Origin of the sequence: Campylobacter ureolyticus, from assembly GCF_013372225.1 — a bacterium.
Classification (GTDB): Bacteria; Campylobacterota; Campylobacteria; order Campylobacterales; family Campylobacteraceae; genus Campylobacter_B; species Campylobacter_B ureolyticus.
In genome coordinates, this window is sequence record NZ_CP053832.1 from 1,726,652 (window position 1) to 1,784,322 (window position 57,671).

The window sequence follows — 57,671 nt, forward strand, 5'->3', positions numbered from 1 at the left end:
GGCGAAAGATATACTACTGTTCCTTGCCATGCACCAGGTGAAACACTAAATGGAAACACTGGAAAAAAATGGCGTGGCTTATTACCGCCAAAAGGAAGACACTGGAGAAGCTCTCCTGATGAATTAGAAATGTTAGATAAAACAGGTTTAATAGAATGGTCAAAAACAAACAACCCTCGCATTAAAAAATATGCAAAAGATCACAAAGGAAAAAAAATACAAGATATTTGGGGTAATTTTAAAGATCCACAATATCCAAAATACCCAACTGAAAAAAATTTAGAAATGTTAGAGCTTATTGTAAAGCAATCGTCTAATGAGAATTCTATTATAATGGATTGTTTTTGTGGTAGTGGCTCCTTTTTAATTGCAGGTTTAAAAAATAATCGTAATGTTATCGGAATAGATATAAGTGAGCAAAGTATGAAAATTTCAAAGCAAAATATTATAAAATAAAAATTTAATTTTTTAATAAAATCAATAAAATATTTTAACAGAGCCTATCTTTTATAAAAACACTACATAACTAATAAAAACTAATCTACATAATAAATCTTTTTTAAAATAAAATATAGCTAGCACTATAAAAATATAAAAATGAAGCTTTTTTGAATTTCGACAGTGTTCCAGCTCAAATATTACAAAATATAGCAATATCATATTTCATACTCCATATTTCATATACTTCATATATATGATTTCTACTAAATTTTAGTAAAATTTGACTATTTTAAAAATACTAAATTTAGGCAAATCTTTACACTATATAGAATAATTATTCAAGACCAGATATCAATGAAAAAGTCCTGTTTTATTTTGACAAAAATTGATTTTATTTAAAATTTAATTAAGACTATAGTTTTAAAAAAACAGCTTAGATTTGTTACATTTAAAAAACTAAAATATCATTACACAAATAAGATAAATAAAAGAAAAAAATATTTAAAAATTCAATTTTACTAGATAGGTTGTTTAAAAATAAATATTGTAGTAAGTAATAGTTAGTATAAAAACAAAGTCCGCAGTGACCTACTTTCCCAGCATCCCAGTAAGGGAGAGTATCATCAGCCACGATGTGCTTAGCTTCTTGGTTCGGGATGGAGCAAGGCGTTTCCACATCTGTATAACCACGGACAGTGTTAAATAAAAATATTTAAATAAATACTCTTATTAAACACTGTTAGTTAAATTGTTAAAAGTCTAAGTTTTAATATTTAAAACTGTAAAACTTGTTTAAAGAATAGTATTTATCCTTAACAAGGAAGTGATGCTTAACTCTACTTCTTGCATTTGTGCAACAAATCTTTAGTATTTGCTACTTTAAGTCGGACTTTGTTCGACTGCTAAAAGTAGATAAAAATAGATAAGCAAACGAGCTATTAGTACTGGTCAGCTAAATGACTTACATCACTTACACACCCAGCCTATCAAACTTATAGTCTATAAGAGCTCTTAAAAGAAGATTAATCTTGGAGTTGGCTTCGAGCTTAGATGCTTTCAGCTCTTATCACATCCCAACTTAGCTACTAAGCGGTGCCCTTGGCAGGACAACTTATACACCAGTGGTTGGTTCAACCCGGTCCTCTCGTACTAGGGTCAACTCTCCTCAATCTTCTTACGCCCACGGCAGATAGGGACCGAACTGTCTCACGACGTTCTGAACCCAGCTCGCGTACCGCTTTAAATGGCGAACAGCCATACCCTTGGGACCTGCTCCAGCCCCAGGATGCGATGAGCCGACATCGAGGTGCCAAACCTCCCCGTCGATGTGAGCTCTTGGGGGAGATCAGCCTGTTATCCCCGGGGTACCTTTTATCCTTTGAGCGATGGCCCTTCCACACAGAACCACCGGATCACTAAGACCGACTTTCGTCTCTGCTCCACTTGTCGGTGTCGCAGTTAAGCTGGTTTTTGCCTTTATACTCTACAAACGATTTCCAACCGTTTTGAACCAACCTTTGTAAGCCTCCGTTATTATTTGGGAGGCGACCGCCCCAGTCAAACTACCCACCAGACATTGTCCTACCTAAGGATAACTTAGGCTAGTTAGCTACCCGAATAAAGAAGAGTGGTATCTCAAGGATGACTCCTTATAGACTAGCATCTATAGATCATAATCTCCCACCTATCCTGCACATCTTTATCCAAGTAGCAGTGTCAAGCTATAGTAAAGGTCCACGGGGTCTTTCCGTCTTGCCGCGGGTAGGAGGAATTTTCACCTCCACTACAATTTCACTGGATCCCTCTTTGAGACAGCTCCCATCTCGTTACGCCATTCATGCAGGTCGGTATTTAACCGACAAGGAATTTCGCTACCTTAGGACCGTTATAGTTACGGCCGCCGTTTACTCGGGCTTCGATCAAGAGCTTTGCTAATGCTAACTCCATCAATTAACCTTCGAGCACCGGGCAGGCGTCACACCCTATACATCCACTTACGTGTTAGCAGAGTGCTGTGTTTTTGGTAAACAGTCGGGAGGGACTCTTTGTTGTAACCTCTAGGGCTTGCACCCTGGTAGGCACACCTTATACCGAAGATACGGTGCTATTTTGCAGAGTTCCTTAAAGAGAGTTCTTCCACGCGCCTTAGAATACTCATCCCACCCACCTGTGTCGGTTTACGGTACGGGCAATTATTACTAAACTTAGAAACTTTTCTTGGCTCTATAGTATCATGAATTCTTACGCTACTCCGAAGAGCTTTGTAAGCCTTTAAGCTTTCGGATAAAGAGTTACGGATTTGCCTATAACTCAACCTACGACCTTAGACTAACTATTCCATCAGTTAGCTCCACTAACTTTAAGCGTCCTTCCATCGCACATAATAATTGGTATTGGAATATTAACCAATTTTCCATCGCATACCCCTTTCGGACTTTGCTTAGGACCCGACTAACCCTACGATGACGAGCATCGCGTAGGAAACCTTGGGTTTTCGGCGATCAGGATTCTCACCTGATTTAACGCTACTCATGCCTGCATGCTCACTTGTATTTGCTCCAACGCTCCTTACCGGTACATCTTCAACGCTAAATACAACGCTCTCCTACCACTTGCACACAACTTAATTCTTTTAGCTTAAGATATTTTAAAACTCTTTGCTTTGCAAAAACGCTATCGCTAGTTTTAAATATAACTTATACACTTTGTTTTATAAAGAACTAAGTTGTGTGCAAGTCTACGACTTCGGTACTTATTTTAGCCCCGTTATATTTTCCGCGCAAAATCACTAGACCAGTGAGCTATTACGCTATCTTTAAAGGATGGCTGCTTCTAAGCCAACCTCCTGGTTGTTTAAGTAACTTCACATCGTTTTCCACTTAAATAAGATTTTGGGACCTTAGTCGGTAGTCTGGGTTGTTCCCCTTTTGACGACGGATTTTATCACTCGCCGCCTGACTGCTATGATTACATTAAAGGTATTCGGAGTTTGATAGGGTTTGGTACATTGGTGTATGCCCTAGCCCATTCAGTGCTCTACCCCCTCTAATTACTACATAACGCTATACCTAAATATATTTCGGAGAGAACCAGCTATCACGAAGTTTGATTGGCCTTTCACCCCTATCCACAAGTCATCCCAAGACTTTTCAACGTCAGCGGGTTCGGTCCTCCGCCGGCTCTTACACCGGTTTCAACCTGCTCATGGATAGATCACTTCGTTTCGGGTCTGCAATATCTGACTAAACGCCCTATTAAGACTTGCTTTCGCTACGGCTCCGGATTTCCTTAACCTTGCCAGATATCACAACTCGCAGGCTCATTATGCAAAAGGCAGTCCATCACACGTCATAAAGAATCGTGCTCTGAATGATTGTAAGCAAATGGTTTCAGGTTCTATTTCACTCGGGTCACCCCCGTTCTTTTCACCTTTCCCTCACGGTACTTGTTCACTATCGGTTTGGTAGTAGTATTTAGGGTTGGAAAGTGGTCTTCCCAGATTCAGACAAGGTTTCACGTGCCTCGCCCTACTCAGGATACTGTTAAGTAAAAAAGAGTTTTCATATACGGGAGTATCACCCTCTATGCTTAAACTTTCCAGATTATTCTATTAACTCTTTTTAGTCTATGTTACAGTCCTACAACCCCACTAGTAAACTAGTGGTTTGCCCTTTTACGATTTCGCTCGCCGCTACTTTCGTAATCTCATTTGATTTCTTTTCCTGTGGGTACTAAGATGTTTCAATTCCCCACGTTTGCTCCATATAGGTAGTATATATCACTATATACTGGGTTTTCCCATTCAGAAATTCCCGGATCAAAGCTCCTTGACAACTCCCCGAGACTTATCGCAGTCTAGCACGTCTTTCATCGCCTCTACCAACCAAGGCATCCACCATTCGCTCTTAGTAGCTTACCTTTTTTGACTTCGCAGACTAGCAAAGCTAGTCTTTACGAGCAAGGGCTACACCCTTTGCAAACCTCTAAAGCTATTAAGATTTACCCAAAACTTCGTTTGTCGTAAATCAATATTAAGGTTTTACTCGTAAAAACAAAAATTAAATTTGATTAAAATTATTTAATACTTAAACTTAATAAAGTTGCTTGTCTTTGAAGTTATTAGAATTATTTATTATGTTGATATTCTAATTCGCATCACTTCCTTGTTAAAGATAAAATAATGATTTATTTTATAATGTTTATATTATATAAATTAAGACGGAAAGAGATTATAAACTATAAAGTAAGTTTTAAAAACTTTATTGTTTCGTGTATAATCTTTAAACTTTTAAATTTGATAACAGTTAAATTTAAAAGATTTGCTTTTATGTTTATATAGATATAAAGCTTTAACAAGTCCTGTAAAATTGTTTTATTTTATTAAAACTTTTTGTGACTTTTAACAATGATAATTTAAATAACATTTAGATTATAAAACCTAATTAGAAAATTAACATATAAGAGATAATTGATTTTTATCAACTTTATTGTTTAACTCTCTAATTAAACTTTATAATAAAAAAATAAAGTTTGGTATTTTATCTAATAATACTTATATTTTTATAAAATTAAAAATAGTTTATTTTAATAAAAAACTATCATCTAAAATATAGTTATTTTTATTATAAAATACTTCTTTGTTAAACTATGTATTATATAAGCTTTATATAAAAATAATTTTTATATTTTTTTAATGGTGGGCCTGATAAGACTTGAACTTATGACCTCACCCTTATCAGGGGTGCACTCTAACCAGCTGAGCTACAGGCCCTTATGGTGGAGAATAGCGGGATCGAACCGCTGACCTCCTGCGTGCAAAGCAGGCGCTCTCCCAGCTGAGCTAATTCCCCTTTAGCTCTATTACTAATTTTAAAACAATCTCTGAAAACTAAACAAGGATGATTGAGTTAGTTGTCTATTACACTATAAGTATAAATATTAACACTTATATCTTTCTTATAGATATCTTGTGAGAGAATATCTATTTGTACTCTAGAAAGGAGGTGATCCAACCGCAGGTTCTCCTACGGTTACCTTGTTACGACTTCACCCCAGTTACTGATTCCACTGTGGAAGGTAGCTATTTTAGCATCCCTGCTTCGAGTGAGATCAACTTCCATGGTGTGACGGGCGGTGAGTACAAGACCCGGGAACGTATTCACCGTAGCATGGCTGATCTACGATTACTAGCGATTCCGGCTTCATGGGGTCGAGTTGCAGACCCCAATCCGAACTGGGACATATTTTATAGATTTGCTCCATCTTGCGATATTGCGTCTTACTGTATATGTCATTGTAGCACGTGTGTCGCCCTGGACATAAGGGCCATGATGACTTGACGTCGTCCACACCTTCCTCCTCCTTGCGAAGGCAGTCTGTTTAGAGTGCTCAGCCGAGCTGTTAGCAACTAAACACGTGGGTTGCGCTCGTTGCGGGACTTAACCCAACATCTCACGACACGAGCTGACGACAGCCGTGCAGCACCTGTCACTAAATTCTAGTAAACTAGCACTTTCTAATCTCTTAGATGTTTTTAGGATGTCAAGTCCAGGTAAGGTTCTTCGCGTATCTTCGAATTAAACCACATGCTCCACCGCTTGTGCGGGTCCCCGTCTATTCCTTTGAGTTTTAATCTTGCGACCGTACTCCCCAGGCGGTATACTTAATGCGTTAGCTGCATTACTGCCTTGACTAGCAAAGCAACAACTAGTATACATCGTTTAGGGCGTGGACTACCAGGGTATCTAATCCTGTTTGCTACCCACGCTTTCACGCCTCAGCGTCAGTTAGGTTCCAGCAGATCGCTTTCGCAATGGGTATTCTTCTTGATCTCTACGGATTTTACCCCTACACCAAGAATTCCATCTACCTCTCCCCTACTCTAGACTATCAGTTTCCTAAGCAGTTTAGTGGTTAAGCCACTAGATTTCACAAAAGACTTGATAATCCGCCTACGCGTCCTTTACGCCCAGTGATTCCGAGTAACGCTTGCACCCCCCGTATTACCGCGGCTGCTGGCACGGAGTTAGCCGGTGCTTATTCATCAGGTACCGTCATTATTCTTTCCTGATAAAAGGAGTTTACGCTCCGAAAAGTGTCATCCTCCACGCGGCGTTGCTGCGTCAGGGTTTCCCCCATTGCGCAATATTCCTTACTGCTGCCTCCCGTAGGAGTTTGGACCGTGTCTCAGTTCCAATGTGACTGATCATCCTCTCAGACCAGTTACGCGTCATAGCCTTGGTAAGCCATTACCTTACCAACTAGCTGATACGATATAGTCTCATCCTACACCGAAAAGACTTTCCCTATTTAACTTATGTTAAATAGGAGTATGAGGTATTAGCAGTCGTTTCCAACTGTTGTTCCTCTGTGTAGGGCAGATTAACTATATATTACTCACCCGTGCGCCACTAATCCATCCTAGCAAGCTAGGACTTCATCGTTCGACTTGCATGTATTAGGCACGCCACCAGCGTTCACTCTGAGCCAGGATCAAACTCTCCATAAAAAATATTATGAAGTTTTTAATCTAAAAACTTTTATTATTTATCTTTAAATAAAAATAAATTATTATTTAATACCTTTATATATAATACAAAGATATTGTTTTTAATTTCTAGCTCAATCGATCACTTGTTTAGATTTCAAAGATTAACTTTAAAATTTGATTTTTATAGTTTAACATTAATAATTTAAAAAACTCGTTTTTTATAAAAAAGAACTTATTTAAACAACTCGTTTAAGAGGTCTTTCGTAAAACGGAAATGAAATTATACAAACATAAAGCTTAAAGCTTGATTAAAGTGGGGGAAAATGTTGGAAGAAATTTGGGGAATATGAAAAAATAGAGTTAGAAATTATGGAAATTGATTAAAATCTACAAATTTGTCAAGTTCTGACCTTTTTAAATTTGATTTTTGTAAAATAGTAGCATTAGTTTAAATGAAATAGATGTAGTTTTAAATTTGAAGCAAAGCTATTATAAATTTTGTGCTTTGATGAGATGTTAAGCTTTGGCATTGTTTGTCCTTTTAAAATTTATTTATTATAATTTTATCACTTTTTAGTAATAATTTAGCTACTGTTCTTTTAAGTAATAAGTTTTTATAAATTCTTTTTCGTTTTTATTTGTACTCACATGTTTTAAAATATATATATTTCTTGAATTTTTTCTTTTCCGCCTTTATAATAATAGTATTCATATATTTCTTTTAATTCATCTGATGATAATTGCTTATATGGTTCAATGATATAATCTGTTTGATTCTTATCTATAAAAATAACTCTATTTTTTTGTGTTGAAAATAATATGTCCTCTAATTTGTCTGTCAGTCTTAAGTCGTTTTTAAATTTTATATAATCTTTTATATTTTTAAAATTTGCATAATCTTTCGAGCAATATTTTTGATAAACATTTCTTGACATGCTATTATATTTTAAAAAATAATTTCCATTATCATCTATATCAATTGCACCAATAATGCTTAAGATATAAATTTTATAGCAATTTTCATACTCTTTTTTCATAAGTTCTTCTGAGGATTGTCCTGAGACATTGTGTTCAAGTAGCAAATCTAGCATTGGTTCAAAGTTTGGGATATCTTCTAGCGGTTTATATAAACTATGGTTATATTTTAATTCATCCATAGATAAATTATAGTCAAACATATCTCTTTTTGATTGTTTTGCAAGAATCATATGATCATCAATATCTTCTTTTGTAAAAATATCATTTATGGAATTTCCAACTTCTACTTGGTCGTATTCATTTATACGATTATAGGTATATGGTTTGTAGCCATCTCTAAATGCCATTTTTGCAAGCTCATAGGAGTTGCTATAAACTAAATAATCAAAAACATAAACTGCTGGTTTTGAATGGTTGTGATTAAATTCTATATCTTTATAAATAATATTAACATTATCTCCATCCACAATTAGTTTTTCCATGTTGTAGTAATTTGGCAAGTTAGTTAAATAATATTGTATAACTTTTGCTTCTTCAAATTTAATCCCATTATTAAGTAAAATTTTAACTACTTTTATACTATTCATAGATAAAGCATAAGCAAAAGGGTTTAAACCTTGCTCATCTTTAGCTCTAATATCTGCACCAAGATTAATTAACTCTTTTGTTGTGTTTTCATCTCCCCAAAAACTAGCATACATTAAAGGTGTAACTCCACCATGCAATCTATAATCAACACTAATATTATTATCTTTCATAAAGGATAAAATTTTATTTGTATTTTTTGACTTAAGAAGTTTTTTAAGCTCTATATCTTTAAGTGGCTCTTCAACCACATTTGGCTTTGAGTTATAATCTATATCCCAATATCTAAAACTAAAACTATCAACTTCTTCTTGTGTAACATACTTTGAAATTTCAGAACCTGGTTTTATAACTGTATCAGCTGTAACTGTGAAGTGAGAATTTTGAGAGAGTTTAAATTTATTATAAACTATAAAAGCAACTAAAATTAAAGTTATAATTATAAATGAATTTAAAAATTTGTTTTTCAAATTTAACCTTTAAATATAAATTTATAATTAAATCTCAGCCCAAATTTAAAACTAAAAAGGGCTGAAAATTTTAAAATTTGACTTAAATTATTTAAATTTATATCGGCATAACCCTTATATTTGGGCTTAAATTTTCTTTTAATACTGCCTCTATTGCAAAAAGTGTTCCTGTAGAGCCACTTGCACAACCACTGCAAGCTCCTAAATATCTTATATAAATGTCAGTTTTGCCATCATCACTTTTTCTAATATCAACTATATCCAAATCTCCACCGTCCATCATGAGCATTGGGCGAATTTCCTCATCTATAATTGCCTCAACCATTTTAAATTGACCTATTGTATTAAGCTCTTCGAAATTATCACCCTGTTTATGAGAATCAGCCATTTTAGAGAGTTTTTCTTGCTCCATTTCAGCTCTAGTAGATGCTAAAATATCTTCTAAATAATACTCTCTTTTTTCATGTCCGCCAGGCTTGATACAGCTTTTACAAAATGCACCTGCTTTAGTGTATTGAGTTATCTCTTCAACGGTTTTTAAGTCATTTAGTTTAATCACTTCTTTTATCGTTCCAAGACTTACTCTTGCACACTCACAGACTATTATCTCATCTTCAAAATGCTCAGGATCTATTCCTTTATACTGCGCTGCAGCTGCTTTTATAACATCGTATGCCATAACTGAACAGTGCATTTTTTGAGGTGGGACGGCTGGAGTATTTGGATCATCTCGCATAGCTTTTTCTACATCTATGTTTGTTATCTTTACAGCTTGATCAACTGTTTTACCAACGCAAAGTTCAGCCATAGTATCACTACTTGCAATGGCTGTTCCACAGCCAAAACTTCTAAATTTCGCCTCTTTTATAATATTTGTTTTTTCATCCACAAGCCAATAAAGTCTAACCGCATCCCCGCAACTCTCAGCTCCAAAATCAGCAACTATAAGCTTACAGCCCTTTTCTTTTGCTTCTTCTTCTGTTATTTCACCCATAAATTTAGGGTTATTCATCCTATCTTGAACCTTTTGTGAGTAATCCTCCCAAAATGATCCACTTATTAAATTATCTTTTGCCATTTTTTATCCTTTTTATAATCCGCTTTTATGATTTTTTGGTGCATACGCAAAACTACTTGAAATAGCTCTTAATCTCTCAACTGCTTTTTTTATCTGCTCTATTGCATAATCGATCTCTTCTTCTGTATTGTATCTTGATAAAGAAAGTCTTAAGGCTGTATGAGCAAGCTCTTTATCGGCTCCAATTGCCTCCATTATAGGGTTGCTTTCAAGTGTTTCACTCGCACACGCAGATCCAGTTGATGCAGCAATGCCAGCTTTATTTAAATCCCAAAGCATTGCCTCTCCTTCAACACCTTTAATGCTTGCTAAAATTGTATTTGGAGTTCTAAATTCTTTTTTTCCAACAACGCTTACATCAGGAATTTGTAAAAGTGCATCTTCAAGCTTATCTCTTAGTCTTCTTACATGTACATTTTCCATATTTATAAATTTATTCGCAAGCTCTAAGGCCTCGCCCATAGCAACTATATAGCCAACATTTAAGGTTCCACTTCTTCGTCCACCCATATGCTCACCACCATGTAAAAGTGGAGTAAGTTTTTTAGAATTTCTTATATAAAGTCCCCCAACTCCTTTTGGTCCATGAAATTTATGTGCTGAAAAACTTAAAAAATCAACTCCCGCGTCCATTACATTTACTTTGATTTTTCCAACAGCTTGAGTTGCATCTGTGTGAAACAAAACTCCTCTTTCATGGGCAATTTTAGCTAACTCTTTTATTGGAAAAATTGCTCCTGTTTCATTATTTGCCCACATTATGCTAACAAGGGCAGTTTTATCATCAATTGCATTTTTTAAATCTTCTTTATTTATAAGCCCGTCACTATTTACATCAAGTCTTGTTATCCTAACACCTAATTGTTCCAAAAATGAACAGGTGTGGCTAATAGCAGGATGCTCAACTGCTGAGATGATAATATGGTCTTTATCTTTATTTAAAATTTTATCAAAATAGATACCTTTTAAAACCCAGTTATTACTCTCAGTTGCGCAAGAGGTGATGACTATATCATCCATATCTGATGCTCCAATTCCTGCATATAGCTGATCCATAGCCTTTCTTAAAGCAGGAGTTGTCTCTATGCCAAAGTCGTGAAGCGAGTTTGGATTGCCATATTTTTGACAAAAGTATGGAAGCATTGCCTCATAAGCTTCAGGTGCCATCATAGTCGTTGCATTGTTGTCTAAGTAGACTCTTTTCATTATAAATTTTCTCCTTAAATTTCTTAATCTTTATTAAAATTTTAAATAGGATAAGTTTTATCTTATTTGAAATGATACACTAAAATGATTAAATTTTTAATTTACAAAGTTAAACAATTTTAAAATCTAGCCTCTCTTGATGAGTTTATTAAAGAAAAGAACTCTTTCCTAGTTCTTGGATCTGAAATAAAACTTCCTCTTAGTGCCGAAGTTGTAGTTGTAGAGTTTATCTTTTCAACTCCCCTCATTTCAATGCACATATGCCTGGCTTCCAAAACAACCCCAACACCACGCGGATTAATAACTTCTTGTAAAGCTCCAGCAATTTGCTCGGTAAGTTGCTCTTGGATTTGAAGTCTTCTTGCAAATATATTTACCATTCTTGGAATTTTAGATAATCCCACAACCTTTCCATTTGGTATATAAGCAACATGTGCTCTTCCTATAATTGGCAATAAGTGATGCTCGCAAAGGCTATAAAATTCTATATCTTTTATTAAGACCATTTCGTTGTTTGAGCTTTCAAATAAAGCATCATTTAACACAACTTTTGGATCTTGTTTATATCCACTTGTCATAAACTCATAAGCTTTAAAAACTCTATGTGGAGTTTTTATCAACCCTTCACGGTTTGGATCTTCTCCTAAAATTTCAAGCATATTTTTTACAGATTTTTCAAATTCGATACTATTTTTTTTGCTATTATCCATACTTTTCCTTAAAAATTTTAAGCCATTTTACAACAAAATCACTTTACCGATAATAAAATTTTTAAATTTATACTTAAAATAAGGTAAAATCTGATATTATTAACATTTAAATTTTAAATTTCAAAAGGAAAATAATGGAAGTTAGTTCAAAACTGATTAATTCAGCAAATGCATCAATCGATGCTAAATTTGATGCAAAAAGCATTGAAAATAAAGTAAATGAAATAGCTGCTAAAACAGCAAAGCAAGTAAAAATTGATGGTTTTAGACCAGGAAAAGTCCCTGTAAATGTTGTTAAAAAAAGATATGAAAAAGCACTTTTAGATGATGCAAAACAAGAGCTTTTTAAAAAAGCTATCGATGATGGCTTAAAAAGTTTAGATAAAAAACAAAGTGATCTTTTAGGTGAGCCTGTTTTTGCAAAATTTGAAGAAGTTGATGGTGGCATAGACGCAATTATTGAAATTTCTTTTAAACCAGAGATTGATATAAAAGGATATGAAAAACTTATCCCTAAGTATGAAATTCCAGAAGCTTCAAAAGATGAAGTAAAAACAAAAATTGATGAATTGTTATTAATGGTTGCTCCACTTGAAAAAGCAGATAAAGATAGTCTTGAAAAAGGTGATTTTGCAAAATTTGACTTTGAGGGATTTTTAGACGGTAAGGCTTTTGAGGGTGGAAGTGCGAAAGATTATAGCTTAGAAATAGGCTCAAACCAGTTCATCCCAGGCTTTGAAGATGCAATGATAGGATTAAAACCTGGTGAAGAAAAAGATATTAATTTAACTTTTCCAAGTGATTATAATGCAAAAAATTTAGCTGGAAAAGATGTTGTTTTTAAAGTAAAACTACACGAAATTCAAGCTAAAAATCCTGCTAAAAAACTTGACAAAAAAACATTAACCGAACTTACTGGTGATGAAAAATTAACAATAAAAGCTTTTGAAGAAAGAATAGAAAACCAAATCAAACACGATAAATTTAACAAAATTTTAAATGAGGAGTTGAAGCCTAAATTTGTTGATGATATGACTGAAAAATTTGATTTTGATCTACCTAAAACTATAGTTGAACAAGAAATTGATTTACAATTTAGAAACTCATGGAATAGTTTTACAAAAGAGGATATGGAGAAATTTAGAACCGATAAAGATGCTTTAACAAATAAAAGAGAAGAGTTTAGAAAAGAGGCTGAAAAAAGCGTAAAACTAACATTTATAATTGATGAGCTTGCAAAAGACAGAAAAGTTGAAGTAAGCGATCAAGAGTTGGTTCAAGCTATTTATTTTGAAGCTTATCAAAACGGAATTGATCCTAAAAAACATCTTGAAACTTATCAAAAACAAGGAATTTTACCAGCTGTTAAAATGGCTTTAATAGAAGAAAAACTTTTTAATGATTTGTTTAAACTTCCTGAGCCAAAAGATGAAAAAGCAGATGGCAAAGAAGATAAAAAAGAAGAAAAACCTGCTAAAAAAACAACTAAAAAAGCGACTAAAGAAGAAGGGAAATAATGGCATTTTACATACCTTATGTTATTGAAAAATCTAGCAGAGGCGAAAGAAGCTATGATATTTACTCACGTCTTTTAAAAGATAGAATTATTATGTTAAGTGGCGAAATAAACGATGATGTGGCAAGCTCTATTGTATCTCAACTACTTTTTTTGGAAGCAGAAGATCCTGAAAAAGATATCTATTTGTACATAAATAGTCCAGGTGGTGTTGTTACAAGTGGGCTTAGTATTTATGATACAATGAATTATATAAGAGCTGATGTTAGCACGATTTGTATCGGTCAAGCTGCCTCAATGGGTGCGTTTTTACTAAGCTGTGGAGCAAAAGATAAAAGATTTGCTCTACCAAACTCACGTATTATGATTCATCAACCACTTGGTGGAGCTCAAGGTCAAGCAACAGATATTGAAATTCAAGCAAATGAAATTTTGAGAATCAAAAAAACATTAAATGAAATTTTGGCTAAAAATACAAACCAAAGCATAAAAAAGATAGAAAAAGATACCGATAGAGACTTTTTCATGAGTGCGGCTGAAGCAAAAGAGTATGGAATTATCGATAAGATCTTAGAAAAGAGTTCAAAATAAATGGTTTTAGAAGTTTTAACATATCCAGATAAAAGACTGTATCAAAAGTCTAAAAGTGTTGAGAAATTTGATGAGAATTTGCATAAATTTTTAGATGATATGTATGAAACTATGATAGCTAAAAAAGGCATTGGACTTGCGGCAATTCAAGTTGGTAAACCACTTCGAGCTTTGGTTATAAATTTATTAAACGAAGAGGGCATCCAAGATAAAAATGACCTAATTGAGATAATAAATCCTGAAATTTTAGAAAAAAATGGAGAGATTACCTATCAAGAGGGTTGTCTTTCGGTGCCTGAGTTTTTTGAAGATGTTACAAGATCAAGTGATATAAAAGTAAGATTTCAAAATAGATTTGGCGAGTTTATAGAGCTTAGTGCAAGTGAGCTTTTAGCTGTTTGTGTGCAGCATGAAATGGATCATTTAGACGGACATCTTTTTATAGAAAAAATTAGCTATAGCCAAAAGAAAAAATTTTCAAAAGAGTATAAAAAAAGGTTAAAAGAAAAATCAAAATGAAGTCTTTAAAATGTGCAACTTTTAGCGACTCTTTGGATATCGTAACGGTTGAATCATCATTTTTAAGAGGGCTTCCTTCTTTTAACATTACAGGTCTTGCAAACACCACAATAAAAGAGAGTGAAAACCGCATAAAAGCCTCTCTTTTATCTATAAATTTTAACTTTCCACCACAAAAAATAGTTATAAATTTATCGCCATCAGATATCCCAAAAAAGGGAAGTCATTTTGATTTAGCGATTGCACTTTTAATCGCACTTCAAAAAGATAAATTTGATGAGAGTTTTTTTATATTTGGCGAACTTGGGTTAAATGCTCAAGCCAAAAGCACAAATTCACTTTTTTCACTACTTTTATTTTTGAGTGAAAAAGTTGAGTTTGCTAAAGTTTTAGTTCCAAAAGATATTGCTTTAAAAGCTGCGACTATTCCAAATTTGGAAGTTTATGCTATCTCAAATTTAACAGAAGCTTTAAATTTTTTCTTAGATGATGAGATAAAAAGTGAGTTTTTAGTCTCAAAACCTCATCCAATTTTTGAAAAAACAATTAAAATAAAAGATAAAATTTTTATTCCAAATTTTGATTTTAGCCTTGATTTTAGCGAAGTAAAAGGACAAGCTAGAGCAAAAAGAGCAAGTCTTATAGCAGCAAGTGGAATGCACAATATCCTTTATGAGGGAAGTCCTGGATGTGGTAAAAGCATGTGTGCAAAACGCCTTGTTTATATACTTCCGCCACAAAGTCCAAAAGAAGTTATGCTAAGCGTGGCGTATGAGTCTTTAAACAATAAAAATGTTGAGTTTAGCGCTGTGCGACCTTTTAGAAGTCCTCACCACACTTCAACAAGAAGCTCTATTTTTGGTGGCGGATCACACTCGGCAAAAGTTGGCGAAGTTGCACTGGCAAATGGTGGAGTGCTGTTTTTTGATGAGTTTCCACACTTTGGCAAAAAAATCTTAGAAAGCCTAAGAGAGCCACTTGAGGATAATAAAATTTTAATTTCTCGTGTAAATTCAAAAGTAGAGTATCAGACACAATTTTTATTTGCAGCAGCGCAAAATCCCTGCCCTTGTGGAAATTTATTTAGTAAAAATGCCACTTGCATCTGTTCAGAAATGGAGATAAAACGCTATAAAAGCACCATTTCAGCGCCACTTTTAGATAGAATAGATCTTTATGTTGCTATGGATGAGATCTCAAAAGATGATAAAGCTACAATAACCAGTAAAAAGATGTATGAAAAAGTATTAATCGCTTTTAAAGCTCAAGTTTTAAGAGGACAAAATGAGCTAAACGCAAAACTTAGCGATAAAGAAGTTTCTAAATTTTGCATTTTAGAAACACCAGCAAAAGATGCTTTAAATACAGCTATTTCAAGGTTTAATTTATCGCAACGAGGCATAAACAAAACTCTAAAAGTCGCTCGAACCATAGCTGATCTAGAAGAAAAAAATGAAATTTCAAAAAATCATATAATGGAAAGTCTGAGTTATAGAATAAGGGGATTTGAGTGATAAATTTATACTATGACACAAAAATGCTTGATGAAAGAGCAATAAGTGAGTTTGGATTAAGTGATGAAATTTTACAAGAAAACGCCGCTTCAAAAATCGAAGAAGTAATTAGACAAAATTTAAAAGAAAAATCAAAAATTTTATTTATTTGTGGTAGTGGCAACAACGCTGCAGATGCGATCTGTACAGCTAGAAAACTATCAAATGACTATGAGTGCGATATTTTCTTAACTTCAAATAAGTTAAATTTACTTGCTTCAATGCAGCTTGATAGAGCAAAAAAAGCTCATGTAAATTTAGTTGAAAATCTAGAATTTAGTGCGTATGAATGCTTTGTGGATGGAATTTTTGGAAGTGGTTTAAACCGCGATATGAGCGATAAAGTTTGCAAAATCATAGATGAATTAAACAAAGCAAAAGGTTTAAAAATCGCTGTTGATATCCCAAGCGGGGTAACTAAAAGTGGCAAAATCGCTAAAAATGCTTTTATAGCGGACTTTACAATTACAATGGGAGCTTTAAAACTAGCACTTTTTTTAGATAGTTCAAAAGATTTAGTTGGTAAGATAATTCTAGCAAATTTAGGCATTAGCAAAGCAAATTTTGAAACAAAAAGCGATAGTTTTTTACTTGAAAAAACTGATTTAAATTTACCATTTAGACATTTACAAGATACAAATAAAGGGAATTTTGGGCATCTTTATGTAATAAGTGGGGATTTAAAAGGAGCTGCGATAATTGCTGCAAACGCTGGTTTTAGCATAGGAGCTGGACTAGTTAGCGTGGTAAGTGATGAAAAAATACCAAATTTAGATCCATTTATTATGCAGACAAACTCATTTGGCAAAGCAAAAGTTGTAGTTGCTGGATGTGGGCTTGGAGAAAAAACTCTAAACTTAGAACTTTTAAAAGATAAAATTTGCGTAATAGATGCTGATTTGTGTTACAAAAAAGAAATCATACCATTTTTAGAAAAAAATGAGAATTTAGTTCTAACACCTCATCCAAAAGAATTTGCTTCGCTGTTAAATTTGGCTGGGTTTGGAGATTTCAGCATAAAAGATGTTCAAGCTAATAGATTTGATTTAGCTAGAAAATGGAGTGAAAAATTTAATAGTGTTTTAGTTTTAAAAGGTGCAAATACAATAATTTCTTATAAAGACAAAATTTTTGTTTCTAATTTTGGCTTAAATATATTAGCAAAAGCTGGAAGCGGAGATGCATTAGCTGGCATTATAGGCGGTCTTTTGGCTCAAAACTACTCACCATTTGAAGCAGCAATTAATGGAGTTTTAGCTCATTCGTTAAGCGTTTTAAATTTCAAAAAAAACTCATACGCACTAACTCCAAATGATATAATAGAAGGTATAAAATGTCTGTAAAAAAAATAGCAATTTTATTTAGTGGAAACGGCTCAAATTTAGAAAATATCCTAAAAAAAGTTCATAATAAAACTTTTAATGGCACTACGATAAAATGCGAACTTTTAATTTGTAATAAAAAAGACGCTTTTGGTATCCAAAGAGCTAAAAAATACGGGCTTGAAACTGTTATAATCGAGCATAAAAATTTTAACTCACGAGAAGAATTTGATGAAAAGCTTGTAAATTTAATAAAACAAAAAGATATTGATTTAACGATTTTAGCTGGATTTATGAGGATTTTAACGCCAGTTTTTACCAAAAATGTAAAAGCTATAAATCTGCATCCTTCAATCCTTCCACTTTTTAAAGGTGCAAACGCTATAAAAGAAAGTTTTGAAAGCGATATGCTAGTTGGTGGCGTTAGCGTGCATTTTGTAAGCGAAGAACTAGACGGTGGAAAACTCATAAATCAACTAGTTTTTTATAGGAAAAAAGGTATGAGTTTAGATGAATGGGAAGAAAATATCCACGCCCTTGAATATGAAATTTTACCAAAAACCATAATAGAGCTTTTAGCTTTTTCTAATTAAATTTAAGTAAAATTAAAAGATTTTTAAAGAAGGAATTAGATGTTTGAATGGTTTACTTCACCTGAAGCGTGGATAAGTCTTTTTACCCTCATTGGGCTTGAGATAGTTTTAGGTATTGATAATATTATTTTTATAGCAATTTTATGCTCAAGACTTCCAAAAGAAGAGCAAAACAAGGCTATAATCGTAGGTCTTGGCTTTGCCATGATAAGTAGAATTTTACTACTTTTAAGCCTGTTTTGGATTATGAAATTAACAGCTCCTTTGTTTAGTGTATTTGGAGAAGAAATTTCGGGTAGAGATTTGATTTTAATTATTGGGGGACTTTTTTTAATATATAAATCAACCACAGAAATTGACTCAAACATTTCAGGTCAAACTCACGAAGAGCATATTAGCACAAAAAAAGTAAGCTTTGCTTCTATAATAATTCAAATTTCCATTCTAGATATAGTTTTTTCACTAGATAGTGTAATAACTGCTGTTGGTATGGCAGATCACATTGAAATTATGATACTAGCAGTTATCATAGCAGTGGGTGTTATGATGGTGGCAAGCAAAGCAATAGGTAAATTTGTAGATGACAATCCTACTATTAAAATTTTAGCTTTATCATTTTTGATTTTAGTTGGAGTAGCTTTAGTAGCTGATGGATCTGGACTTCATATACCAAAAGGTTATATCTACTTTTCTATGGCTTTTTCTTTGGCAGTAGAACTTATCAATATAAAAATGAGGAAAAAGAGATTAAATTAAAAATGTAAAAAACAGATAAAACCATACAAATTTATCTTTATTTAATATATAAAAAGTTAAAATAATAAAGTTATTTAAAATATTTTTATAGAAAGGTTAAAGCTATGAAAAAAGTGTTTTTACTTATGTTTTTAACAGTTGGATTTCTTTTTGGAAATTCTTTATCCGAAATTCAAAAAAATGGAGTTATTAGAATTGGAGTTTTAGGAGATGAGCCTCCTTTTAGTAGCTATGAAGATGGTATGCTTACTGGTTTTGATATCGACTTTGCAAAAAGAATAGTAAGAGATATAGTCGGAAAAAATGGTAAAATAGAATTTGTTGAAATTACAGCACATAATCGTATAGAAATGTTGCAAAAAAATCAAGTAGATATGGTTATTGCTGAGTTTATTATAGATTCAGACAGAGAAAAACTTGTAGATTTTTCTATGCCGTATTTTGCTGTAAATACAGGACTTTTGACCAATAAAAAAGACCACTATAACAGCGTTTCTCAGCTAAGAGGAAAGACAGTTTTGGTTGAAGGAGACACTGAGGCTGAAAGAGATCTTAAAAAAATGGGTTTAAATATAAAAACCTGCAATGATATGTTTCACTGCTACAATGAGCTAAAAGCAGGAAGAGGCGATGCGTTTGCTGGTGCAAATCTGATTGTTTTAGCTTATCCAATCATTGATAAAAAACTTGAAGTAAATGTTTCAGGGATAGGAACTGCAAGCTACTATGCGATAGGCATTCAAAAAGGTAACGCAGATTTGTTAAATGCCCTAAACCAAGAACTTATTAATCTAAGTAAAGAGGGATTTTTCAAAAAAGTTTTTGAAGATACGCTAAATCCATTCTATAAAGGTACGGCTGATAAAAAGTACTTTTTATTGGATGACATATATAGAATTTTTGGTTAATTACCATGTTTGTTTTAAAAAAAAGAGTTGTTTTACTATTAGGCTTAATAATTAGCTTCAGTCTTGGAAATGATACTCTTGTTGAAAAATGTAATAGTGGGGACGTAAAAGCTTGCCATAATGTGGGCGTAGAGTATTATGAAAGTAAAGATTTTGAAAAAGCTTTAGAGTTTTTTACTAAAGGTTGCGACGGTAGAGCTGCAAAATCATGCTATGCCATTTCTGAAATGTACCATAGCGGTGATGGAGTTTTAAGAAGCACATCAAAAGCTATTTTACATGCACAAAAAGCTTGCGATGAAAGTGACGATCCTGAGTTTTGTGATCAAATGGATAAATACCAACTATAAGGGTTTTTAATGAAAAAGATTATTTTAACTACGGCATTTATGATTTGCTCAGTTTTTGCCAGTGATGCACTTATTAGCGAGTGTGAAGCAGGAAATGCAAAAGCTTGCCATAATGTGGGCGTAGAGTATTATGAAAGTAAAGATTTTGAAAAAGCTTTAGAGTTTTTTACTAAAGGTTGCGACGGTAGAGCTGCAAAATCATGCTTTGCTATTTCTGAAATGTACCACAATGGTGAAGGTGTTTCTAAAAGCACTACACGAGCTATCATATATATAGAAAAAGCTTGCGATGAAAGTGACGATCCTGAGTTTTGCGATCAAATGGATAAATACCAACTATAAGGGTTTTTAATGAAAAAGATTATTTTAACTACGGCATTTATGATTTGCTCAGTTTTTGCCAGTGATGCACTTATTAGCGAGTGTGAAGCAGGAAATGCAAAAGCTTGCCATAATGTGGGCGTAGAGTATTATGAAAGTAAAGATTTTGAAAAAGCTTTAGAGTTTTTTACTAAAGGTTGCGACGGTAGAGCTGCAAAATCATGCTTTGCTATTTCTGAAATCTATCACAACGGGGAAGGCGTTTCTAAAAACGTAGAAAAGGCTATCATATATATAGAAAAAGCTTGCGATGAAAGTGACGATCCTGAGTTTTGTGATCAAATGGATAAATACGATATATAATACATGTTTTGCTGCTTTTTGCAGCAAAACATCTCACACGTATCTCAACTTAAATACACACATTAAATTGTAAAGGAAAAAATGAGCTTCATAAAAGAGTTTAAAGAATTTGCTGTTCGTGGAAATGTCATTGATATGGCAGTAGGTGTTGTTATAGGAAGTGCATTTGGCAAAATAGTAAGCTCACTAGTAAGCGATGTGATGATGCCAGTAATAGGTGTTATAACAGGTGGTGTAAATTTTACAGATTTTAAAATGGTGCTAAAAGAAGCTCATGGAGAAGTAGCAGCTGTAACACTAAACTATGGTAGCTTTATACAAACCACAATTGATTTTATTATTATTGCATTTTGTATTTTTGTAGCTATAAAAGCAATAAACAAACTAAAAAGAGAAAAACCAAAAGCTGAAGAAGCCCCAAAAGAACCAAGTGAAGATATCAAACTTTTAAGAGAAATAAGAGACGCATTAAAAAAATAGGTAAATTTATAAAATCTAAACAAAATTTAATAAATTTTATTGTAATATTCCTTTTTGGAAAATTACAATTTTACTCATAGCACCGAATTTGGCGTAGTTTTTTTGTAAATTTTAGTCTTTAAAATTTGCAAGCCAAAGCTAAAAGAATGGAAATTTTTTGAAAAGCTTTTTTATTCACAAACCCAATACTTTTAAATTTTTCATCTTTCATAAATTTCTAAATTTTAAAACATTAAAAATTATAAAATTTGATAATTTTAAGGAGATTCATGACTGATTATAAGTTTAGATTCAAAGATGCACTTCTAGGTGCACAGTTTTTATTTGTCGCATTTGGTGCACTTGTTTTAATGCCTATTTTATGCGGACTTGATATAAGCGTTGCGTTATTTACAGCTGGACTTGGAACACTAATTTTTCAGCTAATTTGCCGTCAAAAAGTGGTGCCTATTTTCTTAGCAAGTAGTTTTGCTTTCATAGCCCCGATTTCATTTGCTGTTAGCAAATGGGGTCTTCCAGTTGCCATGGGAGGAGTATTTTTTGCTGGTTTAGTATATTCAGCATTTAGTTTTTTTGTAAAAATTAAAGGAAAAAGTTTTATTGATAATTTTTTACCGCCAATTGTTGTTGGACCTGTGATAATGACAATTGGACTTGTCTTAAGTCCATCAGCAGTTTCTATGGCGATGGCAAATGGTGATATGCTTAAAAACTATCAAATTTTAAATGCAAATTTTAGCCAAAATGATGCGATGATAATAGCAGGAATTTCTCTTTTAGTAACACTTTTATGCATAATGTTTGCAAAAGGGATGTTAAAGCTAATCCCTATTTTATGCGGTATTGCAGCAGGTTATATCATCTCATATTTTTATGGGATTATTGACTTTTCACCCGTTAAAGAAGCTCCTTGGTTTAGAGTGCCAAATTTTACAGCACCGAAATTTGAACTAGATGCGATTTTATATATGATACCAGTTGTAATCGCCCCCATAATCGAACATATCGGCAATGTTGTAGCAATCAGCAATGTGACAAATTATGACTTTACAAAAAAACCAGGGCTTCATAAAACATTATTAGGCGATGGCATAGCAACAAGCGTAGCAGCCCTTTTAGCTGGACCACCTTGTACAACCTACGCAGAAGTAACAGGTGCAGTAAGGCTTACAAAAGCTTTTAATCCGGCTATTATGACTTGGTCAGCATTTACTGCGATATTGCTTGCATTTGTTGGCAAACTTGGAGCTTTGATAGCTACGATTCCAGCTTGTGTTTTAGGCGGTATTATGATTTTGTTATTTGGAATTATTGCAAGCGTTGGAATGGAGAGTTTGATTAAAAATAATGTTGATATGAATGAGCCTAGAAATATGATAATTATCGCTCTTGTACTTGTTCCAGCACTCGGTGGAATGGTGCTTGACTTTGGTTTTGCAAGCTTTTCACAAATAGGTCTTGGTGCAATTATTGGAGTGTTTTTGAATTTAATACTTCCAAAAAGCAAAGAAAAAGTAGAATAAATTTTAAATTTGGCAAATTTAAAGCTTTAATATTTGCCAAATTCTTTTAAATTTTTAATTACCAAAATACCAAAAATTAGAGTTATTTGCTTAATACAAAACTTTGATATATCTCTATTTGAACATCAAAAAAATACCATAAATGAAGCATTAAATAAAACCTAAAAGCCAGATTAAAAAACACAAAAAGAGAACTAAAGATAAAAAAAATTGAATTTACCATAAGTAAGTTTTTAAAGTAAAAACAAAATCAAAATATAAATTTGAAAAATATCTTAAAGCGTAGTAAATTAAAAACAGTTAAAAGCAAGATGCATCTAAGCAATGCATCTTTATGGGATATTAAAATTTGTAGTTATATCCTAAGTAAAGTCCGTGATCTCTAACTTTTATTTTAACATCTTCTATCTTTCCATAATCACTTTCATCTATTTGGTAGCCAAATTCAACTTCATTATTCTCATCAAGCTCATATATGCCACCTATTTTTGCGCCGTAAATAAATCCTGTTTTGTCTTTGCTAAAACTATCTTTTGAATTGTCATCGTAATCAATGCCTTCAAGTCTCATATTAAGCCTTGAAATACCGCCATAAATACCTAAACTAAACTTAAAGCTATCTGTTATGTTTGGAGTATAGTCAGCACCTATCAAGAAATCATGGCTCTTCCACTCCATGTTTCCTAAAAAATTATCTATAAAATAACTATCTTTTGCCTTAAAATTATATCTATAAGCTCCATAGGCTCTAAAACTATCAAAGTCATATCCAGCTTTTACACCCAAATTTACTCTTTTATCATCTAATTTTAATTTATCTATATCACCTTCCTCCCTATCAAAGTCGCTATTGTCTTTTATTTCAAATTCCGATTTTAAACTATATCCGCCAAAAACACCAACAAAACTATCAGCTAACAATGATGAACAAAGCAAAGAACTTGCAACTAAGCTTTTCAAAACTATTTTTTTCATTCAAACTCCTTTTTTATAAATAAAAATTAGAAATTTGATTGTACCATAAATATTATATAAATAAGGTTAAACTTTTATCATATAAAAAGAAGCAATATGTTAAAATCAACAAAAAATTTTAAGGTTTTATATGATATATTTAGTTCAAACTGACACAACAGCTGGGTTTTTAAGTAAAAACTTACATGAAATTAACCGCATTAAAAATAGAGATTTAAACCAACCCTGCCTAATCACAACGGCAAGTTTTAGTGAGCTTAAAAACTTTGCAAGAGTGCCAAAAAAATTTAAAAATTTAGTTAGAAAGGCTAGAAAAACAACTTTTATCTATCCAAATTTTAAAAGTGTTAGAGTTGTAAAAGATGATAAACATAGCCAATTTTTACAAACTCATGGCTGGATGTATTCAAGCTCTGCAAATTTGCATGAGCAAAAATTTGATTTAGAGTATGCCAAAAGCGTGGCTGATGAGGTCGTAGGTGATGAGTTTATAGAAAAAAAACCATCAAAAATTTATAAACTATATAGAACAAAAATAAAAAAAATAAGGGATTGAAATATGAAAGCTTTAATACAAAATTTAAAAGCTAATGGCTTTGAAGTTTTGCAGGCAAAAGATGGCAAAGAGGCACTAAGCATTGCAAAAACCTTTATAAAAGATAGTCTTAAAATTGGCCTTGGTGGCTCTGAAAGTGTAAAAGAGATTGGGCTTTTGGATTATTTAGTGGGCTTAAAAAACATAACATTATTTAACCAATATGAAGCTGGAATTTCAATGGAAGAAAATTTAAATCGCCGTAGAAATGGGCTTTTAAGTGATCTTTATATCACAAGCTCAAATGCTATCACATTAAATGGCTGGCTTGTCAATGTCGATGGCACAGGAAACAGGGTCGCAGCACAAATTTTTGGTCCAAAAAAAGTTCTTTTGATAGTTGGAAAAAATAAAATTGTTTTAAATTTGGAAAAAGCAATTGAACGAATTGAAAAAATAGCAGCTGTAAAAAACGCTGATAGGATAAACAAAACAGCTATAAAATATGGCAAAACAAGGGCCTATACTCCAGAAGAATTATGCAATAAATATAGTATCATGAAACGCGATGAAAGTGGCAGAACAACGATAATTTTAGTTGATGAGGAACTTGGGTATTGATGAGAGAAAATAGTGATTTTTTAACAAAGCAAATTATAACTTATCTAGGAAACAAGCGGTCACTTTTAGATTTTATAGGCATAGCAATTAATAAAGTAAAAAAAGATTTAAAAAAAGATAAATTAAGCTCACTTGATCTTTTTAGTGGAAGTGGGATAGTGGCAAGATTTTTAAAACAGCACTCAAATTTTTTAATAGCAAATGATTTAGAGCTTTACTCAAAAATTATAAATGAATGCTATTTAACAAATGCGAATGATGAACTAAAGCGTGAAATTTCGGCTATTTTAAAGGATTTAAAAGCAAATATTAAGGTAAATTTAGCACCAGGTTTTATAAGTGAACTTTACGCACCTAAAAATGATGAAAATATAAAGGAATTTGAACGAGTTTTTTATACCAAATTTAATGCAAACTATATAGACACAGCACGAAACGAAATCACAAAACTGCCTTTAAGCTTACAAAAATTTTATCTTGCACCACTTTTATATCTAGCTAGTAATCATACAAATACAAGTGGAGTTTTTAAGGGCTTTTATAAAAATAAAAACGGAATTGGTGAGTTTGGCGGAGAAGGACAAAACGCCCTAAAAAGAATAAAAGCAAAAATAACTCTTCAAATGCCGGTATTTTCTAGCTTTAATTGTGATTTTAAAGTCTTTCAAGAAGATGCGAATAAGCTTGTAAAAGAGCTTGAAGAGGTTGATTTATGCTATATAGATCCACCATACAACCAGCACCCTTATGGTTCAAACTATTTTATGCTAAATTTAATCGCAAAAAATGAGCGGCCAAGTGAAATTTCAGAGATTTCAGGTATTCCAAAAGATTGGAATAGAAGCGATTACAATAAGAAAAAAGTTGCGAGTGAAGCATTTTTTGAACTAATTTCAAATTTAAAAGCTAAATTTGTGCTTATTTCTTACAACTCAGAAGGCTTTATAAGTAAAAATGAGTTTTTGACAAACTTGGCTAAATTTGGAAAAGTTAAAGTTTTAGAACAAGAGTACAACACTTTTAGAGGAAGTAGAAATTTAGGTGCCAGAGATCTGTATGTTAAGGAAAATTTGTATATGTTAAAAAAAGATTAAAATGAAAGAAAGAGTTATTTATATTGATATTTTGCGTATTTTAGCAACTTTTGCGGTTGTGTTTTTGCATAGTGCTTCAAGTTTTTGGTATACAAATCCAACCACAATCAACTGGCAATTTTCAAACTTTTATGATAGCTTGGTTAGATGGTGCGTGCCGATGTTTGTGACGATAAGCGGTGCGCTTTTCCTGCGGGACAATAAAGAGCGCTCAAACATAAAAAGTGAGTATAAAAAAATCATCTCTAAAAATATTTTTAGAATTTTAACAGCGCTTATTATTTGGAGTATTGCTTATAAAATTTATACGGATATAGTAAATAATTCGGCTGTTTTAAATAAAGAATTTATAAAATTGTTTTTAAAAATATTTGTTTATCCGATATATTATCATCTTTGGTTTTTATACTTAATAATAGGACTTTATATTTTAGCCCCACTTCTTAAAATTTTCACAAAAAATGCAACAAAACAGGAAGTTAAAATATTTTTAATTTTGTTCTTAACTTTTGGTCTTGGGTTAAACTTAGCAAATTCTTTACTTGAATTTTTCGGTTTCAGTCCTATTTATTTTAATAAAAACTTGCCCGAGCTTGGCGGATATATCGGATATTTTATAGCAGGATTTTATTTTACAAATTTTACTCTTTCAAAAAAATGCAGAAAATACCTTTATATTTTAGCTTTTATCTTTGTTTTATTTACCATAACAGGCACTTCTTTATTATCAATTCATATAAAAAGAACTGAGATTTTATATCAAAATTTAACTCCTCACACAGCATTTATAACATTTGCAATATTTGTTTTTGTAAAAGATAAATTCTATCATTACAACTTTTCGCAAAAAGCTTCAAATTTGATAGTTAAAACAAGTTTATTAACATTTGGAATTTATCTGATTCACGCTTTAGTGTTGGATCTCTTAAAAAAAACAGCGTTATTTAAAATCGGTTATTTTACAAATTATACGGCTATTTTGATACCGATACTTGCGGTAACGGTTTTTGTTTTATCAATTTTTTTAATATATCTTTTATCAAAAATACCGTTTTTTAAAAAATACGCTATGTAATAAACTAAAAAGTAGTGAAAAATTCACTACTTTTCTAAAAGTTTTTTTACAACATAACTTGCTAAAAAATTTCCAAAAGTTGCAGTTACACCCATAAAACTTCCTAAATTTTCACAAACTGGCTCTTCTTTTGAATAAACTACCATAAAATCACCGTTAAATCCACTTTTTCTAAGTTCATAGCGAAATTTTTTAGCAAGAGCGTCATTTGTAGTTTTCCAAATACTTGTTAATTCTACTAATGCAGGATTTATGTGTGCAATAAATCGTTAATAGGCAAAAAGTCAATAGATAAAAATATAAAACGGTTTAACCCAAGTTTTGGGCTAAACCAGTGGCTAGCTAAATCATCTACATAAAAAGTTGATTAAGCTAGCAATCAAATATGCTAAATAGTTCGCAAACTACTCTTAAATTTAAGCATTTTTAATCTTTGGCTTTGAAAATGCTCTAATTGGCATAACCACGCCTTTATATCTTTCGATCTCAGCTAGGCAAGTGTGAGCACAGTTGCTTTGACCAAGTTTGCTTGTGCCTTTGTCGTGAGTTAGGACATTTACGCATCCGTGTTGGCAAAGAGTTTTTTTACCATAAACTTCTGGATCATACCACGCACCCTCGCAGATTATCGCAACATCATCTTGAGCGATATCGCTTACTATCGCACCGCACAAAATCTCACCTCTATCATTAAAGATTCTAACGATATCCCCTGTTTTTATATCTCTAGCTTTTGCAGCTTTTGGACTTAGTATAACTGGCTCTCTAGCACCTATTTCTGTGTAATTTCTAATGATAGAGTTATTTAGCTGAGAGTGAAGTCTAAATCTTGAGTGAGGGCTAGAGATAGCAAGTGGATATTTTTTAGTCTTCTCTTTGTTTCCAAGCCACTCAAAAGGTTCAAGCCAAACTGGATGAGCCAAGCAGTCATCATAACCCATTTTTTCAATTTCAGGTGAGAATATCTCTATCTTGCCCGATGGTGTTCCAAGTCTAAATTTGCGTGGATTTTCTCTAAAATTTGATAATCTTGTATAATATTTGTTTTCATCATCTTTTTTATCAAATCTCACATATCCTTTTTCCCAAAATTCATCAAAGCTTGGCATATTTGTATAGCCTAGCGTTTTTGCTTGATTCATGACATCTGCATAAATCTCTTTTACCCACTCAAGCTCACTTTTTCCCTCACTAAATACCTCTTCCATTCCCCAGCGTTTGCAGATTTCTTTACAAATTTGAAAATCGCTTTTGCTCTCGCCCATAGGAGTTATTACAGGTTTTAGTGCGAAAATAAACTCTCTTGTAGCTTGTGATTCTATAATGTCAGTTCTTTCGCCTTCTATTGCCACAGGTAATACTATATCGCTAAGTTTTGCTTGTGATGTCCAAAATGGCTCAGCAGTGATGACAGTATCTAACTTTTTCCACGCTTCAACAGCTCTATTTACATCTTGATGTCTTGTAAACATAGATCCACTTGCATTATAGGCAACTCTCATGCGCGGAAGTTTTATCTTTGTTCCTTTGAAGCCTATCTCGCTTCCTGGGCTTTCTAGTGCTTGTATACTTCTACTTGTTGGGATTGTGTAGTTTTTATTTTTTGTCCAAGGACTATTTTCGTCTGTGTATTTTTGGCTAGGGATAGCAGAAATTCCTTTTAAGCTAGGTCCTATCATGCTACCTGCACCACCGTTATTGTAGCTTTGGTTAAATTCAAATCCGCCACCCATTTTACCAATATGTCCAAGCATAGCACTTAGTGTAACTACCATCCAAAATACTTGCTCGCCATGATCTTGTCTTTGAAGAGCACGACCAGCTATTATGATAGAGTTGTCTTTTGCTAGTTTTTTACAAAGTTCTTCTAAAGCTTTTACTTCTACATTACAAATTTTACTAGCCCAAGCTAAATCTTTTACAACTCCGTCATTTTTTCCTAAAAAGTAGTCTTTAAATTTGTTAAAGCCAACAGTATATTTTTTGATAAACTCTTCATCATAAAGTTTATTTTCATATAGATAGTGACACATTCCTATCATCATCGCAGTGTCTGTGTTTGGTCTTACAGGGATATACTCGCTTTCAAAGTATCTTGCTGTATCATTTCTAAAAGTATCTATGCTAGTTATTGAAATTTTACCTTCATCTTTTAGTTTTTTTACTTTTTGATAGTATTTGTAGACATTGTGAGTATTGACAGCACCACCTATTTGGTTTGTCACAACGGGGTTTGTTCCCCAAAATACTACATTTTTACACTCTTTAATGATAGCTTCCCATCTTGTAGGTGTGTCATAAACAGCTGTAGAACCAAGCACATAAGGCATTATTGCAATTCCAGCTCCAGTTGAGTAGTCATCAGTTTCTTCAACGTATCCGCCTAAAATTGTTAGCATTCTATGAGCTACAGTTCTTCCCCAGCTTACCTTTCCACAGCCACCCCACCAATAGCACTCACCATAAATCGACTCAGGACCATACTTATCAAAATTCTCTTTTAAGGCATTTGCTGCAAGGTCAAGTGCCTCATCCCAGCTAACTCTTACAAACTCATCTTCGCCTCTTAGCTCAGGTTTATTAGGACCTCTTTTTTCAAGATAGCTTTTTCTTACATAAGGATACAAAACTCTACTTTCGTTTTGGATGCGATCAGCTAGTGAATTATTCATCGTAGTTGGAAAAGCATCATGTTCAAAGTTATCAACACTTACTATTTGACCACTGTTTAACTTAGCATAAAACGCTCCAAATCTATTTGCTGATAAGACCTTTTTGTCATCAAAAATAGTTTCTTTTATAGCTTCAATCCTATTTGCATATGCAGCAGAACTTGCTACAAGACTAAATTTCATAAAATCTCTTCTTTTCATAATACACCCCCTTTAATTTGCATCTTTTGCATTATGTTGTAAGTATTTTATTATCAAATCTCTTTGGCTTGGTTCAAAGAAGACAAAGCCTGAACTTATCATCTCCTCTACATTTAACGGCCACTGACTTATTGTAAATTCCTTTGTATCGTGCAAACGGTGACATGGAGAACAGGATTGCTCATATAAGTTTTTTGCCTCGTTATAAAGTGTGTTTGGGTCGTTTGTGAGTGAATCGTTATTGACTTCAAGGCTAAATTTAGCTTTTAACCAACTCTCTCCATAGTTATCTTCTATCTTTTCTAAAACTTTTATATATGGATTTTCATCGCCTTCGTATGAAACAGTGGCATTTTCATCCTCAAAAACGATAAAATCTTCAGCAAGCATCGGATCTTTTATGAGTTTTACTTGATAATACTCATTTACATAGCCTATTATTTCAACTTTTGATGAGTTTTTGTCTTGGCTTAAGACCTCAACAGGCGTTAAAATAGTAGCAAAACCTACTGGTTTATTGTCGCTAAAAATAGTTTCATCGTTTTGTAAATACATGGTTTTAGAAAATAAAAGGGTGGATAAAGCAACTGTTGTTATAAGTAGCTTTTTCATTGTATTTCCTTTAGTGTAAGTTAATCCTACTAATTAGCTAGTATATCCGACTTTTAATTAAAATAAAATTAAAAATATAAAAAAATATCAATATAAATTTATAATTATTAAAAATTTATTATACATTAGTTTGTAATATTGTAAGTTCTAAATTTAGACAAATTATATTTTAAGAATTAGCAAATCATAAAAAATCATAGACTAAAACAAAATAATAATAAAGTAAAAATTTCTAGCTTTATCTAACTTATAGCTAAATTTAAAACTCGATTTGAGACATTGCATTGAGCAAATCAAATCTAATATTAAAAATAACAGCATACATTACAAAGTTACTTTTTCAATACCTAAAAAGAAGTATTCTGAAAAATGGAATGAACTCATCGTCAAGGGTATATTTATATTAAATAATATATTTTGAACTTATAGATAGTTTTGCATTTAAAGAACTGATTTAGATTTTATAAAACTAATAAAAATTCATTTCAATTATTTGCAATTGGCAAAATACATTATATAATTAATTTTTTTACAACATAACTTGCTAAAAAATTTCCAAAAGTTGCAGTCACACCCATAAAACTTCCTAAATTCTCACAAACTGGCTCTTCTTTTGAATAAACTACCATAAAATCGCCATTAAATCCACTTTTTCTAAGTTCATATCGAAATTTTTTAGCAAGAGCGTCATTTGTAGTTTTCCAAATACTTGTTAATTCTACTAATGCAGGATTTATGCGTTTTGCACCACCCATTGAGCTTATAAAATTTGTCTTGTTAAGGCTAAAAACTTTATTTGCCAAAGCTACTTTTGCAGGGATATCATCTATAGCATCAACTATGAAATCAAACTCGCTAAAATCAAAATTTTGTAAAAAATCATCATCAATCCTAGCAAAAATCGGTTTTACGCAGCTAAATTTCTTAGCAAAAACTTCAACTTTTTTTTCACCAACAAATTCACTTCCTATTTGGCGATTTTGATTAGTTATCTCAAAAATATCTTTATCAATAATGGTTAAATTACCTACCCCACTTCTTGCTAAAACTTCCGCACAAGCTCCTCCAACGCCACCAGCGCCGCAAACTAAAACCTTTGAGTTTTGAAGTTTTTCAAAACCATCTTTGCCAAAAAGCCACTTTATCCTTGTAAATTTATCATCATTTTCAATCACAAACTAACCTTTATCCACTCTTTTAAATTTGAAATTTCACTTTCTTCGGTTAAATTTAAAGTTATTGGAGTTAAGCTTGCAAATCCATCTAAAACTGCACCTAAATCACGATTTAAATTTTTATTTTTATCAAAATTCATTTGCATTTTTCCAAGCCAATAATATTCAACCCCGCGTGGATTTTCACATCTTTTTGCATCTAAATAATACTCTTTTTCACCAGCAGGAACTACTTTTAAGCCATTATAATTTTCTTTTGGAACAGCTGGAATATTCAAATTTAAAAGTTTTTTTCTTGGAAGTGGATAGTTTTTTTCAAAAATTTTTTTTACTATTTTAAGCGTTACTTCACATGCTAAATCAAAACCGTATTTTTTTATACTATCGCCATCATAAAACTGCGACACAGCGAGTGATGGAATACCCTGCAAAACACCTTCCATAGCCCCACCGCAAGTTCCTGAGTAAGTTATATCTTCAGCTAAATTTCCACCATGATTTATACCACTTATTATTAAATCTGGCATTTTATCTTTAAAAAGCGAAAAAAGTCCTAAAAGCACACAATCAGCCGGTGTTCCATCATCAAGCTTATAAAAATTTGGAGCTATTTCAATCAATCTAAGCGGCTTTGTTAAAGTTAGAGAATGTGCACAAGCTGACTTTTCTTGGCTTGGTGCAACAACCGTAACCTTTGCAACGCTTTTTAAAGCCTTTACAAGCTCTAAAAGTCCACTTGCCTCAAAACCATCATCATTTGTTATTAAAATTTCTTTCAAAATTTACTCCGTTTAATTTGCCAAATTTATAGCTTTTAGTATATCAACGGCATTATTACTATAATCATTAGCTAAAGCTTTTTGAAAAATTGGCCCAATTTGAGCGTAGCTGGTATTTCCCATACCAAAAAATGTTTTTTCACCATAAATTCTATCTGATTTACTTATGACTTTATTATAAATTTCCATTCCATTTTTATAAATTTTTAAATTTAAAGTATAATTTACAAAAGGTTTTGAATCTACATTAAATCCATCAGCACTATAAAACCCATAACCAAATCTATAAATTTCAGGCATTACTATAAGATCGTTTGAACTTAGAATTTCTTTGTTTGTGCTAAATTCTAAATTTGAAAAAGCTCTTTTAAAGAAATTTAAACTCTCGTTTTTTACAAACTCTCCAATATCTATCTTTAAATTGTCTTCACCTAAAGATGTGCTTGACTTGATACTTTGCGAGCCAAGTGCTGAAGCATCCATATAAATATATGTTTTTTGTAGTGGCTTTTTAACAGCGATATTATGAGATGTATCTTTTACTTCAAGATTTTTATTATATTCAGCAGTTTGTGAGCATCCAGCAAAAAATCCAGATAAAATAAGTAGTGAAATAACTAGTTTTTTCATAATTTTTTCCTTTTGTTTAAAAAATATAGACTTAATTTTAGCATATTTTTATAAATTTATGAGTGGCTTAAAAATAGCCTTAAAATTATAAATTTATTCTGTTTAAAGTTTAAATTCATTATAATTGAAGCATTTTATGTAATGAGGTTGTTTATGTCGCACATGTATTTTGCTCATCCATATTTTGGTGCTTTTATAATGCTTGTTTTATCATTTGTTATTTTTGGCCTCATAACTGAGTTATCGGTCTATCTTGGAAACAAATTTGCAAACAAAAATGATGAGTTGCTAAAAAATGCTATTTATGAGTCAGGTCCTGCATCAGTAATTCAACCAAACCGCATAAACTCAAATTTTTATCTAATAGCTGTACTTTTTATTTTATTTGATGTAGAAATTATCTTTATGTTTCCTTGGGCTGTAAATTTCAAAATTTTAGGAATTTTTGGGCTAATTGAGATGATTTTATTTTTGGCATTTTTAGCTATAGGATTTGTTTATGCTTGGCATAAAGGAGCTTTGGATTGGATAAGATAAATTACGCGCAAAATAACGGTGCTCCAGTTATCCTAACAACAATTGACAAAATTGTTAATTGGGGTAGAAGCAATAGCCTTTGGGCTGCAAACTACGGACTTGCATGTTGTGCGATAGAGATGATGGCAACAGGTGCTGGAAGATTTGACTTTGATAGATTTGGTGTTATTTTTAGAGCAAGTATAAAACAATCCGAAGTTATGATAATTGCAGGAACTTTAACAAAAAAACACGCTGAATTTACAAGAAGACTTTACGATGCGATGCCAGAGCCAAAATGGGTAATTAGCATGGGAAGTTGCGCAAACACAGGTGGTATGTTTAACACCTATTCAACAGTTCAAGGATGCGATAGGATAATACCTGTTGATATTTATATACCAGGATGTGCACCACGCCCAGAAACACTTCAATACGCACTTATGATACTTCAAAAAAAGATTAGAAAACAAAGTGCAAATAGAAGTCAAAAACCAAAAAGGCTTGTTTGATGAGATTTGAAATTCCAAAAGAAAGTGATAAATTTGAAGTTATTAACTCAGAATTTGAAGCAGAATTAAAAGTGCTTGAGAAATTTGAAATAAAAGAGTCATATATAGAGTTTGATAATTTAGTTATTTTTATAAACAGCAATGATAATTTTGAAATCTTAAAGTCTTTAAAAGAGTTTGGATATGATATTTTAAGTGATCTTAGTGGAATTGATTTTGTAAATGAAAAAGAGGCAATTTGCGTTTTTTATCAGCTTTTAAACACAAAACTTAAAAAAAGAATGAGAGTAAAATGCTTTGTAAAAAACGGCGAGTTTTTACAAAGTGTTACAAAACTTTTCAAAAGTGCGAATTGGAGCGAAAGAGAGCTTTATGATATGTTTGGAGTACTAATTAAAAATCATCCAAATTTAAAAAGAATTTTAATGCCAGATGATTGGTTTGGGCATCCACTTTTAAAAACATATCCTTTACAAGGTGATGAAAAAGCAAAATGGTATGAAATAGATAAAATTTTTGGCAAAGAAAATAGAGATAAATTTAAAGAAGAAAATAGAGATAGTGCTTTTGTTGATAGTAAAGACTACTTTAATTTTGCAAAACTTTATCATGAAAGCGAATATGGCAATCCACCAAGCGATGAAGCATCCATGCAAGAGTATCAAGAAGATGGTGGAGTTTTGCTTGTTAAAAAGGCAAAAATGCAAAAATTTAAAACAATTAAAAAAAGAAGATAGTAATGCAAAACCCTACCAAGCTAAAACCATTTTTTGAAAATATAGAATTTACAAAACAAAACTCAAATATGATTTTAAACTTTGGACCTCAACACCCAGCAGCTCATGGTCAACTAAGACTTATGCTTGAACTTGATGGCGAAAAAGTGATAAAAGCAAGTCCTGGGATTGGATACATGCACAGAGGTATGGAAAAAATGGCTGAAAATGCCCTTTACAATGAATTTGTTCCAGTAACTGATAGGATTGATTATACAGCTGCAAGTGGAAATAACTATGGGTTTTGCGGCGCAGTGGAAAAACTTTGTGGTATTGAAGTTCCAAGAAGGGCTCAAATTATAAGAACTATAATTTTAGAGCTAAACAGAATACAAGCTCATCTTTTATATGTTGGTACTCAAGCTTTAGATGTTGGAGCAATGACAGTTTTTTTATATGCTTTTAGAGAAAGAGAATTTGTATTGGATTTATTAGAAAAATATTGCGGTGCAAGACTTACTCAAAACTCTATAAAAATAGGAGGAGTTTTTTTAGACCTGTATGATGGTTTTTTAGATGATCTTTACGATGTTTGCAACAAAATTTTAAACGGTCTAAAAGATTATGAAACCTTGCTTAATAATAATAGAATTTGGCTTTTAAGGATGCAAGGCGTTGGAGTTATTTCAAAAGAGTTAGCACTAAGTTATGCATGTAGTGGAGTTATGCTTAGAGCAAGCGGAGTAAAGTATGATATTAGAAAAGAAGAGCCTTATTTAATTTATGATGAGCTTGAGTTTGATGTACCATATTCGGATGAGGGAGATTGTTACGCAAGATATAAATGTTATATTGCCGAAATAAAAGAAAGTGTTAAAATTTTAAGACAATGTGCAAAACTATACCTTGAAAGCGATACACAAATTTTAGCAAAAAGTGAGTTTGTAAGCCCAACAAAAGAAGAAATTATGACGCAAAACTACTCTTTAATGAAACATTTTGTCCTAGTAACTCAAGGCATAAAACCACCGATTGGTGAGATTTATTTCCCAACAGAGGCTAATAAAGGAGAACTTGGCTTTTATATATATTCAACTGGAGAAAATATGCCTTATAGACTCAAAATAAGAGCGCCATCTTTTTGGCATTGTGCAATTTATGAAGATCTCCTAGTCGGTGGATACATAGCAGACATTTCAGCTATAATTTGCAGTACAAATATAATTTTAGGTGAAGTTGATAGATAATGAAAAGATATGATTTAAGGCATTTAAAAGCTAACTTTTTAACAAGAATGGGAGAACTTGTAAAATCAAGTAAAAATGGTGAAGTAAGTCAGTTTATCTTTGAAATAGGGGATTTTTCAAGTGTAGAAAAAAGTGCAAACTTAATAAATGGCCTAAACTCTACACTTTTAAACTCAATAAAATTTAATAGAAGTGATTGGATAATCACAGTAAAAAAAGGAAAAATATGAAAATTTTTAATATAACACCAAATTTGAGCTTTCAAAACCCTGACTTAGTAGAAAAATTTCACAATGCTAGCTTCTTAACTCTTAGTCCTATGGAAGATGAAAAACTACAAAACAATATCTTTGTAAAGTGTGAAATTTCAAGCGAAGCATATGTCTTAATGATGATAGCTTCTGAAATTTGTAAAGATTTAGAAAATGAAGATATTGGGTTTTTGAGTGGAGAAAGTAGTGTTGGCGAAGAGGAGATTGAAGAAATTGTAGATTTTTTAAAAGACGCTAATTTTATAATAACAGATGAAAATATGTTAAATTTTCATAAAGATAAAGAAAATATCAAAGCACTTTTAAATCTAATAGCTTCAAATTTTAATCTTAAAATTATTGACTCAGCTGGAAATAAACTAGATTTAAAGAGTGCAAATTTAGGCGAATTAAAAGAACTTGATAATTTTGATGGTGCAGTTGTTTATAAGCACACAAAAGATGATGAATTTAAAGGTGGAAATTATTTTAAAATAGTTTCAAAAGTTAAAGATGGTGAACTTGTAACCATAAAATCAAAAAATTTAAACATTACAAAAACTTTTAAATTTGATAAAAATTTAAAAGGCACGATAGCATTTTTAGGTGTAAAAAACCTTGACAACTATGCTTTTGAAGTTGTAAAAACTCATAAGGCATAAAATGGTAAGTTTTTAAATGCTAAAACTTAAAAAAACAAAGGTTTTAAATGGGTAAGATAACTATAAACGGACAAATTTGCGAGTTTGTTGATGGCAAGAGCATACTAAAAGTCGCACGAGAAAATGATATTTTTATACCTGCGATTTGCTACGTAAGTTGCTGTTCTCCAACTCTTGCTTGCAGGCTTTGTATGGTGGAGGCTGATGGAAAAATAGTTTATAGTTGCAATGCCAAAGCAAAAGACGGACAAAATGTTATAACAAACTCACCCGAGCTTCATTTGGCAAGAAAAGAGATAATGAAAACCTATCTTATTAACCACCCTTTGGAATGTGGAGTTTGTGATCAAAGCGGAGAGTGTGAACTTCAAAATTATACTTTAATGCTTGGAGTTGATGAGGTAAATTACTCAATTAAAGAAACTCACAAGCCCATTAAAAACTTCAGTGAATTTATCGATTATGATCCAAGCTTATGCATAGTTTGTGAAAGATGCATTACAGTATGCAAGGATAAAATAGGTGAAAATGCACTAAAAACAACTCCAAGAAACGCAGATATGCCACCAAAAGAGCTAAAAGAGAGTATGCAAAAAGATGCTTATGCAGTTTGGAATAAATTTCAAAAAAGCCTGATTGAACAATATAAAAGTTGTTCTAACTGTGGAGAATGCGAAGCTGTTTGTCCAGTTGGAGCACTTGGGATAAAATACTTTACCTATTCATCAAATGCTTGGGAGCTAAAAAAAATAGCCTCATCAAACCCACACTCAAGTGATTGTGAATTAATATATTATGAAGTAAAACAAAAAGGTATTGAAGATAGTGATTTAAAAATTTATAGAGTTACAAATGATTATGAATTTGGTGAAATAAATAAAGCTGCAAGATTTGGCTTTGATTTTCACAATGAAAACGCCCATAAAAATGAGAGCAAATTCAATAAAATTATCAATTTAATTAAAAACAATGAAATTAAAAATATCAAATTTAATAGTTTTATAACAAACGAAGAGGCGCAAATTTTATCAAATTTAAAAGAAAAATTTGAATTAAATTTAATAAATGATGAAGCTTTAAAATACCAAAATTTCTTACAAAATTTTGAAAAATACTCTGGAAAAACTCTTTTTTCAGCAAATTCCCAAAACATCAAAAATGCTGATTTTATAGTAGTTGCAGATAGTTTTCTAAGACATGATAATCCAAATTTATCATACAAACTAAACAATGCTTTAAAGATAAATAAAGCAAACGCTATTTATTTTCACACCATAAAAGATAGCGTGGTTGAAAGCTTTTCAAAAAACTTACTATTTTGCAAACACGATCCAAAATTTGATATAGAGATTTTGCTATTAATTCTTTTTAAATTTGGTAAAAATTTACCTAGTTGGCTTGAAAAATATAAAATTAACTACTTTGAAACCCTAAATTTAGATGAGAGTGAGTTTGACAAACTTGCTCTTGATAAAAAAGAGCTTGTTTTAATTATTGGAGAGGATTTTATATTTAGTAAAAATGCTGAAAATTTAGCAAAACTAACTGGCATGATAGAGGCTTTTACTCCTTTTAAAACTCTCATTATTCCGCCACGAACAAACTCTTTAGGTGTTGTTTTAAACTGCAAGCTAGATGATGTTTTTCAAAATGGAAAAACTCTAGGATATAATGAAAATGGCGATTTTAAATTTGGTATTTTTAATTCTGATTTAGACGCGCCTGCACTAACCCAGCAAAATGGAAGTTTTACAAACTATGACAAAAGAGTTGTGCCGGTTAAAAAAGCACTAAATTATAAAGGTTATTATTTAAGTGACCTTGCAAAAGCCCTTAACGTTGAGGCTCCAAAAATTACAAATTTAGATAATTTTTATAAAAATAGCGGCGAAAACTGCAGAGGTTACGAGATAAAGCCTAAAATTTATAACCCAAAAACAGATGAGTTTAAAATCACAAATTTAAATGAAAATTTAGAAAATTTCATCTACAAAGCAAATCAAATCGGAGCTTTTAGTAAATTTACAAATACTTGCAAGTTTTTAAAAAGTGAAGTTTTTCTTTACGCAGGAGCTGATTTTATGCAAAAATTTGACCTAAAAGAAGGGGATTTAGTTCAGGTAGACAATGAAAAAGTAAAAGTAAAAAAAGATAATGAAATTGATGGGGCTTATCTTCCATTTTATGATGAAAATTTAGAATTTGGTTTTAAGACAAGATATAAAGAAATAGAATTAAAGGCTATTAAATGCTAATACTTCAAAGCATTATAAAATCTCTTGTAATAATTGCTGTAATTGCATCACTTGCCGGACTTGGAACTTATGCTGAAAGAAAAGTTTTAGCTTATATGCAGCGCCGTATCGGGCCTTGGATGGTTGGACCTTTGGGGCTAGGTCAAATTTTAGCTGATATGATAAAACTTTTTTTTAAAGAAGATGTAATCCCTCAAAAATCAGCCAAATTTGCCTTTATCCTTGCGCCTTTAATCTCTGTAACTGCTGCATTTGTAGCAATGGCTCCAATACCATTTTTACCAGAATTTACACTTTTTGGGCAAAAAGTTCATCCAATTTTAAGCGATATAGGTGTTGGTGTTTTATTTGTTTTAGCAGCTAGTTCAACTTGTGTTTATGGGCTTATAATAGCAGGATTATCAAGCTATAATAAATGGAGTTTAATTGGTTCAATGAGAGCTGTTATGCAGCTTGTTAGTTTTGAGGTTATAAATGGCTTGAGCCTAATTCCAATTATTATGCTTGTTGGCTCACTTTCAATAATTGATATAGTAAATGCTCAAAGTGGCGGAATTGGAGCATGGTTTATTTGGAAGCAACCAATTTGTTTTATTGCATTTTTAATTGCCTCATTTATAGAGTGTAATAGAACTCCACTTTGCTTAACAGAAAACGATCCTGAATTAATTGCTGGTGTTACAACGCCTTATGGTGGAATGAGATTTGGTATGTTTTTTATAGCTGAGTATGCAAATATGATAACCTACTCTGTTTTAATAGCTCTAATTTTCTTTGGTGGATTTAACCAAATTTGGTTTATACCAGGTGGTATTGTTATGATTTTAAAATCGAGCTTTTTTTTCTTTTTGTTTTTATGGGCAAGAGCTACTTTTCCACACTTAAGAGCAGATCAGTTAATGGGACTTTGCTGGAAAGTTCTAATGCCACTATGCTTGGTGATGATTTTTTTAACAGGTATTGTGAATATTTAAGGAGATAAAATGAGTTACATAAAAGTTGACAATAGAATAAAAGCAATATCTAAAAAAGAAAAACTAAAACGCTTTTTAAAAAGAACTTTTAGTCCAGATTTATTTATAGGGCTTAGTCTTACTTTTAAAGAAATGGTTAAAAAAAATAATTCCCACACTCTTTTATATCCTTTTGAGAAAATGGAGCTAAACTCTCGTTATCGTGGAGTTCATTCACTGCAAAGACTTCTTGAAAGTGGCAATGAAAGATGTATTGGTTGTGGACTTTGCGAAAAAATTTGCATAAGTAAATGTATTAGAATGGAGACTTTTTTAGCTGGTGATGGTAGAAAAAAGGTAAAAAACTACTCTATAAATTTGGGAAGATGTGTATATTGTGGGCTTTGTGCAGATGTTTGTCCAGAGTTAGCTATAGTTCATATAAAAGAGTATGAGTTTGCAAGCGAGCAAAGAGCATATTATGCATTTAAGGATGAGCTTTTAAGTAAAAATATAAAAGAACAAGAGGAATTTAGTGGATACGGCTCATATCTACAAGATGATAAAATAAGACTTACTCCAACTGATTTTTTAGATAAGGAAAATTTATGATAGAAACAATTGGATTTTACTTTTTTAGCATTATGAGTATTTTTCTTTTTGCAATAAGTGTTTTTTCTACAAAAGTCTTATATTCAATGAGCGCATTAGCTGGTGGTATGATTTTTATATCAGGATTATTTTTTCTACTAAATGCTGAGTTTTTAGGAGTTATACAAATTTTAGTTTATACAGGTGCAGTTGTTGTTTTATACTCATTTTCAATGATGTTTTTTGACTCAAATATAGAATTTAAAGAAGATAAAAAATCTTTTAAAATTATTTTTTCACTCTCTATAATATCAGCAATCTTGCTTTTTATGATGATTTTAGCCCCAATAAAAGCAAAAAGCTTATCCTCAAGTTACCCCATTATCGAAGGAGCAAGAAATACTGATTTACTTGGTATTATTTTATTTACTAAATATATCGTTGCCTTTGAAATTTGTGCAACCTTGCTTTTAGCTGCGATGATTTGTGCCATAGTTTTAACCCATAAAGAGATGGATAAAAAAGGAGATATCTTATGATAATAGGACTAAATCACTATCTTTTTGTAAGTATTTGCATGTTTATTTTAGGACTTATTGGGGTTATGAAAAGATCAAATCTAATAATGCTTTTTATCTCAACTGAAATTTTGCTAAATGCAGCAAATGTTGCACTAGTAGCTATTGGTGAATATAAAGCTGACTTAAACGGGCAAGTTTTTGCTATTTTTATAATAGGTATCGCAGCTAGCGAATTAGCAGTTGGACTTGGACTTTTAGTTAGATTTTATAAAAAAACTGGCTCATTTAGCATTCAAGATCTGCAGACAGTAGGACAAAAAGATGATTGATTTTTTCCTAATCTCTTTATTTTTACCACTTACCTCATCACTAATTGCAGGTTTTTTTCCTAAAAAATCTTTCACTATAGGCATAATATCATCACTTTTAATGATAATTAGCACAATTAGTTCATTTATTTTATTAGAAGCAGTTTTAGAAAGAGGAAGTATAAATATTTTTTTAAGTCATTTTATAAATGTAGGGTTTTTAGATTTAAGCTACTCTTTTATGCTTGATAGTGTGAGTGTTGTGATGGCTGTTATGGTCGGTATAGTAGCAAGCGTTGTGTATATTTACTCCATCTGGTATATGGCAAATGATGATGGCTTTAACCGCTTTTTTTCCTATCTTGGACTTTTTGTTTTTTCAATGCTTGTTTTGGTATTAAGTGATAATTTTATAGGCTTATTTATAGGTTGGGAAGGCGTTGGACTTTGCTCTTGGTTATTAATTGGTTTTTGGTATCAAAGAGATAAAATTAGCTGGTTTGCAAACGAGGCTTTTATAATGAATAGAATAGCAGATCTTGGCATACTAATAGCTCTATTTCTAATATATAAAAACCTAGGAAGTCTTAAATATGAAACTGTTTTTTCTACAATCTCAAATTTAGATAAAATTAACATAACCTTAATTGCTGGGCTTTTATTTTTTGGAGCAATGGGAAAATCAGCTCAGTTTCCATTTCACACATGGTTAGCTGATGCGATGGCAGGACCAACACCTGTTTCAGCCCTAATACACGCAGCCACTATGGTAACAGCTGGCGTTTATCTAGTAATTAGAGCAAATGAAATTTTCATAAACGCAGCTTTTGTAAGTGAGTTTATAGTAATTTTAGGAGTTTTTGTAGCACTTTTTGGTGCATCAATGGCACTTGTAAATGATGATCTAAAAAAAATCATTGCCTATTCAACACTTTCGCAACTTGGATATATGTTTGTTGCAGCAGGACTTGGGGCGTATTGGATTGCCCTATTTCATCTAATTACTCACGCATTTTTTAAATCCCTTTTGTTTTTATGTGCAGGAAATATAATGCATGCAATGAATGATGATTTAAATATTCAAAAAATGGGCGGACTAAATCAGTTTTTAAAACCAACTTTTGTACTAATGACTATTGCAAGCTTAGCCTTAGTTGGAATTTATCCATTTGCTGGATTTTTCTCAAAAGATAAAATTTTAGAAGCTGCATTTTATAGTCAAAATTTTATGGTTTGGGCTTGCTTGCTAGTTGGAGCTATGATGACAGCATTTTATAGTTTTAGGCTTATAATGCTTGTATTTTTTGGTAAAACCAAATTTACTCACAAACCACATGATGCAAGAGTTTTTGTCATCATATCTTTAAGTGTTTTAGCAGTTTTATCTGCAATATCTGGCTTTTTTGAAGGAAATTTCCATAAATTTATCATAAGCACAACTGGTGATTTTAACATGAAAGAAAGCAATCAAATCTTTCTTATTTCTATAACTTTGTTTTGCGTTATATCATCAGCTTTATTTGCAATTTATGCTTATAAATTTAACATATTTAAAGAAAATTTAAAAGAAAATATCTTTTATAAGCTGTTAAAAAACGAATACTACATTCCTAAAATTTATGAAACTATTTTTATAAAACCATACTATAAAATGGCTGAAATTTGCTCAAAAATTGATAATTTTGCCATAGACAAATCAGTTGATTTTATAGCAAAATCACTGCTTTTACTTTCTAATAAATTTGATAAAACAAACACTTCAAATTTATCTTTTATGCTTAGATATTTTGTTTTTGGCTTTACAATACTGCTTATTTTGGCTTTTATTTTGGAGGCGTTATGGAGTTAAGTATAGTTCTTTTTTTTCCGCTATTTGCAGCATTTTTTGGATTTTTTGTAGATGAAAAAAGTATAAAAACTTATGCCATTATAACCTCTTTCATAGAGTTATGTTTAACACTATTTTTATGGTATAAATTTGATGCTATAAATAACTCAATTATGCTTGAAGTTATTCCTTTTATTCCAAATTTAGGGATAAATTACATTCTTGGAATTGATGGAATATCTTTGTTTTTAGTAATTTTGAGTGCATTTATTTGTTTTGTTAGTTTAATTAGCTTAAATATCTCAAAAAGAAAAAAACATCTAATAATTTCTATTTTATTATTAGAAATGACGATGATGGGTGTTTTTCTAAGCTTAGATGCTATACTTTTTTATATATTTTGGGAGCTCTCACTCATTCCTATGCTTTATATAATTGGTTTTTGGGGAAGTGAAAATAAAATTTACGCTGCAATTAAATTTTTTATCTATACCTTTTTTGGTTCGATTTTCATGCTTTTAGGGCTTATTTTTATGGCATATTTACACTATAAAACAACTGGAAGTTACAGCTTTAGCATACTTGATTGGCAAAGACTAGCAATTCCTAAAAACACCCAAATTTGGCTATTTTTAGCTTTTGGTATTGCATTTGCTATTAAAACTCCGCTTTTTCCGTTTCACACTTGGCTTCCGTATGCTCACGGAAAAGCCCCGACAATAGGCTCTATTTTATTAGCTGCAGTTCTTCTTAAAATGGGAACTTATGGTTTTGTAAGATTTTCTTTGCCGATATTTCCAGATGCAAGTTATTATTTTGCAAATTTTATCTGTATAATTGCCATAATAATGGTAATTTACACCTCTTTTATCGCGTTTTATCAAAAAGATATAAAGCAAGTTATTGCATATAGCTCAATTGCTCATATGGGTGTTATAATGCTTGGAATTTTTTCAATGAGCATTGAAGGGATTAGTGGAGCGATATTTTTTATGGTAAGTCATGGACTTGTAAGCGGTGGACTTTTTATGTTGATTGGCTTTATCTATGATAGAACGCACACAAAAGAAATGGCTAAATTTGGTGGCCTTGCTAAAATTATGCCAATATATGCGACTATTTTTTGCATAATGATTCTTGGAGGTATTGGACTGCCTTTAACAAGTGGATTTGTGGGTGAGTTTTTAAGCCTTTTGGGTATTTTTAAAACTAACCCATGGTTTGCTGTACTTGGTGGCTTTGGCATTATAATGGGTGCAATTTACAGTCTAAATTTATATAAACTTACTTTTTTTGGAAAAATTACCAATAAAGCAAATTTAACTTTGCCTGATTTAAAACCATTTGAGCTTTGTGCCATAATTCCTATTTTAGTTTTAGTTTTAGTTTTAGGGATTTTTCCAAATACACTTTTGGTTTGGATAAATGACGGTGTTTTAAATCTGCTTTCATTTATGTATGATAAAGCCAGTGATGAAACCACAACCAAATTTATAAAATCAGCAAATGAACTAAGGATGATATATGGTAAATAAAGTTATTTTTGACATTGAAAAATTAAATATGCTTTGCCTTTTTCCAATTGCCTTTTTAATATTATTTGGAGTTTTTTTGCTCATAATAGGTATGATAAAAAAGGATTTAACAAGTAAATTTTATCTAAGCCTAACAAGTTTAGCACTAGTTTTTGATTTAGGCTTTATCCTTACATTTAGTGGAGATTTAAGGGGATTTTTTAATCTGATATTATTAGATGGTGTTGCTATTTTAAGTGCAACAATTATAATTTTAACATCTTTATTTTTTTTACTTTTTAGTTTTGCTAGAAATGAATTTGAAGAGTATCAAAAAAGTGAGTTTTACACTCTATTTTTATTTATGATATCTGGCTTCAATACGATGATAATGAGCGATAATCTAATTCTAATTATTCTTGGGCTTGAGCTTTCAAGCCTTTGTCTTTATACTCTAATAGCCTTAAAAAACACAACCAAAAGTGTAGAGGCAGCCATTAAATATTTTGTAATGGGAGCTTTAGGAAGTGCTTTTTTTGTATTTGGAGCTGGACTTTTATACTTAAGCCTTGGAAGCGTAGAGCTTTATGAAATGAATTATTCTTTAAAAAATTTAGAAAGCAACTGGCTTTTAATAATTTCATCTATTTTTATAATAACAGGTCTTGGATTTAAGGTATCGCTTGTGCCATTTCATACTTGGCTTAGTGATATTTACAACTCATCAAATGAAATTTTAGCTGGATTTATATCTATCGTTCCAAAGTTAGCAGCTTTTATTGTTGTGCTTAGAGTATTTGATCTGCTTTTAGGCATTGAAAGTGTTAAAAGCATACTTTTTATTTTAGCCATAATAACTATGAGTTTTGCAAATATTGTAGCCTTAAGCTCTAAAAATATTAAAAAAATGCTTACATTTAGCTCAATCTCTCATGCAGGGTTTATCCTAGGAGCAATTTTTATAAACTCAACAGATGCAAACGTGGGGCTATTTTTATATTGGATAATGTTTTCTTTTGCAAATTTAGGTGCTTTTGGCATACTTTGGAGCATAAAAAATGGGCATTATGATTATGAAAGCTTTAAGGGTTTAGCAAAGTCAAATTTAAGTATCTCCTTACTGATGTCACTTTTTATGTTAAGCCTTGCTGGAATTCCACCATTTAGTCTGTTTTGGGGTAAATTTTATATCTTAAGTGCAGCACTTGGCAAAGGATATGTAATTTTAGCTATTATAATGGCATTAAATTCTGCTATCGCCCTATTTTACTACCTAAAACTTGTTATAAATATGTTTTTATATGACGAAAAAAGCAAAATAAGCTTTGAAGAAAATGGCTTTATTAAATTTTCACTAATACTTTGTGCCGCTTTTTGTATTTTAGCACCTTTTGTAGTTAAATTTATACTTGCGTTTTTATATAATGCCACCATCTTTAGCGGTTTTTAAAACTTCTTTTAAGTGATATTTTAATTCATTTAAAGGAAGTGTTGTTTTGTTTTTAAACTGAGATTTAAAAAAAGTTCTTTGTCTTTTTGCAAGCTGAATTGTATGTGTAGTAATTAAATCCTCAAGCTTATCTATGGAAATTTCTTTTTTTAAATATTCTTTTGTTTCTTTTAAGCCAATTGAATTTAGTGCTTTTGGCTCTGAATTATACTTTGAAAAAAGCATTTTTGCTTCATCAATAAGACCATTTTTTATCATATTTTTTGTTCTTAGAGATATTCTTTTATCCAGAATTTCTTTTGGAGCTGAGATTTCATAAATTTTAAGATTTTCTATAACTGGTGGCAATGTGTTTTTTTCTAAAAAAAGTGATGGAATTTCACCTGTTTTTTGATAAATGCTATACCATTTATTGAGTCTATAAGTATCATTTTGACTAAATTTAGATGCAAACTTGGAATCAATTTTCAAGGCAAGGGTGTAAATTTCTAAATTTGATAAACCTGATTTTACATCCTCAATCTTTGGAGCAAGTCCATTTAACATAGATTTTAAGTAAAATCCACTTCCGCCAGTTATTATAAGAGGTTTATTTTTATTTTCAGCAAAATTTTTGGCTTTTTTATACTCATTTATAAAATCACCAACGCTAAAATGTTTATTTGGATAAGTCAAATTTATACCAAAATGTATTACTTTTTCTAACTCATCGTCACTTGGTTTTGCACTTGCTATATTTATATCTTTATAAATTGAAAGTGAATCAAGACTTAATATAACACAATCATACTCGCTCCCTAGCTCTATTGCTAAATCACTTTTTCCACTTGCAGTTGGCGCAATAATAGCAAACTCAAAAAACATATTTCCCCTAATTTGTGCAATTTTTAAAACTAATAATATATATTTTATCTTAAATTAGCTAAAATAAAAACTTTGAAAGGAATTAATGAAAAAATTTAGGCAAGTTTTAGCAGATATTAACGAACTTATTGTTTTTAAGCACTCAGTTTTTGCTCTACCGTTTATTTTTATAGCTATGATTACGGCTTCAAAACTTCAAAATAACACGATGTGGTTTGGCTGGAGGCTACTTATTTTAGGAATTTTATGTGCAGTAAGTGCAAGAAGTTTTGCTATGGCTTTTAATAGATATATGGACAAAGACATAGACGAACCAAACCCAAGATGTGCAAATAGACCAAGTGTTGATGGAAGAATCGGAAAGACAAATTTACTTATTTTCATAGGAGTAAATGCTTTAATTTTTATAGTAGTAGCATATTTTATAAATAGTTTAGCCTTTTATTTATCATTTCCAATTTTACTTTTTTTAGGTGGATATTCAATTTTTAAAAGATTTTCACAAACCGCTCATATAGTGCTTGGATTTTGTCTAGGGCTTGCTCCAATTGCAGGAAGTGTGGCAGTTTTAGGAGCTATTCCTCTTTGGGCTATTTTATTATGTTTTGGAGTTGCTTTTTGGGTAGCTGGGTTTGACATACTCTACTCACTTCAAGATATGGAATATGATAAAAAAGCTGGTCTTTATAGTATTCCAGCATGTTATGGAAGTAAGGCAGCTATGTTTATTTCAAGTATTTTTCACGCAATTACAATTTTATTTTGGTTGCTTTTTTGCATGGCTTCAAATTTGGGATTTTTTGCGTATTTAGGTGTTATAATTTCAGCTGTTATTTTGTATAAAGAACATGAGATTGTGAATAAAGACTTTACTAAAATAGACAAAGCATTTTTTACACTAAATGGTTATTTGGGAATAATGTTTTTTTGTTTTATATTTTTAGATTTGAAGATTTAAAAGCTTGGCATATTTAAATAAAAGTTTCTTAGCCCACTCGCTCACATACAAAAAGTATGCTCGCATCGTGGGACTAAAAAACTTTTGCCTAACTGCGCCTATTTTTTAAAATCTATGCTCCGCACTTTTAAAATTTACTAAAATTTTAAAAGTTATAAAAATAGATTTTCAAAAATAGGCGGTATTATAAAAAACTTTTTGAACTTTCAAGCAAGCGGACTTTGTGTCCGTGACTGCAGGAAGTTTGAAAAGTTTTTTAATAAGTTCGTCAAGATTTTAAATCTTTTTTAAAAAAGGAGAAAAAATGGATGCTAATAGCATTATTATTTTAGGACTTTGCGTAGTGCTTTTTATAGTGCTAATTTTACTTTATGTAAAAGATAGCCAAACAAATAAAAAATTTGATAGATATGATCATATAGTAAATGATAATATGAATGAAATTTTTATCTTAAAAAAAGAGGTTGCAAAACTAAAAGAAGAACTTGAAATGTTTGATATAGGCATACTTGCTGATGAACTTGATAAACAAATTGATGATAAGATTGAGCCTGTTATTAAGTCTTTGCAAAACATAGATAAGCTTGTTAATAAATAAATTTTATTTGTGCTAAATTTAAAAAAATCTTTTATAATCTAATAAAAGGATAAAAGATGTTAATAGATGGGCATGGAAGAATTGTTGATTATTTAAGAGTTTCTGTTACTGAAAGATGTAATTTTAGGTGCAAATACTGTATGCCAAATAAACCATTTGAATGGGTACCGCATGAAAAAATTTTAAGCTTTGAAGAGTTATTTTTATTTATAAAAGTTGCAATTGATGAGGGTGTTAAAAAAATAAGAATAACAGGCGGAGAACCTTTAGTTAGAAAAGATACTGATAAGTTTATAAAAATGATAAGTGATTATGCCCCAAATATTGACTTAGCAATGACTACAAATGGATACTTCTTAAAAGATTTTGCCAAAAAACTAAAAGATAGCGGACTAAAAAGAATTAATATGTCCCTTGATACCTTGAACAAGGAAAAAGCTTTTAAATTAACTGGAAAGAATGTACTTGAAAAAGTTGTAAGCGGCTTTGAGGAGGCCCTAAATGCTGGACTTAAAGTCAAATTAAATTGTGTGGCTTTAAAAAATTTTAACGATGATGAACTTGTGAGTCTTTTAGAATTTGCTAAAAATCATGGATGTGAAATTAGATTTATCGAATATATGGAAAATATCCATGCAAAAAACTTTTTAAAAAGTCTTAAAAAAGATGAAATCTTAACTATTCTATCAAGCAAATTTAAATTCAAAGAAAGTGTTAAAAAACTAAACTCTCCAGCTACCCTTTTTGAATTAGAAGATGGATATAGATTTGGAATAATTGATCCACATAAGCACGATTTTTGCAATACTTGCAATAGAATTAGGCTAAGTGCAGAAGGGCTTTTAATACCTTGTTTGTATTTTGAAGATGCACTAAGCATAAAAGAAGCTGTTAGAAACGGTGACATTATAAAAGCAAGTGAAATTTTAAGAGAGGTTTTAAAAAATAAACCTGAAAAAAATAGATGGGAAAACAGCATAAATCAAAATGAAATTTCAAGTAGAGCTTTTTATAAAACTGGTGGCTAAAATATGAATAAAGTTTTTTATATTTAGAGTAAAAGTTAAATGTCTTTAAATCTAGTTGAAGTATTTCACAGTATCCAAGGCGAGGGAAAATATACTGGTACAAATGCTATTTTCTTTCGTTTTGCTGGGTGTAATTTAAAATGTCCGGGCTTTAATGTAGTTAAAATTTCTCCAAAAACAGGGGAAATTTTAAAAGGGTGTGATACAATCAAAGCTGTTTTTACAAGTCATTTTAATTATGAAAAAATTGAATGCACAAAAACTCTTTTATCAAAAATTCCAAATTTAAATTATAAGCCAGCTATCATAATAACAGGCGGTGAGCCACTAATTCATCATAAAAATCCCATTTTTTATGATTTTATTAGCGAAATTTTACATCAAGGCTATGAAGTTCATTTTGAAACAAATGGAACGATTGAGATTGATTTTAAGAAATTTCCTCTTTATAAAAACTGCATTTATGCAATTTCCATAAAACTTTCAATCTCAGGCGAAACAAAAGATAAAAGGCTAAATTTTAAAGCTTTAAATTTATTAAAACAAAACACAAAAGAGTGCTTTTATAAATTTGTAATAAGTCCTAGCTTTAATCCAAATGATGAAATTTGTGAGATTTTAAACGCTATTAAAGACGCTAAAAAAAGCGATGTTTTTTGTATGCCACTAGCTAAAAACATAGATGAACTTAAAAAAAATGCTAAATTTGTATTTAATTTCTGTCTTGAAAACGGCTATAATTATACAGATAGAGTTCATATTAGAATATTTAACGATAAAGAGGGTATATGATAATAAGAAAAATTTATGACTTTGAAAATGCACATATTGTAAGATTTTGCTCTTCGAAGCGTTGCAGAACTAGTATTCACGGACACTCATATAGGTGTGAAGTAATGCTTAGCTCAAATTTTTTAGACAATGCTGGAATGGTATATGATTTTGGATTAATGAAACAAGGTATAAAAGTAATAATTGATAGTTTTGACCATGCTACAACACTTTTTTCAGGCGATAGCGATGAATATAAAAATGATATTAAAAAACACTCAAAAAGATGGATAGAAATTCCACAAAACCCAAGCGCAGAGCAGTTTTGTAGAGTTTTTTTTATTTTAATTGACAGACTTTTAAGTCTTACAAACATGAACAATAATGAAAAAAATGTCACACTTTATAGTATTATAGTTCATGAAACAGCCACTGGATATGCACAATGCTTTAGAGATGATGCATACAATGAAAATATGGGAAAAATAGAGCTTAAAGATATAAAATTTAGTCCTGAAATTTTAGCTGATTTAGATGATAAAGAATTTTTTACAAAACTTAAAAATGGCATTAAGTTTAATTTTTTAAAAGATTGCTAAATGATAGAATTTTATGATTTAAGTCTTGCTTTACATAGTTTTTTTTCAAAGTTTTTTATAGTTTTAAGCTTGATTTTTTTGATTTTGATTTTTTCTAACTCGCAAAATGGTATTAAATTTCATAAAAGAATAAGATTTTTTATACCGCTTTATAGTTTTAGTCTTTCAGCTTTAATTTTTACAGGCATTATAATGTTGCCTGTTATTAATTTTCACATAAGCTTTAAGGTTTTTTTGATGATTTTAGCTAGTATTATTTTTCCAGCATTTATTGGCATTAGTTTTAAAGCCTTAAAAAAAGGATATTACACAAAAAATTATGAAAATTTTAAGAAAAAAGCTAAAATTTTAGTTAGCATAATTTTAACAATTACACTTATTTTGGAGGTTTTATAAATGGTTTTTTTATATGATAAAAATGCCGGAGATGAGCTTTTAAAGATAAATGACTTTAAACATCTAAAAGCTAGACGCGTTCAGGAAAATCAAAGAATTGATATAAGAAATTTGAAAGATAATTATAATTATATTTATGAAATAACAGAAATTTCAAAAAAAGAAATCTCTTTAGAGCTTGTTTTTAAACATTCCCTGCCAAAAGATGAACTTTTTTTAAGTATTGCATGGGCAGTTGTAGATCCTATAGTTATAGAAAAAACTCTTCCAACTTTAAATGAAATCGGAGTTAAAAAGATATTTTTTGTCTATACTGAGTTCTCGCAAAAAAATTTTAAACTTGATTTAGGAAGATTTGAAAGAATTTTGATAAACTCATCACAACAATGTGGGCGAAACTCTATAATAAAGTTTGAAATTTACAGTAGTTTTGATGAGTTTTTAACTAAATTTAACAACATTGCGTTGGTAGATTTTGGTGGCGAAAAAATCCAAAATTTAAATAAAGATAAAATTTATTTTATAGGGCCTGAGGGTGGATTTAGTGAGAATGAAAGATTAAAAGTTAAAGATAAGATTGGACTAAACTCACCTTTTATTTTAAAATCAAATAGTGCTGTCGTAGGAATTGCATCAAAAATTTTACTTTAAATTTGATTTTTTATATTTTTTATAGTAAAATGCAAACTTATTCTAAATTCAAAACCAAAAAATATAAAAAGGAAAATTTTATGAAAAAAGATATTCATCCAGACTATATGGATTGCACTGTAACTTGTGCTTGTGGAAATGTTTTTGAAACAAAGTCAAACAAAAAAGAGCTAAGAGTTGATATCTGTTCAAAATGTCATCCATTTTTTACAGGAAGTGAAAAAATCGTAGATTCAGCAGGTAGAGTCGATAAATTTAAGAAAAAATACGGTATGAAATAATTGCTTTATTTTATTCCTACACCAATAGGAAATTTATCTGATGTATCCTTGCATATTTTAGAAGTTTTAGCCAAATGCGAAGTTATTTTTTGCGAGGATACAAGAGTTACTAAAAAATTTTTAAACCTACTCCAAACTCGCTATTCTTTAAAGCTAAAAGATGTATCTTTTTACTCACTCCATTCACACAATGAAGATGAAATTTTAAAAAATATTGATTTAAGTATTTTTAAAAAAATATGTGCATATATGAGCGATGCTGGAATGCCATGCATTAGCGATCCTGGAAATAGCTTAGTTAAATTTGCTCAAAAAAATAAAGTCGAATATGAAGTTTTAAGTGGCTCAAATGCCTTAATTTTGGCAGCTGTTGCAAGTGGGTTAGTAGAAAAAGAGTTTAGCTTTTTAGGTTTTTTACCAAACAAAGGCGATGAGAGAAAAGTAGCTATACAAAATGCTTTAAATTTACCCTATCCAGTGATAATTTATGAATCCCCGAAGAGGATTTTAAATTTAATAAAAACTATTTCAGGCCTAGACCCACAAAGAAAAATTTTTATCATAAAAGAAGCAACTAAAAAATTTGAAACAAAATATTTTGATAAAGCTATAAATTTAGCTCAAATTTTAGAAAATGAAAATTTAAATGGTGAGTTTTGCTTAGTGATAGACAAAAGTAAAAATACAAAGTTTGAAACCATTTTAGAAAGTGATATTTTAGATCTTGATATACCACCCAAACCAAAATCAAAACTTTTATCAAAAATTACAGGAATAAACCAAAAAAAAATTTATAAAAATTTAATAAAATAAGCTATTTTTTAAGCCTCTTTTGATATTATTTTAAAATGATAATTTATGGAAAACAGCTATTTTTACATCTGTTAAAAAACCACAAAGATGAGTTTTTAAAGATTTTTCTTGCCAAAGAGTGCGATAAGGCTTTATTTAGGGAGATTTCAAAGCTTAATATAAAAATAGAAAAACTTGACTTTAAAAAAGCTCAAGCCCTAGCAAGAGGTGGCAATCATCAAGGTTTTTTAGCTGAAGTTAAAGATTATAAGTTTAGTGAATTTAAAGATTTAGAATCTAAGAATTTTTTGGCAGTTTTATATAATCTAAGTGATGTTGGAAACATAGGCGCGATAGTTCGCTCAGCTTATGCACTTGGAGTTGATGGTGTAATTATCGTAACCAAAAGTTTAGCAATAGAGGGTATTATTAGATCTAGCAGTGGTGCTGCGTATGAAATACCAATTTGTAAATTCGAAGATGGGCTAACTCTTTTAAATGAGTTAAAGCAAGTTGGTTTTAAAATTTACGCATCAGATGCAAAAGGTAAAAATTTAAAAGAATTTGCTAGTAAAAAAGTGCTTGTAATGGGAAGTGAGGGCGAGGGAATTCCAAATAAGGCCATTCAAAAATGCGATGAATTAATCGGCATAAAAATGAGAAATAACTGGGATTCTTTAAATGTTAATGCAGCATTTGCAATATTTTGTGACAGGATGACAAATGGACAACAATAAAAATAACGCTTTAGAAAAATTAGAAAGTATTGGAATCAACGAAATAGCCAAAACAACGCATATTGAAGTTGATTATATAAGATGGATTTTACAAAAAGATTTTGACTCATTAAAAGAAACAAATGTAAAAGCATATATAAAGATACTTGAAAGAGAATACGAGGTTGATTTGCAGCCTTGGCTTGATGAGTTTAACGCAAACAACATAGAAGATTTAACCATAAAAAAAGAGACTAAATTTAATAACCCCTTAAAACAAAAAGTTGCAATAACAGAGCATAAAAAACTTCCTAAATTTTTATTTTGGCTAGTGTTACTTGTTATCATTGTTTGGGTTATTTTTAACTTTAAGCTTTACGAAATAGATAAGTTTTTAAATTTTAAAGACAATAAAACAGAAGTATATTCAACAAATTCTACAATGATAGATGAAACAAACTTAAAGCTTGAAAAAACAGGAATTGAAATTTTAAATCTTAATAACAAAACACCGGAGTTTAGCCTTAAAGAAACAGATTCTAACAACGAAGAAAATTTAGAAGAAGTAGCTGATGAAAATGAGAGTTTAAATGCCCTTGAAAAACTTACTCTATTAAACGAAGATGAGAATTTAAGCAATGAAAATTTAAGTAGTGAGAATTTGACTGATAAAGAACCTTTAAATGAAAATTTAGCAAAAGATCAAAAACAAGGCATAAACCCAACTGAGAAAATTTGGATAGGCATAATTGATTTAAAAACTGGTTCAAAAACCACAAAAACAACAGATAAATTCTTTGAATTTGATCTCAATAAAGATCAACTTATTCTAACAGGACACGGACTTTTTACACTAAACACAAAAGAAAAAGAAGAAAAATTTAATGATAAAAACCCACATAGATTTCTAATAAAAAAAGGCGATGTAAACGCGATAAGCTATGATGAGTTCTTAAAGCTAAATAAGGGCAAAGCGTGGTAAGAAGTTTAATTTTAACGCTATGTTTTTTAAGCTTAACATTTGGGGCAACACCTAAAGAAATATCACTAAATTTAGGCGGAGATGGTGAGGGTGTGAGTGAGTTTATAGATGAGTATCAAAACCCCGATATTAGAAGAATTACAAAAAAATTGATTGACGATAAAATTTTAAGCAACTACTCAAAAAACTCAAAAACTGAGATTGTTTTTAACTCAAATTCAAAAGGAGTTGTTTTATTAAAGCTTGCTAGTGATGTTTTAGAAGAGCTTGGATTTAAAAACTATCAAAATTTAGAATTTACAAACAACCAAAACTCAAGTTATAAAATTCTAATACTAGGCTCAAGAGTTTTAACTCCAGATAAAGTTTATGATGAGTTTAAAAAAAGATCAGCATATATCAAAAACGTATCAAGAAGAAATAATACCTTCATATACGAAGTAAACTTATCAAATTTAAATCTAGCGCCTGAGTTTATATACGACTTGCAAAAACCACAAAAACCATATTTTTTAAACATAAAAGGCAAAAATGAGATAAATATTATCTCTCAAAATATGGATGCTTGGCACCCTGAAATTAGAGTCTTTGATAATGAGTTAAATCTGTTACAAAGCATTAGAGAAGATGAGATAAAAAAAAGCTTAAACTTATCTATCCCAAAAGATGCGACCTATATACAAGTTGGCGATAGCGCTAGCTTAGATAACATAAAAAATGGACTTAAATTTAACCTTAAATAAAAAGGAGAATGCTATGTTTGATGAAATTCGTTTTAATAAAATAGAACGCCTTCCAAACTATGTTTTTGCTCAAATAAATGAAATAAAAATGAAAGCAAGACACGAAGGTAAAGATATAATCGACTTTTCTATGGGAAATCCCGATGGAAGAACTCCACAACACATTATTGATAAATTATGCCAAAGTGCAAACAAAGACAAAACCCATGGATATTCTGTTTCTCAAGGAATTTATAAATTAAGACTAGCATGTGCTTCTTGGTATAAAAGGAAATTTAATGTCACTCTTGATCCAGATAAAGAAATAGTTGCAACCATGGGAAGTAAAGAGGGATTTGTTCACTTAACAACAGCTATTATAAATCCTGGTGATGTAGCTGTAGTACCAGATCCTGCATACCCTATACATACTCAAGCTTTCATAATAGCTGGTGGAAATGTTGTAAAAATGCCACTAGTTTATGGGGAGGATTTCTTTTTAGATGAAGGTAAATTTTTTAAAGACTTAGAGCAAACTTTTGAAGAAAGCATTCCAAAACCAAAATATGTAGTTGTAAATTTCCCTCACAACCCAACAACCGCGGTTGTAAATTTAAGCTTTTACGAACGTCTTGTAAAAATGGCAAAAGAAAAAAGATTTTATGTAATTAGTGATATTGCTTATGCTGAGCTTTCTTTTGGTGAATATAAAACCCCATCTATATTAGAAGTTGAGGGAGCAAAAGATGTAGCAGTTGAGTTTTATACACTATCAAAAACTTATAATATGGCAGGCTGGAGAGTTGGTTTTATGTGCGGAAACCAAAAACTAGTAGCAGCTTTGAAAAAGATAAAATCATGGTTTGATTATGGTATGTTTACACCTATTCAAGTTGCCGCTACAATTGCACTTGATGGAGATCAAAGTTGCATTGATGAGATAAGATCAAAATATGAAAAAAGAAGAGATTTTTTAATAAAATCTTTTGAAAATGCTTCTTGGGAGATTAAAAAACCAGTTGCTTCTATGTTTGTTTGGGCAAAAATTCCAGAAAAATTTTCAAAAATAAAAAGTCTTGAGTTTAGTAAAAAACTGCTTGAGGAAGCAAATGTTGCAGTAAGTCCTGGAAGTGGCTTTGGAAGTGGCGGGGATCAGTTTGTAAGAATTGCTTTAATAGAAAATGAAAACCGAATCAAACAAGCAGCAAAAAATATAAAAAATTTCTTAAAAGGAAATGAATGAATGTAGCGATTTTAGGTGTTGGAACAGTTGGAAGTTCTGTTATTAAAATTTTACAAAAAAATAAAGATCTAATAAGTGCAAGAGCTGGAAAAGAGATAATTCCAGTAGTTGGCACAGTTAGAGACTTAAATAAAGATAGAGGCGTTAATATCCCACTAACTGATGATATTAAAAGTGTATTAAATAGAGATGATATAGATATTTATATTGAACTTATGGGTGGTGTTGAAAAGCCTTTTAATATAGTTAGCGAAATTTTAAAGAAAAAAAAGCCGGTTGTAACAGCAAATAAAGCCATGCTTGCATATCATAGATATGCCTTACAAAATCTTGCAAAAGATACGCCTTTTGGATTTGAAGCAAGTGTTGCAGGTGGCATTCCAATTATAAAAGCCCTAAGAGAGGGACTTAGCGCAAACAGAGTTGAAAAAATAGTAGGAATTTTAAATGGAACAAGCAACTATATCTTAACAGATATGATGCAAAATAACTCAAATTTTGAAGATGTGCTTAAAAAAGCTCAAAGTTTGGGTTATGCTGAGGCAGATCCAACTTTTGATGTTGATGGGATTGATGCAGCTCACAAGCTTTTGATTTTAAGCAGTATTGCTTATGGCGTTCATG

57 protein-coding genes, 2 tRNA genes, 3 rRNA genes and 1 pseudogene (2 of these 63 running past the window's edge) are annotated in these 57,671 nt (G+C 31.2%); 46 read left to right on the forward strand and 17 right to left on the reverse strand.

What is annotated here, in order from left to right; translation table 11 throughout:
* Positions 1-456, forward strand: the 3' portion of a protein-coding gene (locus CURT_RS08845) for a site-specific DNA-methyltransferase (RefSeq protein WP_115651837.1). 627 nt of this gene lie to the left of the window's left edge; the window shows 456 of its 1,083 coding nt (coding positions 628-1,083); its start codon lies beyond the left edge, outside the window; its stop codon occupies positions 454-456.
* Between the two features lie 560 nt (positions 457-1,016).
* Here the strand turns inward: CURT_RS08845 and rrf are convergent.
* The 9 genes from rrf to folE all read right to left on the reverse strand — a co-directional run bounded on the left by rrf (position 1,017) and on the right by folE (position 11,958).
* Positions 1,017-1,135 (reverse strand): 5S ribosomal RNA (gene rrf, locus CURT_RS08850).
* Positions 1,136-1,359: 224 nt separating this feature from the next.
* Positions 1,360-4,360 (reverse strand): 23S ribosomal RNA (locus CURT_RS08855).
* Between the two features lie 775 nt (positions 4,361-5,135).
* Positions 5,136-5,212: transfer RNA gene (locus CURT_RS08860), tRNA-Ile, on the reverse strand.
* Positions 5,213-5,215: 3 nt separating this feature from the next.
* A tRNA-Ala gene (locus CURT_RS08865) sits at positions 5,216-5,291 on the reverse strand.
* Positions 5,292-5,437: 146 nt separating this feature from the next.
* Positions 5,438-6,949: ribosomal RNA gene (locus CURT_RS08870) — 16S ribosomal RNA — on the reverse strand.
* Together the 16S, 23S and 5S rRNA genes with 2 tRNA genes alongside form the textbook arrangement of a ribosomal RNA operon.
* Positions 6,950-7,584: 635 nt before the next feature.
* The gene (locus CURT_RS08875; RefSeq protein WP_018713368.1) at positions 7,585-8,964 is read right to left on the reverse strand and encodes an ankyrin repeat domain-containing protein; all 1,380 of its coding nucleotides are present in this window, start codon (positions 8,962-8,964) and stop codon (positions 7,585-7,587) included.
* Between the two features lie 97 nt (positions 8,965-9,061).
* Positions 9,062-10,042 (reverse strand): iron-sulfur cluster assembly scaffold protein NifU, encoded by a 981-nt coding sequence (locus CURT_RS08880; RefSeq protein WP_018713369.1) that lies wholly within the window; start codon positions 10,040-10,042, stop codon positions 9,062-9,064.
* 12 nt (positions 10,043-10,054) lie between these two features.
* The gene (locus CURT_RS08885; protein WP_018713370.1) at positions 10,055-11,248 is read right to left on the reverse strand and encodes a NifS family cysteine desulfurase; all 1,194 of its coding nucleotides are present in this window, start codon (positions 11,246-11,248) and stop codon (positions 10,055-10,057) included.
* Between the two features lie 119 nt (positions 11,249-11,367).
* Positions 11,368-11,958, reverse strand: coding sequence for a GTP cyclohydrolase I FolE (gene folE / locus CURT_RS08890; RefSeq protein WP_018713371.1), 591 nt, complete (start codon positions 11,956-11,958; stop codon positions 11,368-11,370).
* Positions 11,959-12,092: 134 nt separating this feature from the next.
* On the opposite strand from folE, the gene tig reads away from it, so the two are divergent.
* The 13 genes from tig to CURT_RS08955 all read left to right on the forward strand — a co-directional run bounded on the left by tig (position 12,093) and on the right by CURT_RS08955 (position 22,753).
* Complete coding sequence (gene tig / locus CURT_RS08895; RefSeq protein ID WP_018713372.1) at positions 12,093-13,475, forward strand: trigger factor; 1,383 nt, start codon at positions 12,093-12,095, stop codon at positions 13,473-13,475.
* The gene (clpP, locus tag CURT_RS08900) at positions 13,475-14,065 is read left to right on the forward strand and encodes an ATP-dependent Clp endopeptidase proteolytic subunit ClpP (protein ID WP_018713373.1); all 591 of its coding nucleotides are present in this window, start codon (positions 13,475-13,477) and stop codon (positions 14,063-14,065) included. Before tig ends, clpP begins: the two co-directional genes overlap by 1 nt.
* On the forward strand, positions 14,066-14,584 hold the full coding sequence (gene def, locus CURT_RS08905; RefSeq protein WP_018713374.1) for a peptide deformylase: 519 nt from the start codon (positions 14,066-14,068) through the stop codon (positions 14,582-14,584). It abuts the gene before it with no gap.
* Positions 14,581-16,098, forward strand: coding sequence for a YifB family Mg chelatase-like AAA ATPase (locus CURT_RS08910; RefSeq protein ID WP_018713375.1), 1,518 nt, complete (start codon positions 14,581-14,583; stop codon positions 16,096-16,098). The genes def and CURT_RS08910 overlap by 4 nt, the downstream gene beginning before the upstream one ends.
* Entirely contained in the window at positions 16,095-17,480 is a 1,386-nt protein-coding gene (locus CURT_RS08915; protein WP_018713376.1) for a bifunctional ADP-dependent NAD(P)H-hydrate dehydratase/NAD(P)H-hydrate epimerase, read from the forward strand. The genes CURT_RS08910 and CURT_RS08915 overlap by 4 nt, the downstream gene beginning before the upstream one ends.
* Positions 17,471-18,052 carry a phosphoribosylglycinamide formyltransferase gene (purN, locus tag CURT_RS08920; protein WP_018713377.1) on the forward strand — a complete coding sequence of 194 codons (582 nt, stop codon included), beginning with the start codon at positions 17,471-17,473 and terminating at the stop codon, positions 18,050-18,052. The genes CURT_RS08915 and purN overlap by 10 nt, the downstream gene beginning before the upstream one ends.
* 39 nt (positions 18,053-18,091) lie before the next feature.
* Positions 18,092-18,808 (forward strand): TerC family protein, encoded by a 717-nt coding sequence (locus tag CURT_RS08925; protein ID WP_018713378.1) that lies wholly within the window; start codon positions 18,092-18,094, stop codon positions 18,806-18,808.
* 104 nt (positions 18,809-18,912) lie between these two features.
* The gene (locus tag CURT_RS08930) at positions 18,913-19,716 is read left to right on the forward strand and encodes a transporter substrate-binding domain-containing protein (RefSeq protein ID WP_018713379.1); all 804 of its coding nucleotides are present in this window, start codon (positions 18,913-18,915) and stop codon (positions 19,714-19,716) included.
* A gap of 5 nt (positions 19,717-19,721) precedes the next feature.
* Positions 19,722-20,066: a tetratricopeptide repeat protein gene (locus tag CURT_RS08935; RefSeq protein WP_115651870.1), complete on the forward strand. Its 345-nt coding sequence runs from the start codon at positions 19,722-19,724 to the stop codon at positions 20,064-20,066.
* Positions 20,067-20,075: 9 nt separating this feature from the next.
* Positions 20,076-20,408 (forward strand): tetratricopeptide repeat protein, encoded by a 333-nt coding sequence (locus CURT_RS08940; RefSeq protein ID WP_018713381.1) that lies wholly within the window; start codon positions 20,076-20,078, stop codon positions 20,406-20,408.
* Positions 20,409-20,417: 9 nt separating this feature from the next.
* Positions 20,418-20,750 (forward strand): tetratricopeptide repeat protein, encoded by a 333-nt coding sequence (locus CURT_RS08945; RefSeq protein WP_018713382.1) that lies wholly within the window; start codon positions 20,418-20,420, stop codon positions 20,748-20,750.
* An 81-nt stretch (positions 20,751-20,831) separates the two neighbouring features.
* Positions 20,832-21,230, forward strand: coding sequence for a large-conductance mechanosensitive channel protein MscL (gene mscL, locus CURT_RS08950; RefSeq protein ID WP_018713383.1), 399 nt, complete (start codon positions 20,832-20,834; stop codon positions 21,228-21,230).
* Between the two features lie 269 nt (positions 21,231-21,499).
* Positions 21,500-22,753, forward strand: coding sequence for a uracil-xanthine permease family protein (locus CURT_RS08955; RefSeq protein WP_018713384.1), 1,254 nt, complete (start codon positions 21,500-21,502; stop codon positions 22,751-22,753).
* 342 nt (positions 22,754-23,095) lie between these two features.
* On the opposite strand, the gene CURT_RS08960 is transcribed toward CURT_RS08955, so the two are convergent.
* Positions 23,096-23,728, reverse strand: coding sequence for an outer membrane protein (locus CURT_RS08960; RefSeq protein WP_018713385.1), 633 nt, complete (start codon positions 23,726-23,728; stop codon positions 23,096-23,098).
* Between the two features lie 130 nt (positions 23,729-23,858).
* Here CURT_RS08960 and CURT_RS08965 point away from each other — a divergent pair, with 130 nt between their 5' ends.
* From CURT_RS08965 to CURT_RS08980, 4 genes are read left to right on the forward strand one after another with little or no spacing between them, the layout of a single operon-like run.
* Positions 23,859-24,284, forward strand: coding sequence for a hypothetical protein (locus CURT_RS08965; protein WP_018713386.1), 426 nt, complete (start codon positions 23,859-23,861; stop codon positions 24,282-24,284).
* Positions 24,285-24,287: 3 nt separating this feature from the next.
* Complete coding sequence (locus CURT_RS08970) at positions 24,288-24,884, forward strand: lactate utilization protein (RefSeq protein WP_018713387.1); 597 nt, start codon at positions 24,288-24,290, stop codon at positions 24,882-24,884.
* Positions 24,884-25,978, forward strand: coding sequence for a DNA adenine methylase (locus CURT_RS08975; protein ID WP_018713388.1), 1,095 nt, complete (start codon positions 24,884-24,886; stop codon positions 25,976-25,978). Before CURT_RS08970 ends, CURT_RS08975 begins: the two co-directional genes overlap by 1 nt.
* Before the next feature lies 1 nt (position 25,979).
* Positions 25,980-27,053: an acyltransferase gene (locus tag CURT_RS08980; protein ID WP_018713389.1), complete on the forward strand. Its 1,074-nt coding sequence runs from the start codon at positions 25,980-25,982 to the stop codon at positions 27,051-27,053.
* Between the two features lie 26 nt (positions 27,054-27,079).
* Here the strand turns inward: CURT_RS08980 and CURT_RS08985 are convergent.
* The 6 genes and pseudogenes from CURT_RS08985 to CURT_RS09010 form a co-directional block, all read right to left on the reverse strand.
* A pseudogene (locus CURT_RS08985) lies at positions 27,080-27,307 on the reverse strand (tRNA threonylcarbamoyladenosine dehydratase); the annotation flags it as partial.
* Between the two features lie 162 nt (positions 27,308-27,469).
* Positions 27,470-29,926 carry a molybdopterin-dependent oxidoreductase gene (locus CURT_RS08990; RefSeq protein WP_018713391.1) on the reverse strand — a complete coding sequence of 819 codons (2,457 nt, stop codon included), beginning with the start codon at positions 29,924-29,926 and terminating at the stop codon, positions 27,470-27,472.
* 12 nt (positions 29,927-29,938) lie between these two features.
* Entirely contained in the window at positions 29,939-30,538 is a 600-nt protein-coding gene (locus CURT_RS08995) for a hypothetical protein (RefSeq protein ID WP_018713392.1), read from the reverse strand.
* A gap of 512 nt (positions 30,539-31,050) precedes the next feature.
* Positions 31,051-31,713, reverse strand: coding sequence for a tRNA threonylcarbamoyladenosine dehydratase (locus CURT_RS09000; protein ID WP_018713393.1), 663 nt, complete (start codon positions 31,711-31,713; stop codon positions 31,051-31,053).
* Entirely contained in the window at positions 31,710-32,492 is a 783-nt protein-coding gene (gene surE, locus CURT_RS09005) for a 5'/3'-nucleotidase SurE (protein ID WP_018713394.1), read from the reverse strand. Before surE ends, CURT_RS09000 begins: the two co-directional genes overlap by 4 nt.
* A 12-nt stretch (positions 32,493-32,504) precedes the next feature.
* Positions 32,505-33,122, reverse strand: coding sequence for a hypothetical protein (locus CURT_RS09010; RefSeq protein WP_018713395.1), 618 nt, complete (start codon positions 33,120-33,122; stop codon positions 32,505-32,507).
* A 153-nt stretch (positions 33,123-33,275) separates the two neighbouring features.
* Between CURT_RS09010 and CURT_RS09015 the strand changes: the two genes are divergently transcribed.
* From CURT_RS09015 to nuoN, 14 genes are read left to right on the forward strand one after another with little or no spacing between them, the layout of a single operon-like run.
* Complete coding sequence (locus CURT_RS09015) at positions 33,276-33,659, forward strand: NAD(P)H-quinone oxidoreductase subunit 3 (RefSeq protein ID WP_018713396.1); 384 nt, start codon at positions 33,276-33,278, stop codon at positions 33,657-33,659.
* On the forward strand, positions 33,647-34,150 hold the full coding sequence (locus tag CURT_RS09020; protein WP_016646394.1) for a NuoB/complex I 20 kDa subunit family protein: 504 nt from the start codon (positions 33,647-33,649) through the stop codon (positions 34,148-34,150). The genes CURT_RS09015 and CURT_RS09020 overlap by 13 nt, the downstream gene beginning before the upstream one ends.
* A complete protein-coding gene (locus tag CURT_RS09025) occupies positions 34,150-34,887 on the forward strand; it encodes an NADH-quinone oxidoreductase subunit C (protein ID WP_018713397.1) in 738 nt (245 codons plus the stop codon). The genes CURT_RS09020 and CURT_RS09025 overlap by 1 nt, the downstream gene beginning before the upstream one ends.
* Positions 34,888-34,889: 2 nt before the next feature.
* On the forward strand, positions 34,890-36,113 hold the full coding sequence (gene nuoD, locus CURT_RS09030; protein ID WP_018713398.1) for an NADH dehydrogenase (quinone) subunit D: 1,224 nt from the start codon (positions 34,890-34,892) through the stop codon (positions 36,111-36,113).
* Complete coding sequence (locus CURT_RS09035) at positions 36,113-36,343, forward strand: NADH-ubiquinone oxidoreductase subunit E family protein (protein ID WP_018713399.1); 231 nt, start codon at positions 36,113-36,115, stop codon at positions 36,341-36,343. Before nuoD ends, CURT_RS09035 begins: the two co-directional genes overlap by 1 nt.
* Positions 36,340-37,026: a hypothetical protein gene (locus CURT_RS09040; protein WP_018713400.1), complete on the forward strand. Its 687-nt coding sequence runs from the start codon at positions 36,340-36,342 to the stop codon at positions 37,024-37,026. Before CURT_RS09035 ends, CURT_RS09040 begins: the two co-directional genes overlap by 4 nt.
* Before the next feature lie 47 nt (positions 37,027-37,073).
* Positions 37,074-39,281 carry an NADH-quinone oxidoreductase subunit G gene (locus tag CURT_RS09045; RefSeq protein ID WP_018713401.1) on the forward strand — a complete coding sequence of 736 codons (2,208 nt, stop codon included), beginning with the start codon at positions 37,074-37,076 and terminating at the stop codon, positions 39,279-39,281.
* Positions 39,275-40,255 carry an NADH-quinone oxidoreductase subunit NuoH gene (gene nuoH / locus CURT_RS09050; protein ID WP_018713402.1) on the forward strand — a complete coding sequence of 327 codons (981 nt, stop codon included), beginning with the start codon at positions 39,275-39,277 and terminating at the stop codon, positions 40,253-40,255. The genes CURT_RS09045 and nuoH overlap by 7 nt, the downstream gene beginning before the upstream one ends.
* A gap of 9 nt (positions 40,256-40,264) precedes the next feature.
* Positions 40,265-40,846: an NADH-quinone oxidoreductase subunit NuoI gene (gene nuoI, locus CURT_RS09055; protein WP_018713403.1), complete on the forward strand. Its 582-nt coding sequence runs from the start codon at positions 40,265-40,267 to the stop codon at positions 40,844-40,846.
* Complete coding sequence (locus tag CURT_RS09060; RefSeq protein ID WP_018713404.1) at positions 40,843-41,364, forward strand: NADH-quinone oxidoreductase subunit J; 522 nt, start codon at positions 40,843-40,845, stop codon at positions 41,362-41,364. Before nuoI ends, CURT_RS09060 begins: the two co-directional genes overlap by 4 nt.
* Entirely contained in the window at positions 41,361-41,675 is a 315-nt protein-coding gene (nuoK, locus tag CURT_RS09065) for an NADH-quinone oxidoreductase subunit NuoK (RefSeq protein ID WP_018713405.1), read from the forward strand. Before CURT_RS09060 ends, nuoK begins: the two co-directional genes overlap by 4 nt.
* A complete protein-coding gene (gene nuoL / locus CURT_RS09070; protein WP_018713406.1) occupies positions 41,668-43,503 on the forward strand; it encodes an NADH-quinone oxidoreductase subunit L in 1,836 nt (611 codons plus the stop codon). The genes nuoK and nuoL overlap by 8 nt, the downstream gene beginning before the upstream one ends.
* Positions 43,494-45,017 carry an NADH-quinone oxidoreductase subunit M gene (locus CURT_RS09075; RefSeq protein WP_018713407.1) on the forward strand — a complete coding sequence of 508 codons (1,524 nt, stop codon included), beginning with the start codon at positions 43,494-43,496 and terminating at the stop codon, positions 45,015-45,017. Before nuoL ends, CURT_RS09075 begins: the two co-directional genes overlap by 10 nt.
* A complete protein-coding gene (nuoN, locus tag CURT_RS09080) occupies positions 45,007-46,446 on the forward strand; it encodes an NADH-quinone oxidoreductase subunit NuoN (RefSeq protein WP_018713408.1) in 1,440 nt (479 codons plus the stop codon). Before CURT_RS09075 ends, nuoN begins: the two co-directional genes overlap by 11 nt.
* Here nuoN and miaA read toward each other — a convergent pair.
* Positions 46,414-47,310 carry a tRNA (adenosine(37)-N6)-dimethylallyltransferase MiaA gene (gene miaA, locus CURT_RS09085; protein ID WP_018713409.1) on the reverse strand — a complete coding sequence of 299 codons (897 nt, stop codon included), beginning with the start codon at positions 47,308-47,310 and terminating at the stop codon, positions 46,414-46,416. The genes nuoN and miaA overlap by 33 nt on opposite strands.
* Before the next feature lie 85 nt (positions 47,311-47,395).
* Here miaA and mqnP point away from each other — a divergent pair, with 85 nt between their 5' ends.
* The 14 genes from mqnP to CURT_RS09155 form a co-directional block, all read left to right on the forward strand.
* Complete coding sequence (mqnP, locus tag CURT_RS09090) at positions 47,396-48,268, forward strand: menaquinone biosynthesis prenyltransferase MqnP (RefSeq protein WP_018713410.1); 873 nt, start codon at positions 47,396-47,398, stop codon at positions 48,266-48,268.
* A 304-nt stretch (positions 48,269-48,572) separates the two neighbouring features.
* Positions 48,573-48,866, forward strand: a complete 294-nt coding sequence (locus CURT_RS09095; protein WP_016646332.1) for a hypothetical protein — start codon at positions 48,573-48,575, stop codon at positions 48,864-48,866.
* 56 nt (positions 48,867-48,922) lie between these two features.
* Positions 48,923-49,894, forward strand: coding sequence for a GTP 3',8-cyclase MoaA (gene moaA, locus CURT_RS09100; protein ID WP_018713411.1), 972 nt, complete (start codon positions 48,923-48,925; stop codon positions 49,892-49,894).
* Between the two features lie 39 nt (positions 49,895-49,933).
* Positions 49,934-50,686, forward strand: coding sequence for a 7-carboxy-7-deazaguanine synthase QueE (locus CURT_RS09105; RefSeq protein WP_018713412.1), 753 nt, complete (start codon positions 49,934-49,936; stop codon positions 50,684-50,686).
* Entirely contained in the window at positions 50,683-51,264 is a 582-nt protein-coding gene (locus CURT_RS09110) for a 6-pyruvoyl trahydropterin synthase family protein (RefSeq protein WP_018713413.1), read from the forward strand. The genes CURT_RS09105 and CURT_RS09110 overlap by 4 nt, the downstream gene beginning before the upstream one ends.
* Positions 51,265-51,660 (forward strand): hypothetical protein, encoded by a 396-nt coding sequence (locus tag CURT_RS09115; RefSeq protein ID WP_018713414.1) that lies wholly within the window; start codon positions 51,265-51,267, stop codon positions 51,658-51,660.
* Positions 51,661-52,311 (forward strand): 16S rRNA (uracil(1498)-N(3))-methyltransferase, encoded by a 651-nt coding sequence (locus tag CURT_RS09120; protein ID WP_018713415.1) that lies wholly within the window; start codon positions 51,661-51,663, stop codon positions 52,309-52,311.
* 80 nt (positions 52,312-52,391) lie between these two features.
* Complete coding sequence (rpmE, locus tag CURT_RS09125; protein WP_016646326.1) at positions 52,392-52,592, forward strand: 50S ribosomal protein L31; 201 nt, start codon at positions 52,392-52,394, stop codon at positions 52,590-52,592.
* Positions 52,593-53,405 carry a 16S rRNA (cytidine(1402)-2'-O)-methyltransferase gene (rsmI, locus tag CURT_RS09130; RefSeq protein ID WP_018713416.1) on the forward strand — a complete coding sequence of 271 codons (813 nt, stop codon included), beginning with the start codon at positions 52,593-52,595 and terminating at the stop codon, positions 53,403-53,405.
* A 35-nt stretch (positions 53,406-53,440) separates the two neighbouring features.
* Positions 53,441-54,121: a 23S rRNA (guanosine(2251)-2'-O)-methyltransferase RlmB gene (gene rlmB, locus CURT_RS09135; RefSeq protein ID WP_018713417.1), complete on the forward strand. Its 681-nt coding sequence runs from the start codon at positions 53,441-53,443 to the stop codon at positions 54,119-54,121.
* A complete protein-coding gene (locus CURT_RS09140) occupies positions 54,108-55,082 on the forward strand; it encodes a hypothetical protein (RefSeq protein WP_018713418.1) in 975 nt (324 codons plus the stop codon). The genes rlmB and CURT_RS09140 overlap by 14 nt, the downstream gene beginning before the upstream one ends.
* Positions 55,076-55,825, forward strand: a complete 750-nt coding sequence (locus tag CURT_RS09145) for a hypothetical protein (RefSeq protein ID WP_018713419.1) — start codon at positions 55,076-55,078, stop codon at positions 55,823-55,825. Before CURT_RS09140 ends, CURT_RS09145 begins: the two co-directional genes overlap by 7 nt.
* Before the next feature lie 13 nt (positions 55,826-55,838).
* Complete coding sequence (locus CURT_RS09150) at positions 55,839-57,047, forward strand: LL-diaminopimelate aminotransferase (RefSeq protein ID WP_018713420.1); 1,209 nt, start codon at positions 55,839-55,841, stop codon at positions 57,045-57,047.
* A protein-coding gene (locus tag CURT_RS09155) for a homoserine dehydrogenase (RefSeq protein WP_018713421.1) crosses the window boundary here: on the forward strand, positions 57,044-57,671 show its 5' end (the start). The gene runs 632 nt beyond the window's last position; 628 of the gene's 1,260 nt are visible here — the first part of the coding sequence; the start codon lies at positions 57,044-57,046; the stop codon falls past the right edge of the window. The genes CURT_RS09150 and CURT_RS09155 overlap by 4 nt, the downstream gene beginning before the upstream one ends.

What these genes read in the sequence shown, in the direction of transcription:
- def (WP_018713374.1), top strand. Translation starts at nt 14,066, where the DNA reads ATGGTTTTAGAAGTTTTAACATATCCAGATAAAAGACTGTATCAAAAG.
- CURT_RS09060 (WP_018713404.1), top strand. Translation starts at nt 40,843, where the DNA reads ATGATAGAAACAATTGGATTTTACTTTTTTAGCATTATGAGTATTTTT.
- nuoK (WP_018713405.1), top strand. Translation starts at nt 41,361, where the DNA reads ATGATAATAGGACTAAATCACTATCTTTTTGTAAGTATTTGCATGTTT.
- CURT_RS08925 (WP_018713378.1), top strand. Translation starts at nt 18,092, where the DNA reads ATGTTTGAATGGTTTACTTCACCTGAAGCGTGGATAAGTCTTTTTACC.
- CURT_RS08965 (WP_018713386.1), top strand. Translation starts at nt 23,859, where the DNA reads ATGATATATTTAGTTCAAACTGACACAACAGCTGGGTTTTTAAGTAAA.
- nuoH (WP_018713402.1), top strand. Translation starts at nt 39,275, where the DNA reads ATGCTAATACTTCAAAGCATTATAAAATCTCTTGTAATAATTGCTGTA.
- CURT_RS08880 (WP_018713369.1), bottom strand. Translation starts at nt 10,042, where the DNA reads ATGGCAAAAGATAATTTAATAAGTGGATCATTTTGGGAGGATTACTCA.
- CURT_RS09015 (WP_018713396.1), top strand. Translation starts at nt 33,276, where the DNA reads ATGTCGCACATGTATTTTGCTCATCCATATTTTGGTGCTTTTATAATG.
- folE (WP_018713371.1), bottom strand. Translation starts at nt 11,958, where the DNA reads ATGGATAATAGCAAAAAAAATAGTATCGAATTTGAAAAATCTGTAAAA.
- CURT_RS08945 (WP_018713382.1), top strand. Translation starts at nt 20,418, where the DNA reads ATGAAAAAGATTATTTTAACTACGGCATTTATGATTTGCTCAGTTTTT.
- CURT_RS08935 (WP_115651870.1), top strand. Translation starts at nt 19,722, where the DNA reads ATGTTTGTTTTAAAAAAAAGAGTTGTTTTACTATTAGGCTTAATAATT.
- CURT_RS09110 (WP_018713413.1), top strand. Translation starts at nt 50,683, where the DNA reads ATGATAATAAGAAAAATTTATGACTTTGAAAATGCACATATTGTAAGA.
- CURT_RS08970 (WP_018713387.1), top strand. Translation starts at nt 24,288, where the DNA reads ATGAAAGCTTTAATACAAAATTTAAAAGCTAATGGCTTTGAAGTTTTG.
- nuoL (WP_018713406.1), top strand. Translation starts at nt 41,668, where the DNA reads ATGATTGATTTTTTCCTAATCTCTTTATTTTTACCACTTACCTCATCA.
- CURT_RS09040 (WP_018713400.1), top strand. Translation starts at nt 36,340, where the DNA reads ATGAAAATTTTTAATATAACACCAAATTTGAGCTTTCAAAACCCTGAC.
- rlmB (WP_018713417.1), top strand. Translation starts at nt 53,441, where the DNA reads ATGATAATTTATGGAAAACAGCTATTTTTACATCTGTTAAAAAACCAC.
- CURT_RS09115 (WP_018713414.1), top strand. Translation starts at nt 51,265, where the DNA reads ATGATAGAATTTTATGATTTAAGTCTTGCTTTACATAGTTTTTTTTCA.
- purN (WP_018713377.1), top strand. Translation starts at nt 17,471, where the DNA reads ATGTCTGTAAAAAAAATAGCAATTTTATTTAGTGGAAACGGCTCAAAT.
- moaA (WP_018713411.1), top strand. Translation starts at nt 48,923, where the DNA reads ATGTTAATAGATGGGCATGGAAGAATTGTTGATTATTTAAGAGTTTCT.
- CURT_RS09010 (WP_018713395.1), bottom strand. Translation starts at nt 33,122, where the DNA reads ATGAAAAAACTAGTTATTTCACTACTTATTTTATCTGGATTTTTTGCT.
- mscL (WP_018713383.1), top strand. Translation starts at nt 20,832, where the DNA reads ATGAGCTTCATAAAAGAGTTTAAAGAATTTGCTGTTCGTGGAAATGTC.
- CURT_RS08885 (WP_018713370.1), bottom strand. Translation starts at nt 11,248, where the DNA reads ATGAAAAGAGTCTACTTAGACAACAATGCAACGACTATGATGGCACCT.
- CURT_RS08940 (WP_018713381.1), top strand. Translation starts at nt 20,076, where the DNA reads ATGAAAAAGATTATTTTAACTACGGCATTTATGATTTGCTCAGTTTTT.
- nuoI (WP_018713403.1), top strand. Translation starts at nt 40,265, where the DNA reads ATGAGTTACATAAAAGTTGACAATAGAATAAAAGCAATATCTAAAAAA.
- rpmE (WP_016646326.1), top strand. Translation starts at nt 52,392, where the DNA reads ATGAAAAAAGATATTCATCCAGACTATATGGATTGCACTGTAACTTGT.
- CURT_RS08910 (WP_018713375.1), top strand. Translation starts at nt 14,581, where the DNA reads ATGAAGTCTTTAAAATGTGCAACTTTTAGCGACTCTTTGGATATCGTA.
- tig (WP_018713372.1), top strand. Translation starts at nt 12,093, where the DNA reads ATGGAAGTTAGTTCAAAACTGATTAATTCAGCAAATGCATCAATCGAT.
- CURT_RS08930 (WP_018713379.1), top strand. Translation starts at nt 18,913, where the DNA reads ATGAAAAAAGTGTTTTTACTTATGTTTTTAACAGTTGGATTTCTTTTT.
- CURT_RS08980 (WP_018713389.1), top strand. Translation starts at nt 25,980, where the DNA reads ATGAAAGAAAGAGTTATTTATATTGATATTTTGCGTATTTTAGCAACT.
- CURT_RS09035 (WP_018713399.1), top strand. Translation starts at nt 36,113, where the DNA reads ATGAAAAGATATGATTTAAGGCATTTAAAAGCTAACTTTTTAACAAGA.
- CURT_RS09150 (WP_018713420.1), top strand. Translation starts at nt 55,839, where the DNA reads ATGTTTGATGAAATTCGTTTTAATAAAATAGAACGCCTTCCAAACTAT.
- CURT_RS08975 (WP_018713388.1), top strand. Translation starts at nt 24,884, where the DNA reads ATGAGAGAAAATAGTGATTTTTTAACAAAGCAAATTATAACTTATCTA.
- nuoD (WP_018713398.1), top strand. Translation starts at nt 34,890, where the DNA reads ATGCAAAACCCTACCAAGCTAAAACCATTTTTTGAAAATATAGAATTT.
- CURT_RS08955 (WP_018713384.1), top strand. Translation starts at nt 21,500, where the DNA reads ATGACTGATTATAAGTTTAGATTCAAAGATGCACTTCTAGGTGCACAG.
- CURT_RS08990 (WP_018713391.1), bottom strand. Translation starts at nt 29,926, where the DNA reads ATGAAAAGAAGAGATTTTATGAAATTTAGTCTTGTAGCAAGTTCTGCT.
- miaA (WP_018713409.1), bottom strand. Translation starts at nt 47,310, where the DNA reads ATGTTTTTTGAGTTTGCTATTATTGCGCCAACTGCAAGTGGAAAAAGT.
- CURT_RS09095 (WP_016646332.1), top strand. Translation starts at nt 48,573, where the DNA reads ATGGATGCTAATAGCATTATTATTTTAGGACTTTGCGTAGTGCTTTTT.
- CURT_RS09045 (WP_018713401.1), top strand. Translation starts at nt 37,074, where the DNA reads ATGGGTAAGATAACTATAAACGGACAAATTTGCGAGTTTGTTGATGGC.
- nuoN (WP_018713408.1), top strand. Translation starts at nt 45,007, where the DNA reads ATGGTAAATAAAGTTATTTTTGACATTGAAAAATTAAATATGCTTTGC.
- CURT_RS09140 (WP_018713418.1), top strand. Translation starts at nt 54,108, where the DNA reads ATGGACAACAATAAAAATAACGCTTTAGAAAAATTAGAAAGTATTGGA.
- CURT_RS09120 (WP_018713415.1), top strand. Translation starts at nt 51,661, where the DNA reads ATGGTTTTTTTATATGATAAAAATGCCGGAGATGAGCTTTTAAAGATA.
- clpP (WP_018713373.1), top strand. Translation starts at nt 13,475, where the DNA reads ATGGCATTTTACATACCTTATGTTATTGAAAAATCTAGCAGAGGCGAA.
- mqnP (WP_018713410.1), top strand. Translation starts at nt 47,396, where the DNA reads ATGAAAAAATTTAGGCAAGTTTTAGCAGATATTAACGAACTTATTGTT.
- CURT_RS08960 (WP_018713385.1), bottom strand. Translation starts at nt 23,728, where the DNA reads ATGAAAAAAATAGTTTTGAAAAGCTTAGTTGCAAGTTCTTTGCTTTGT.
- CURT_RS09105 (WP_018713412.1), top strand. Translation starts at nt 49,934, where the DNA reads ATGTCTTTAAATCTAGTTGAAGTATTTCACAGTATCCAAGGCGAGGGA.
- CURT_RS09075 (WP_018713407.1), top strand. Translation starts at nt 43,494, where the DNA reads ATGGAGTTAAGTATAGTTCTTTTTTTTCCGCTATTTGCAGCATTTTTT.
- CURT_RS09025 (WP_018713397.1), top strand. Translation starts at nt 34,150, where the DNA reads ATGAGATTTGAAATTCCAAAAGAAAGTGATAAATTTGAAGTTATTAAC.
- CURT_RS08995 (WP_018713392.1), bottom strand. Translation starts at nt 30,538, where the DNA reads ATGAAAAAGCTACTTATAACAACAGTTGCTTTATCCACCCTTTTATTT.